Consider the following 57,671-nt stretch of genomic DNA (forward strand, 5'->3'; position numbering starts at 1 on the left):
CTGCCCAGCGGTCGGGTCGCCACCGAGGTCGAGTACGACACCGCCACCGACCGGGTCAAGGAGTACACCGACGACAACGGCGGCACCTGGAAGCTGGGTCAGCCCACCGTCTACGGCGGCGACACCGACCTGCGGCGCAGCGTCCAGGTCCTCGACCCGGCCAACCGCCCCTACCTGTACGAGTACGACGCGCTCGCCGGTCGACTGCTGCGCTCCGGCACCCCGCTCGGACTGGAGACCCGCGAGGAGGACCGCCCCGGGCAGACCAGCCCGACGCCGAGCCCGCCGCCCACCGAGGTCTGCACCCAGCCCGACCCGAACGACCCGGCCTTCTGCACCGTGATCCCCGGCGACGCCGGTGGACCGATCTTCGTGCGGCACCCGTTGGACGGCATGGCCATCCGCTCGTTCTCCTACAACGCGGACGGCCAGCAGAGCAAGGTCACCAACGAGAACGGTGACACGGTGGAGATGACGTACGACAGCCGGGGGCGTCTCGCCACCCGCAAGAGCTGCCGTACGTCCACCCAGTGCTTCACGAACTACTACACCTATCCGGCTTCCATCACCGACCCGTTCGACCCGCGCATCGACCTGGCGGTGGAGCAGCGCGACGGCCGCTCCAGCGGCCCGACCGACAACAAGTTCCTGACCACCTTCACGTACCGGGAGCGCACCGGCCAGCTCCTCACCCAGACCAACCCGGACCTCAGCAAGGTCACCCACACCTACACCAGCGGCGGCGAGGCCGGTGTCAACGGCATCCCTCCGGCCGGGTTGCTTGCCAGCAGCATCACCAACGGGCAGACCAAGCCCACCAGCTACGCGTACTACGCCAACGGTGACCTGTACAAGGTGACCGAGCCGTCCGGGCTGGTGACCGAGTACACCTACGACGCGCTCGGCCGACGGATCACCGAGAAGGTCATCTCCGACACCTATCCCGCAGGCGTCACCACCACGATCACCTACGACGGGCACTCGCGGGTCGCCACCGTCACCGGCCCGGTCACCACCGACGCCGTCACCGGCAAGCAGCACCAGAGCCGAACCGTCAACGAGTACGACGCCGACGGCAACCCCACCAAGGTCACCGCAACCGACCTGCTCGGTGGTGACCCCGAGCGGGTCACCAGCACCGAGTACGACGACGAGGGACGGCCGGTCCGGGTCGTCGACCCGGAGGGCAACGAAACCAGCTACGGGTACGACAGGTTCGGCAACAAGACGACCATGACCGACGCCAACGGCAACCGCTACGACTGGGCGTACACCGCCCAGAACAAGGTGGCCGAGGTGCGGCTGCGGGACTGGCGCAGTGACCCGGCCGGCACCCCCGGCACCGGCACCGGCGACTACCTGGTCCTGCACTCCTACTCGTACGACTTCGCCGGACGGCTGGCCAGCGACACCGACGCCATGGGTCGGCGACTGGAGTACAAGTACTACCGCGACGACCTGTTGGAGAAGATCACCCTCAAGGACTTCCGCAACCCTGACGGCTCCAAGCGGGACTACGTCGTGGAGGAGAACACCTACGACGGCGCCGGCAACGTAACCCGCAAGGTCGGGGCCAACGGCACCCAGATCACCGACCATACGCCGGACGAGGCCGGCAAGGTGAAGAGCACCGTGCTGGATCCGACGGGGGTGCGCCGGACCAACACCTTCACCTACGACTACAACGGCAACGTCAAGCAGACGGTCCGGACCGGAAACCCGTCGAACCTGAACTGGGAGGTACTGGCCACCTCCGAGGTCGTCGACTACACCTACGACGACGCCGGCAACGTTCTCACCGAGAAGGTCACCGCCGGCAGCAGCACCCGGGTGACCAGCTACACGTACGACAGGCGCGGCCTGCGCACCTCGGTCACCGACCCGCGTGGCAATGTGAGCGGCGCCGACAAGGCGAAGTTCACCAGCACCTTCCGCTACGACGAGCTGGGCCGCCAGGTCGGGCAGAGCGGCCCGACCGTCCTGGCCGAGAGCGACGGCAACGCCGCCGTCTCCACCAACCCGACCAGTTCGGTCGGCTACAACACCTTCGGCGAGCAGGTCGCCGTCAAGGACCCGCTCGGGCGAGTCTCCACCTCGGAGTACGACAAGCTCGGCCGGGTGGTGCGCAGCCTCGCGCCGATGTACCTCGCGCCCGGTGTGACCCAGCCGGTCACCCCGGAGCACAAGCGCCGTTACGACGCCCTGGGCAACGTGCTGGAGGAGACCGACCCGGCCGGCATCACCAACTACACGTACGACCAGCTCAACCGGTTGACCATCCGGGACGAACCGTCGAAGACCAACGACGACCGCGCGCTCACCCGTTACACCTACACCCGCACGGGCGAGGTCCTGTCGGTCACCGGCCCGACCGGCGCCCGGGTCGAGTCGACCTACGACGACCTCGACCGGCAGGTCACCCAGACCGTCGTCGAGCGTCGGCCGACCACCCGCAACCTGGTCAGCAAGCTCGTCTACGACGACGCGGGCAACCTGACCTCGTCGTCGTCCCCGACCGGGGCGACCACTGTCAACACCTTCAACGGGGCCGGCGACATTACCCGCAGCACCGCGCCGACCGGCGAGGCCATGATCTTCGGGTACGACTTCGCCGGCCGCGAGGTCCGGGTCTCCGACGGCCTCGGCCGCACCACCCGGAGCGGCTACGACCAGTTCGGTAACCGCACCAGCACCACGAACCTCAAGGCCGACGGTACGGTCCTGCGCACCCAGAGCTACGGCTACGACGTGGCCGGCAACATGACCTCGTCGAAGGACCCCTACAACACCGTCACCACCTACGAGTACGACGCGGCGGACCAGCTCGTCAAGCAGATCGAGCCGACCGACGCCGACCCGATCACCACCACGTTCGGGTACGACGCCGCCGGCAACCGGACCCGCTACACCGACGGCCGCAACAACTCCACCATCTACACGTACAACACGTTGGGTCTGCCGGAGTCGGCGATCGAGCCGTCCACGGCGAGCCACCCGGCCGCCGCGGACCGGACCTGGACCGTCGCGTACGACGCCGACGGCAACGCGGTGCGGCTCAGCGCCCCGGGTGGGGTGAGCCGCATGCGCACCTACGACGCGGCCGGCCGACTGACAGAGGAGACCGGTTCCGGGGGTGACACCCCGACCGCGACCCGAACCCTGGACTACGACCAGGACGGCCGGCTGAAGAGCGTCAACGCCCCCGGTGGCAGTAACACGTACAACTGGAACGACAGGGGTGGTCTGCTGTCCACCGCCGGCCCGTCCGGCACGGCGAGCTTCGACTACAACGACGACGGCCGGGTGACCACCCGCACCGACCTGACCGGCACAGCCAGCTTCGGCTACGTCAAGGGTCGCCTCGACACGCTCACCGACAGCATCACCGGCCAGCAGCAGAAGCTCGGCTACGACGCCGCCGGTGACGTCAAGACCGTCGACTACGGCGCCGGCCGCGTCCGCACCTTCGGTTACGACGACTACGGGCGGGTCGCCAGCGACGTGCTGCGCAACGCGGGCGGCCAGACGGTGGCCTCAATCACCTACGGCTTCGACCTCAACGGCCACCTCACCAGCAAGAACACCACCGGCACCGCCGGGGCCGGCGCCAACACCTACGACTACGACAAGGCCGGCCGGCTGATCTCCTGGACCAGCCCGGCCGGGACCATCACGTACGCCTGGGACGCCAGCGGCAACCGGGTCCGGGCCGGGTCCAAGACGGCGGCCTTCGACGAACGCAACCGCCTGCTCTCCGACGGCGACTACACCTACGCGTACACCCCGCGGGGCACCCTGCGGACCCGCACCAGCTCGGGCCTGGCCGAACAGTTCTCGTTCGACGCCTTCGACCGGCTCACCGGGGCGCAGAACCAGACCTACACCTACGACGGCCTGGACCGGGTCGCGTCCCGCACCGGCAACTCCTTCGTCTACGCCGGGCTGGGCGACGAGGTGGTGCACGACGGTTACGAGTACTACGGCCGCGGCCCGAACGACGAGCTGCTCGCCACCGTCCAGGGTTCCGACAAGCGGCTGTCGCTGACCGACGCCCACGGTGACGTGGTGGCGGCCATCAACCCGGCAGACACCCAACTGTCCACGCTGAACGACTCCACCGCGTACGACCCGTTCGGCAAGAAGGTGACCAGCACCGGCAGCACCGGCCGGCTGGGCTTCCAGGGGGACTGGACCGACCCGGAAACCGGGCAGGTCGACATGGGCGCTCGCTGGTACCAGCCCGGCACCGGCACGTTCACCTCGCGCGACAGCGTCAACTACACCACCGGCGACTCGATGCTGGCCAACCGCTACACCTACGGTGCTGGCGCCCCGCTGGACTTCGACGACCCGGACGGCCACTGGCCGCGTTGGATGAAGCGCGCCGCCAGCGCGGCCGTGAATATCACGTCCAATGTCGTCAACACGGCATACAACATCGGCGCCTCGATCTACAACGGCGCCAGGAGCGTGATCTCCTACGGCTACAACCTCGCCGTGTCCGGTCTCAAGGCGGTTGGCCGGGTCATCTCCAGCACCGCGAAGTGGATCGGCGAGAAGACGATGAACGCCGTCCGCTACGTCGGCAGCAAGATCCAATCCGGACTCAACCAGGTCGCTCGCGCCGCCGACTGGGCAAAACAACAGAAGCAACTCATCGCGCAGCGTATCTATCAGGCCAAAGTCGCGGTGACCGCCGCCGCGAAGTCGGCCATCCAACAAGCTGTCAAGATCACCAAGCTGCCGGTGATCCAGGCCCTGACGAAGCCACTTATCTCGCTCGGCAAGGTGGTCTCCACCGGCTTCAAGATGGCCGCGAGCGTCGTCGCGGTCACCACAATGGCCATTCAGGACCCAAAGAAGTACAGCCAGAACCTATGGCTGGCGGCCGCGCAGAAGCTGGCGCCGCTCGTCGAGGGCGCCGAGAAGATGTGGGACAAGGCGACCCAGTTCGTCGAGGATCACGCCGCCGAGATCGCCGGCTTCGCCGTCGGTGCCGTCGTCGGCCTGGGCTGCGCCGCGGCGATCGGCTGGACCGGTGTCGGAGCGGTGGCCTGCGGGGCGCTCGCCGGCGCGGTCGGCTCGGCGGTCACCGGTTACATGGACGGCAAGCGCGGCTGGGACCTAGCTGGGGCCACCGCCATGGGGGGCCTCTTCGGCGCGGCGGGCGGAGCGCTCGGCGCGGTTGCCGGCCAAGCTGTCGGAGCCGCCGTACGGGGACTCTCCGGAGTGGCCGTGAGAGGAGCTAGTGCTGCTGCCTCAGCTGCCGCCAGCACGGGCCGCACTGCGGCTGGTGCTGCGGGAGCTTCCGGACGGATGGTTCTTATGGATTCGGCCGACGCCTTCGCTCAGAACGTCACCCGGACCGCACAGAAGCCGGGATGGTTTGATGTCGTCGCTCACGGGTCGAGGAATTCCGTCGAATTAGCGGATAAGACGAAGATCAGCCACCGTACACTTGCGCGACTTATTCAGAACCACCCGGACTATGAAGGTCAAGGGGTGCGGTTGCTGAGTTGTAGTACCGGGGCGGGTGCTAATTGTTTCGCCCAAAACCTCGCCAACCGCATGGGCGTCGACGTAATGGCGCCTGACGGTAAGCTCTGGGCCGGTACTGCTGGCACACTTCGGGTCGGCAATGAGTGGCGGACTGCTAGGATTTCGAGAATATTTGACGTATTTTCACCGAGGCGGGGGTGACTTCTGTGCGGGATATTGGCTACTTTAGAGAACTTCCTCATGGGGATGCAGAGGGGCCTAGCTTGGCCGAAGCTCAGGGTGAGTTGGCCGAGGAGTTCGTTACCATAGCTGCTGAATACCTGAAAAACGGGTCGGTGGTTGCGGCAGCTTCTGGATATGCGTTCGACGAGCTGGCCCCCGATCGCCCAGAGATTGCGCCACTCTCCATTCTTACTGACGGCAAGTGGTCTTGGCCGAGCGATCTCTCATATTACGTGCGAAAGTATCGGATTGGCCTGCCGAAAGAGTTCCTTCAGCACGCGGCGGCACGTGGTTGGCGAGTGCAGAACCTAACTCAAGCGGAGCTTGAAGAAATTAGCGAAAATATGTAGCCTCATGTCGACAGCTCGAGCGCCAGGTGTCTGAAAGTGATGAGCAGGGTCAGAACGCTTGGTGCTTTGTTTAGGAGTCCGTCAGGAACTGCATTCGTAGTTATCACGTCCGGATGTTGTGGCAAGCAAGAAAGCTGAAGTGGAGCTGCCGGAATGGCTGTGAGTTTACGGGCGCGCTTCGCGCTCGCAATGGTTTTAGTTCTCGGCGCGGTTGCTGGTGGGTTTCACATCGGCGTTTCCGGGGCGTACGCCGACGCTGCCGGTAGGGGTGGTGACTTCGTGCCGATCGACAGCGTGCCCCTCCTGGACACCCGGGACGGCACCGGCGGCACCACCGGTGTTCGGGGCGCCAAGTCCGTCACCACGTTCAACGCCGTCGGCATCGCCGGTATCCCGACCAGCGGGGTCAGCGCGTTGATGGTCGATGTGACGGCCATCTACCCGACCGCCAACACGTTCCTGACCATCTACCCGGACCTGACGGACCCGAAGGCTTCGGCCATGAACGCCTCCATCGGTGAGGTCATGACCAACTCGGCGGTGGTCAAGCCCGGTACGAACGGCAAGCTCGCGGTGCGCAACGCGGGCGGCAACGTCCACATCAGAGTGGACGTGGTGGGCTACTTCACCACCGCCACCGGCAGCATCGGCTCCGGTTTCGTGCCGGTGAACCACACTCGGGTGGTCGACAGCCGGACCGGACAGGGAATCACCGCCGGCACGATGCCCACCCGTGGAACGCGTACCGCGAACATCTCCGGCAGCGGGCTCGTGCCCAGTTCCGCGACGGCCGTCATGTTGGACGTCGTGGTCATCGGTGCGACCGGCAACGGCTGGTTGACCGTCGGGTCGAGCACGGCCGCGGAGACGGGCATCGACTACGCCAAGGGCGCCACCTCGATGGGGATGGTCGTCAAGCTGAACCCCGGTGCCGGCGGCGCAGTGGTGTTGGAGAATCGCGGGCAGGCCGTGCACGTCGCCATCACCGTCCAGGGCTACTGGACCGGCAGCCCGACCACCGGTGCCGGCCTGCGCACGGTTCCGGCGACCACCCTGTACGACAGCCGCTTCCCCAGTGGCGCCCAGCCGGTGCCCGCCTACGGCACAGTCGATGTCGCGGTCGCGGGCACCAACGGCCTGCCGACCCGTGGCATCGCCGCGGCGGTCCTCAATGTGCACGCGGTCGCCCCGACTGTTGACGGGTTCTTCAACGTCACGCCCCTGGGCAGCGCCTTGAACGTTGCGTCGACGACGAACTTCCCCGCCGCGCACGTCGCCCGGTCCAGCATCGTGGTGACCAAGCTGGGCACCGAGGGGAAGGTCCAAATCAGGAACGCCAGCAGCGGGACCGTGCACATCGTGGTCGACCTGCAGGGCTGGTACGCCGACCCGATGCCGTTCCTGCCGACTGAGTCCTTCTCCCGCTCGACGGCCTTGCAGGGGGAGCCGAGCGACGGCAGCTCGCTCGGGGTCATCGTCTACGCGCACACCGACAACACCGGGCAGGTGCGGGTCGTCCACCAGCAGAACCCGGACGACTTCAGCAGCGTCCAGCACATTCCCCAGTTCGGTGCGGAGGCGTTCACCGGGCAGCCCGCCCTGAATGTGCAGAACGGCACCAAGCAGGTGCAGATCAGCGCCCTGCACACCACCGGCACCGTGTGGACCGGTGCCCAGACGGCGGCGAACGCGGCGACCTGGGCGACGACCGGGAACCTCGGCGGCACCATGGTGGGCCGGCCTGCCTCGGTCACCCTCGCCGACGGCACCAGCGTGATCTTCGCCGTGGACGTCGATGGTCGCCTCTGGCACTACCGACAGACCGGGACGGCTGCGTCGTGGAAGAGCCTCGGTGACGTCGACCTCACCGGCGGCGTGACTCTGGTGAAGGTCGACGCCGGTGTCCGACTGGTCGCCACCACCATGACCGGCACCATCAAGACCGCGCTCTACTCCACCGACGGCACCCTCGGTGCGTGGGTCGACCTCGGCGGAAACGGGACCGGTGTGCCAGCCGCCTTCATCAACCAGGGCTACCGGACCGCCGTGGTGGCCCGTGCCGCCGACGGTTCGCTGATCATGAAGAAGCAGGAACTGGGTGGGGCCTGGCCGGCGACCTGGCAGACGGTGGGTACGTTCACCGCAGCCGGTTCCCCGGCCGCGATCCTCGACCCGGCGTTGGGCCGGATCGCTGTCGTCGCCCGCGGGCCCGACAACGAGATGTACCGGGTGTACGAGACCGAGCAGGGCTCCAGCACCTTTGGTGAGTGGCTGCGCCTCTACGAGAACCCGAGCGACCCGACCGCCGCCACCGCCGCCACCGATCCCACCATCGCGCCGATCCAGAACTCCGGCGGAACCGGCTTCGTAGTGGTCTACCGCAACCGGAACAACACCACCATCGCGCTGGACCGGCGGTTCGCCGCCCCCGGTGGAATGGCGGCAGCGAAGGCCGGCCCGTCGGCGGTCAGCTTCACCGCACACCTGATTCCGACGCCGAAGTCCTGAGCCTCGGCACCACCAGCTTGGGGGCCTTCGTCCACGTGACGGAGGCCCCCGGGTCGTTGTTCACCGGCTCGGTGCCTGCTTCCTAGACTGGTGCGATGAGCGTTGGCACGGACGGTCGGGGGATGGCCGCGTTGGCGGCCCTGCTGGCCGACGGCACCCGCGCCGGGATGTGTCTGGCGCTGCTCGACGGGCGGGCATGGACCGCCGGTGAGCTGGCCCGGCGCGCTGGTGTCGCCCCGTCAACGGCCAGCGACCACCTCACCCGACTCGTCCGCGGTGGGCTGCTCGTCGAGGAACGGCAGGGCCGCCACCGTTACCTGCGGCTGGCCGGGCCGTCGGTGGCCCAGCTCATCGAGGACCTGGCCGGGCACGCCCCGGCCACGCCCACACCGACCGGGTCGCTGCGCGCGGCGACCGCGAGCGCTTCCCTGGCGTACGCCCGGACCTGCTACGACCACCTCGCCGGGCGGCTGGGCGTGTTGATGTACGACGCGCTGCTCAGCGAGCGCCGACTCGACCGGGCCAGTGGCTTGGCGCTCACGCCCGACGGGTGGGCCTGGGCGGCCGGGTTGGGCGTACCCGTGGACGTGCTGCGCGTCGCCCGCCGCCCGGTGGTCCGCGACTGCCTGGACTGGACCGAACGCCGCCCGCACCTGGCCGGGTCGCTCGGCGCGGCGCTCTGCCGCCGCTTCACCGAGCTGGGCTGGATCAGCCAGGGCATAGGCCGCGCCGTCCGTCTCACTCCCGCCGGCCGCCCCGGCCTGGCCGCGGCCCTGGCCATCCCCGAACACACCCTCGACCTGCCGGTAGTCCCGCCGCCCACGAGCGGTCGCGCCTGACCGGCGAGCAGCGGGTGACAGTGGCGGGATCGTTCGGTGTGGGGCGAACGGTTCGCGCCCTACGGTCGGGCGGTGACTGACACCTGGCCGCACATTGCGCCCGCCCCGGGAACACCCTCGTGTGGACCGCCCTCGTTCGAACCGGAACGCGGTTGGTGGGTGACCCGGCACGCCGACGTGCGCGCCGCGCTGACCGACCCGGCGTTCCAGGTGCCTGCCGTCGACACCGGTCCGCCCGGCACCCTCGCCTGGCTGCGCGCCACGGTCAGCCGCTTCAGTCCACCGCTACGGCACGCCGACCGTCGGGCGGTCGCAGTGCGCGCGCTGGCCCCGCTGGACCCGGACGACCTGCGACTGGATGCGGTGCGGCTGACCGTGGCCGTTCTCGACCGTGCCGGCGACAGCGTCGACGTGATGCGGGAACTGGCCCGGCCGGTGCCGCTGCGGACGTTGGCCGATCGCCTCGGTTTCGCTGATCCGGCAGCCGTCGGGACGGCGGTCGCGGTCGTCGCGGCGGCGTACCACCCGGGGGTGGACCCGGCCCTGACCGCGCGGGCCGACGTGGCGGTGACGACGCTGCTGGCGCTCGCGCCGCAGGGTCCGCCGGAGGTACGGGCGAACCTGATCGGTCTGCTGGTCCAGGCGTGTGATGCCACCGCCGGCCTGATCGGCGCCGCCGCCCAGCACCTGCTGCCCCCGGGTGTGCCGACCACGGCACGGACCGCCGACCTGCTGGCCGAGGTGCTGCGCCTCGACCCACCGGTCCGGGCCACCCGACGAGTCACCGTCGACGAGGTACGGCTGGGCGGGCGGGATCTGCCGGCCGGAAGCCCGGTGCTGCTGCGCTTCGACGCGGCCAACCGTGACCCGCAGGTGTTCACCGAACCCGCGACGTTCCGGCCCGGTCGGCCCGGTGCCGGGCAGTTGACCTTCGGGGCGGGGGAGCGGGGTTGCCCCGGCGACCGGCACGCCCTGGCGCTGGCCACCGGTGTGCTCGACGTGCTGCGGGAACGCTGCCGGCGCGGCCACACCCCGATGAGTTACGAACCGCACCCGACCCTGCGGGTGCCGACAACCCTGGAGGTGAGCGCCCGATGATCGAACGTCAGGCCGCGTTCCACGCCCTGCACCGCGCCGGCCGCCCTCTGCTGCTGCCCAACGCGTGGGACCACGCCTCGGCGGCGGCGCTCGCCGCGCGTGGACATCCGGCCATCGGCACCACCAGCCTCGGGGTCGCCGCGACCGCCGGCCTTCCCGACGGCGTCGCGGCCACCGCAGCGGAGACCCTCGCCCTGGCCCGCCGGCTGGCTCGGCTGCCGGTACTGCTCAGCGTGGACGTGGAGGCCGGATTCAGCGACGACCCGGCCGAGGTCGCCGAGTACGTCAGGGAGTTGGCCGGGCTCGGCGTGGTCGGGATCAACCTGGAGGACGGGCGGGCCGACGGCACCCTCGCCGAGACCGAGGTCGCCGCTGCCAAGATTGTGGCGGTGAAGGCGGCGGTGCCGGAGCTGTTCGTCAACGCCCGCACCGACACCTGGTGGCTCGGGGTGGACGAACCACTGCCGCAGACCCTCGCCCGTGCACATGCCTACCGGATGGCCGGTGCCGACGGGATCTTCGTGCCCGGGACCGCCGACCTGGCCACCCTGCGCGTCCTCACCGAGCGGATCGACGCTCCGGTGAACGCGCTGTACCAGCCGGGCGGCCCAGGGCTGGCTGAGTTGGGCGGGGCCGGGGTGGCCCGGGTCAGCACCGGCTCGCTGCTGTTCCGGGCCGCGCTGGGCGCCGCGCTCGCCGCCGCCGACGCCGTCCGCGGCGGCGGGCCCACCTCTGCGGGAGGACTGCCGTCGTACGCCGAGGTGCAGGCCCTGGTGCCCAGGGGCGGCGACTGACAGCGGCGGCCTGGGCGCTCGCGGTGCGGGGAGGGCTTGGCTTGGCTCATGCTCTGCGTCCCTTCGGCGCGGCGGTGTTCCGGCCCGCGCGGGACGACCCGGTGTGTGTTGGTCGGTGCCTTTGGAGCTGAATCGTTTGTGACATCACGGGCCCGCTTGCTCCGGGCTTCGGGCTCGCGCTCGGGTGATCTCCCCAGGCGGGCCGCCGCCAGGACCGGGGCGCGGCGGTGGTGATTCGTTGACGACATCAGCTCCAAAGGCACCACATTGACGTGCCACCGCCTGGTGCCGGTGCGTCGTCCGCGCACCCTTCGAGGGGAGATAGGAGGAATGTTCGGTCCGTTCCGGTCCCGATGATTACGGTGTGTTTCAGGGCGAACCTACCCAGTGCCGTGACCGGAGAGAGGGACCCGTCATGCGAGTGCCCAGCCGTAGCCCGGGACAGCAGCCCGGTTCGCCTCCGTCGCCCACCGCCCCGGCCCGCCGTCGACCCTCCGGTGCGACCCCCCGCCGCGTGTCCGCCCCCGCCCCCGACCTGCCCGCTTACCGGGCCGCCGTCGCCGAACTGCTGGTCGAGGTCGGCGCACTGGCCGACGCGGCGAGCACCCGGGCCCGGCAGGTGCTCATCGACGAGCGGCTGCGGGAACCGGCGCTCGCCGCCGTCCTCGACGCCACCCCGCAGGGGCTGATCGGCGCGCGCGAGACGTTGCTGCTGGAGATGGCCCGCTACCAACCGAACGAGCGCACGTCGGCGACCGACCTCAGCGCGCTGGTCCGGATCTACCTGCTCTCCCGCATCGACGTGCTGTGGTGGCAGGACGCGCCGACCTTCGTCACCGACGACCAGGTCAACGGCAGTCCCGAGCTGGTCGACCTGGAATGGTTGCGCCGCCGCGACCTGCTGCGCTTCCGTTACCAGGAGCAGCCCGCCACGATACTGGGCCGGGCCGCCCGCGGGCTGCGTCGCCGGCTGCGACCCGACGCCACCCCGCGCACCGCGGGGCTGCTGTTCCGCCGCGCCCGGCGCGAGGTGGTGGCGCTGCTCAACGACATCGGACGGGAGTTCTCCGCCGTCGCGCCGCCGGCCACCCCGCCGCTCTGGGTGACCAGCCTGGTCCGCAGCGCCGAACACCAGTACCGGCTGCGCCGTCTGGGCTACGCGGCGATGCTGCCCAGCGGGCACTGCCTCGGCTACTCGGCCGACGTCGAGTTGGCCTGGTTCGAGCGTTTCGGCGCCCGCGAGGCCCTGGCGGAACTGCTGCTGAGCCGGCAGGAGGCCGGTGAGCTGAACGTGATCGACGAGGGGCAGGCCTGGCACCTCTGTCTCGCGCCCACCGCCCGGCGTCGTCTACGCCGGTCCTACGAGGCTGAGATGGGGGTCTGAGCCGGTGTGCGGCATCGCGTTGAGCATCGGCCCCGAGGCCGACCCGGCAACCTTCCGGCGGATGCTCGCCGCCCTGGCCCCGCGTGGTGAGGTCACCGAGACCCGGTCCGAGAGCGGGCTGCTCGCCGGCACCCGGCGGCTGCGGATCGTCGACCGGGACCGGGCGGTGCAGCCGTGGACGTCGACCGACGAGCGGTGGCTGCTCTGCTTCAACGGCGAAATCTTCAACCACCGGGAGTTGCGGGCGCAGCTGACCCGCCTGGGGCAGACCTTCCGCACCGAGAGCGACACCGAGGTGCTGCTCGCCGCGTTCCAGCAGTGGGGCGAGGCGGCGGCAACCCGACTCCGCGGCGAGTACGCCTTCGCGGTCGTCGAACGGGCCACCGGCCGCGCGTACCTGGCCCGCGACCCGCTCGGGGTCAAGCCGCTGTACTGGTCCCGTCGACCCGGCTGCCTGCACCTCGCCTCCGAGGTCAAGGCACTCGTCGGGCACGGCACCCCGATCGCCGAGGTGCCGCCCGGGCACCACGGCTGGGCGGAGGCGGACGGGCACGTGCGACTGAGCCCGTACGTCGACCTGCTCACCATCGCCGACGGCCTGCCGGTCATCGACGACCCGGACGAGGCCGCGCTGCTGGTCCGCGCCGCGCTCAGCGACTCGATCCGGATGCGGGTGGAGACCGACCTGACCGTCGGGGTGGTGCTCTCCGGTGGCCTGGACAGCTCGCTGACCCTGCGGCAGGTCCGCGACATTCACCCGGACTGCGTCGCGGTGACAGTCGGCGTCGCGGACAGCCCCGACGTGGCGTACGCCCGGCGGCTGGCCGCCGACCTCGACGTGCCACACGTGGTAGTCGAACTGCGCCCGCGCGACATCCGGCTCGCCGACGTCCGCGAGGCCGTCCGGATCTCCGAGCTGACCGAGTACGGCGACATCATCAACGCGGTCGTCTCGGTGCCGATCTTCCGGCGGCTCCGCGATCTGGGCATCAAGGTGGTGCTGACCGGCGACGGCTCCGACGAGCTGTTCGGCGGGTACCCGATGTATCACCAGGTCGCCCCGGCGGCGGCCCGCCGATTGTTCCTGCACCGGATCCGCAACCTGTGCCGCACCGAGTTGCAGCGCGTCGACCGGGCCGCGATGGCGTACGGCGTGGAGGCCCGGGTGCCGTTCCTCGACCTCAGCGTGGTGGAGCTGGCGATGCGGTTGCCGGTGGATCTGAAGCTGCGCCACGGGCAGGAGAAGTGGATCGTCCGGCGGGCGTTCGCCGACGTGCTGCCGGACTACATCCTCCGCCGTCCGAAGAACCCGATGTCGTACTCGTCGGGGTTGCACGAGCGGGTCCGGCTGTACAAGCCGCTCTTCGCCCGGCTGCACCGCTCCTTCGGCTACGACCTGCAGGAGCCGGTCCGTCGCGACTTCGACACCGTGCTGAGCCGCTGCGGCAACGACCTGGACCGGGCCATCGCCGACGGGCTGACCCGACCCGACTACACGGTCCTGGAGCACGCCCGCGACCTGGTCGGCGCGGCCAAGTGGAACGCCGCTCCGATGGTCCGCCGGCTGGTCGGCCCGCGCCCCGCCCGCCACTGACGGCTGCCCCGCACGCCACGCTTGACTCTGACACGGTGTCAGGGACGAGTGTGAGGGGGCCATGTTCACCATCGGAGACTTCGCCAGACTCGGCCGGGTGTCGGTGCGGATGCTGCGCCACTACGACAGCATCGGCCTGCTGCCCCCCGCCAGCGTCGACCCGCACACCGGCTACCGCTTCTACCGCGCCGACCAGCTGCGCCGGCTCAACCGGGTGATCGCCCTCAAGGAGCTGGGCCTCACCCTCGAACAGGTGCGCTCCATCGTCGACGACGCCGTCGACGTGGCCGAGCTGCGCGGCATGCTGCGGCTGCGCCGGAGCCAGCTGGCGGAACAGTTGGCCGCCGACACGGCCCGGCTCACGGCCGTCGAGGCGAGGCTTCGGATGATCGAGTCGGAGGGTCGGATGACCACCCAGGACGTCGTCCTCAAGGAGATCGCGCCGGTCCGCGTGGCGGAGCTGACCGCCGTCGCGCCCAGTTATCAGGGTGAGGACATCGGCCCGGTGATCCAGCCGCTCTACCCGGAGTTGTTCCGTCGGCTGACCGCCGCCGGGATCACCCCGACGGGGCCGAGCATCGCCTGGTACGAGCCCGTCGACCCGGGCGGCGACGCTGTCGTCGTCCACGCCGGTGTGCTCGTCGACGTCGAGCCGTCCGCGGCGCCCGACGTCACGGTGCGCGACCTGCCGGAGCTGCACACTGCCGCGACGACCATCCATCACGGGGCGATGGACGACGTCGAACCGAGCATGCAGGCGCTCGCCCGGTGGATCGAGGAGAACGGCTACCGCACCGACGGCTTCGCCCGGGAGGTCTACCTCGACTACTGCCCGGACACCCCCGAGAAGGGCGTCACCGAGCTTCAGGTCGCCGTGTACCGCGACTGAGCGCTCAGCTCACCAGCAGCAGCGCGCCGACCGCGGCGAGCGTCGCGGTGACCGCGAGCAGGGTGCTGGTCAGCACGAAGCGGGTCACCGGCACCGCGACCCGGGCCGCCCGGCAGCGCTCGAACCACAGCAGGGTGGCCAGTGACGCCCAGGGGGCGGCCAGCGGGCCGACGTTGGTGCCGATCAGCAGGGCCAGCAGGCGGGTGTGGTCACCGGCCGGCAGCACCGACTCGCCGGCCAGGTAGGCGGGCAGGTTGTTCACGGCGTTGGCGAGCAGCGCTCCGGTGCCACCGGCGCGCAGGGCGCCCAGGGCGCCGCCGTCGGCGCCGACCAGGGTGCCGACCAGGTCGTCCAGCCCGTGCCGGCCGAGGGTCTGCACCACCAGGAACAGGCCGGTGACGAAGAACAGCAGGCGCACCGGGACCAGCCCCGGGCGCAGCGTGGCGGGGGAGCGGACCAGGAACCCGACCAGCACCAGCGCGAGCCCGACGGTGGAGGCGATCTCGATCTCCACGCCGGCGAGGATGCCGGCGACGAAGATCAGGCAACCGGCGAGCGCCGTACGGTGCAGCACCGGGTCGGCCGGCACGTGCCGGGTCGGCGGGACGAAGCGCCCACCGGCTGGCCGCTCCCGCCGCCACCACAGGAACCAGAGCAGGGCCATGGTGACCGCCACGGCGGCGAGCTGCGGCAACGCCATCCGAGCCGCGTACGTCAGCGGTGCCAGCCCGACCCGGTCGGCGGCGAGCAGGTTGGTCAGGTTGGAAACCGGAAGCAGCAGGCTCGCGGTGTTCGCCAGCCAGACCGTGGTGACGGCGAGCGGGGCGGCGGGGATCCGCAGGTTGCGGGCCAGCGCGAGCAGCACCGGGGTGAGCAGTACGGCTGTGGTGTCGAGGTTGAGTACGAGGGTGGTCAGCGTGGCGAGACCGCCGCAGAGCAGGAACAGCGCGGCCCACCTGCCCCGGGAGGCGATGGCCAGTCGGCTGGCCAGCACGTCGAAGACACCGGCCACCGCGGTCAGCTCGGCGAGCACGATCACGGTGCCGAGGAACAGCAGCAGCGGCAGGATCCGGTGCAGGGTGGCGGTGGTCTCCGCCCGGGGGAGTAGCCCGCTCAGCGCGCAGGCCGCCCCGACGACGGCGAGGACGGCCGCCACCACGTCCAGCGGGTGGGGCCGCCAACGCGTGGTCGGTTCGGGCGGGGCTGCGAGAGTCACAACTGTTCACGTTGACACAGGGTCTGACCAGGTGCCCGGCAACCCCACGCCCTGGTGACCAGCCCCACCGTGGCGACCTGCCGCCGGACACGGGCCGGGCCCGGCCCCCGACGATCGGGGACCGGGCCCGGTGTGGTGCGCGGTGCCTACCAGCCCAGGTAGCTGGGCTGGGTCTGCACGTTGAGCTCCTGGTAACGGGTCAGCTTGGCCGACCAGGTACGCCAGTCGTTCAGCTCCAGGACGTCCAGGCCCTTCACCATGTCGTTCGAGTAGATGTGGCCGTTGTAGTAGTACGCGGACCAGGTGCCGCCGCCGACGAAGGTGTCGGCCGACAGCGGGCCGCGCTCCCAGAAGGCGATCTCCTTCGGGTTGGCCGAGTCGGTGAAGTCGAACACCGAGATGCCACCCTGGTACCACGCCTGGACCATGATGTCCTTGCCGAGCACCGGGATGAGCGAGCCGTTGTGCGCCACGCAGTTCTCGGTGTCGGCGTTCGCCCGCGGGATCTTGTAGTAGCTGCGGAAGGTCATCGTCCGGGCGTTGCCGCGGCCGGCGATGTCGTAGATGGCGTCCGCCCCGCGGTTCGGGCCGACGGCCTCGTTGCAGGTCGCCGCCCCGCCACCACCCAGCTCGTCGGTGAAGATCACCTTGGTGCCGGAGTTGTTGAAGGTGGCCGAGTGCCAGAACGCGAAGTTGGTCTCGTCCCGGACCCGGTTGATGACCCGGGGGGCCTCGCGGTTCTTGATGTCGAGCAGGATGCCGTCACCCATGCAGGCGCCGGCGGCCAGGTCCTTCGACGGGTAGGCGGTGATGTCGTGGCAACCGGTGGTCGCCGAGCCGGTCGGGCTGCCGGGGAAGCCACCGTCCGGGAAGAGGTTCGGCGTCGCGACCACTGCCGCGTCGGTCGGCTTCTTCAGCGGCACCTTGACGATGGAGATGGAGTCGTGCGGCGGCTGGCAGTCCGGGAATTCGGCCCGCGGGCTGTACGACGAGACGTACAGGTAGACGGCCTTGCGGTCCTTGCCCGGCACCAGGGTGTGGGTGTGGGAGCCACAGGCGGTCTCGACGGACTTGATGTAGCGCGGGTTGGCCTTGTCCTTGATGTCGAAGACCTTGATGCCCTCCCACGAGCCCTTCACGTCCGCTCCCTGCGTGGTGCTGTTGCAGGAGTCGTCGCTGCGCGACGAGTCGGTGGAGAGGAAGAGCAGGTCACCGTGGACGGAGATGTCGTTCTGCGACCCCGGGCAGAGCACCCGGGCCTTGACCGTCGGCGCGCTGGGCCGCGAGATGTCGTAGATGACGAAGCCGTTGTAGTTGCCGGCGAACGCGTACTTGCCCTGGAAGGCGATGTCGCTGTTCGTCGCGTCTAGTGGGGCGACCTTGGGCAGGTTGGCGATCTGGCGCAGGTTGGGGCTGCTGACGATCTCGTCGACGCCGGGGATCGTGTTGGTGAGCGCGGGGGCCGGGGCCGCCTGCGGCACCGTCTGGGCGCTGCTCGCCGGGGCGACGAGGGCGCTGGCGACGAGGAGGCCGGTCGTGGCGAGCGCCACGACACGCAGTTGTCGTAACCGTGGCTTGTGGAATCTGATCATCGGCGGGGCCCTTCGCAAGGGGGAGACGATGGTTGACACGTTACCGTCCGACGAAGATCGTCGATGTGAGCTGGATCACATGAAAGCGTGTTCTTCAATGGATAGCATCGCGGTGACCTCGACTGCAGGGAGTGGCCCATGACCAACCGGCGCGCACGCATCCTGGCCGTCGTCACATTGGCTCTCGTGTTGCCGCTGGTGGTGTTCATGGTGATCCGCCTCGACGGCGACACCGGTACGAGCGCACCGCAGCCGGTCTCCGCCCCCGCCACCTCCGCCGCGTCGCCGCCGGCCAGCCCCGTCCCCACCGACCTGACCGTCATCGCGCCCGGCCGTCCGGGCGAGACGGCGGCCACCCGCCCGGCGCACGAGGTCCGCGACGCCGGTCCCGCCCCGCACAACTCGCTGGACGTCTGGTTCGTCCGGATGATGATCCCGCACCACGCGCAGGCCCTGGCGATGGCGGAGCTCGCCCCCGACCGGGCCGCCGACCCCGACGTCCGGGCGATCGCCGAGCGCATCCGGGCCAGCCAGGGGCCGGAGATGGGCATGATGCGCGGCTGGCTGCAGACCCGTGGCCTCCCGGCGGAGGTGCAGGGGCACGACCACGGCACCATGCGCGGCATGCAGTCGCCAGAGGCGATGCGGCAGCTCGCCGCGGCCCGTGGCGCTGACTTCGACACGCTCTTCGTCCAGATGATGACCGAGCACCACCAGGGCGCTATCGAGATGGCCACCAACCTGCTCACTGTCGGCTCCGACCTGACGCTCAACGAGTTCGCCAACTCCGTCGCCACCGAGCAGACCGTCGAGATCGACCGCATGCGCGAGGTCCTCGGCGGCTGAGCCCGAGCGCCCCGGCACGTACGCTGGGTGACCGTGACACGCACCCTGTTCGGTCGCCCGCTGCGCGGCGTCGCCTTCGACGTGGCCGTCGCCGCGCTGGTGGTCCTCGTCTCCCTGGCCGCGGCGGTGAACCAGCCGGGCGGTTGGGCGGCCACGGCGGTCGGCCTGGGGATGGCGGTGGCGTTGCTGTTCCGCCGCACCCACCCGAGCGCGGTGACGGTGGCGGTCGCGGCGCTCGCGCTGATCCAGGTCATCGCCCGCTGGGGTCCACTCATCTACGACGTGGCCGTCCTGATCGCGCTCTACAGCGTGGTGAAGTACGGCCGGCGGCTGCGCGACGGCGTGTTGGCCGGCGCTGTCGCGGCCGTCGGGGTGCTGCTGGCCGCCGCGCAGACCCCCAACGTCATCCAGTGGTGGGTGACCGCGCTGTGGTACGCGCTGGTCACCGGCGCGGTGTGGTTGGTCGCGCTGAACGTGCGGACCCGCCGGCTCTACGTGCTCAGCCTGGAGGAGCGGGCCACCACCCTGGAACGCGAGCGGGAGGCCGAGTCCCGGGCGGCGGTCGCCGAGGAACGCACCCGGATCGCCCGTGAGCTGCACGACGTGGTCGCCCACAGCATGGCCGTGATGATCGTCCAGGCGGACGGGGCCCGGTTCATGCTCGACCGTGACCCCGCCCAGGCGCGCACCGCCGTGAAGGTGGTAGCGGACACCGGCCGGCAGGCCCTCGAAGAGATGCGCCGCCTGGTCGGCGTTCTCCGCGACGCCGGCCCCGCCGGCGCGGACGGGACCGACGGGCTCGCTGTGGCGGCCGACCCCGAGCACCGACGCCTCGCGCTGGCCGAGCTGCCCGACCTGCTGGCCCGGTTCGACGACGCCGGTCTGCACGTCCGCAGCACCGTCACCGGTGTGCCCCCGGCCCTGCCACCGGGCCTGGAGCTGACCGTCTACCGGGTGGTGCAGGAGGCGCTGACCAACGCGCTCAAGCACGCCGGCGTCGGCGCCGGCGTCGAGGTCGTCCTGTCGTACACCGCCGAGGCCGTCGTGGTCCGGGTGGTCGACGACGGTCGCGGCCGCCCGCTGGTCAGCCCGGCGCCGTCCGGCGGTCACGGCCTGCTCGGCATGCGGGAGCGGGTGACGGTGTACGACGGCAGCCTCACCGCCGGTCCCCGGCCGGCCGGGGGCTGGCAGGTCGAGGTTCGGCTGCCGCTACCGTCAGAGCCGGCAATGGAGGTGATCGCGGCATGACTGTCCGGGTAGTGATCGTGGACGACCAGGCGCTGGTCCGCGCCGGGTTCCGGATGGTGCTGGAATCCCAGCCCGACCTGGAGGTCGTCGGGGAGGCCATCGACGGTGCGGACGCCCTGCGGGTGCTCGCCCGCACCGAGGCCGACGTGGTCGTGATGGACATCCGGATGCCCACGATGGACGGGGTGGAGGCGACCCGTCGACTCTGCGCCGAGCGGCCAGCGGGTGGCCCTCGGGTGCTGGTGCTGACCACCTTCGACACCGAGGCGGACGCGTTCGCGGCGCTCCAGGCCGGGGCGAGTGGCTTCCTGCTCAAGAACGTCCCGCCGGAGGAGCTGCTGGCCGCGATCCGGGTGGTGGCCCAGGGTGACTCGGTGGTGGCTCCGTCGATCACCCGGCGTCTGCTGGACCGGTTCGCCGGGCAGCTCGGCGCCGCCCCCAGCGCCGACCCTCGACTCGCGCAGCTCACCGAACGGGAACGGGAGGTGCTGCTGCTGGTCGCCCAGGGGCTGTCCAACGCGGAGATCGCCGCCCGGGTGCACGTGGCCGAGGCGACGGTGAAGACCCACGTCGGGCGGATCCTGGGCAAACTCCAGCTGCGCGACCGGGTCCAGGCGGTGGTCCTGGCGTACGAGAGCGGGCTGGTCACGCCCGGCGGATGACACCGCGTACGACCTGGGTCGTAGCGGCCGGCGTTCGCACCGCGACCCGGGGCGCACGCAGGTCGAGCGCACAGGTGGAGATCGACAGACCGGTGCCGGCCATAGCGTCGGAGGGGTCCGATCCGCCACCTGCACCGGGAGCCCCGCATGATCCGCCTGACCCTGCGTTCGCTGCGCGCCGAGGCGCTGCGCATGCTGCTCTCGGCGCTCGCCGTCGTGCTCGGCGTCGCGTTCGTCGCCGGCACGATGATCTTCGTCGACGGGATGCGGACCGGGGCGTACGAGCGGGCCGGCACCTTCGACCGCCACACCGACCTGGGGGTCTACTCGGCGGGCCGCGAGGTGCTGCCCCCGGCACTGGTCGACCGGGTGCGGGCGGTCGACGGGGTGGCCGCCGCCGCCGGTGAGCTGACCAACACCGCCGGGATCGTCGGCGCCGACGGTCGGCCGGTGCTCGGCTTCACCATGCTCGTCGCGATCCCCACCGAGGACGCGCTGCGCTCGTACGACGTGGTGGCCGGCCGGTTGCCCGACCGGGCTGGGGAGGTGGTGCTCGACGCGCCGACGGCGGCCGAGCAGGGCTTCGGGCTCGGCGCGGCGGTCCGGATCGGCGCCACCGGTGGGGCGGCCCGCCCGTACACCCTGGTGGGCACCGTCGACGTGGCCGGCACCGTCCGCGACATCGGCGGTCCGTTCGTCGGCCTGGTCGGGCCGGACGCGTTGACCCTCACCGGCGATCGGGGCTACGGCCGGATCATGGTGGCGGCTCGACCGGGCGCCGACGTCGCCGCGCTCACCGAGAAGGTACGCGCCGTGTCCGGCGCCGAAGCCACTGTGAAGAGCCGCCAGCAGATCCTCGACGAGGCAGTGGAGGACGCGGTGCGCAACGTGGACCAGTTTCGCATGCTGCTGTTGATCTTCGTAGGGGTCGCGATAGTGGTGGCCGGCTTCGTGATCGCCAACACCTTCGCGATCGTGCTGGCCCAGCGCACCCGACGGACCGCGCTGCTGCGCCTGATCGGCGCCACCCGGGGACAGGTCTTCCGGTCCACACTGCTGGAGTCGGCGGTGCTGGGGCTGGTCGCCTCCGCGCTCGGGGTGCTGCTCGGGGTGGCCCTCGCCGCCGGGTTGCGGCTGGTGCTGTCCCACCTGGACGTGCCGGTCACCGGTGGGCTGACCGTGACCGGTTCGACAGTGCTCACCGGCCTGCTGCTGGGCACCGGGCTCACCGTGTGCGCCGCCCTCCTGCCGGCCTGGCGGGGGACGCGGATCGCCCCGGTGGCCGCGCTCACCGACGCCGCGGTACAGCCCAGCCGGGGTGCCGGCCGGGTGCGGCTGAGCATCGGCGCGGTGGTCCTCGCCGTCGGTGTGGCCGCCCTCGCGGGCGCCGCCAGCGCCGGCCAACTGCTCCTGGTGGCCGTCGGTGGGGTGCTCACCTTCTTCGGGATCGTGCTGTTCGGGCCGGTGCTCGTCCCCGCGCTGGCCCGGGTGTTCGGCTGGCCGGTCCGACGAGTGCTCGGCGCCGTCGGTGAACTGGCGGTCAGCAACACGGTGCGCAACCCACGGCGGGTCGCCGCGACCGCCACCGCGCTGGTGATCGGCATTGGACTGGTCTCGGCGTTCATGGTCGGTGCGCGCAGCACCAAGGACGGCATCGAGCGCAGCGTGGACGCCCAGATCGGAACGGACTTCGTGGTCAGCGGAATCGGTCAGGACCTGCCGGCCGCGCTCGCCGGTGAGCTGGCCTCCCGTCCCGAACTGGGTGTGGTGCACGAGCAGCGCAGCACTGTCGTCGACGACGTCGAGATCCGCGCGGCCCACCCGGCGCTGGTGGGCCGGACCCTGAGCGGGGTGCTGGCCGGCGACGCCGAGCGGGTCGGGCCGGGGCAGGTGCTGGTGCACCGCGAGTTGGCGCGGGCCCGCGGCTGGGAGGTGGGCTCCTCGGTGACCGTCAGGGGGAAAGCGTTCCGGGTGGCCGCCGTGGTCACCGACGATACCCCGGACGGTGAGGTGCCAGCGGGTCACGTCATCGACCTGTCCGACCAGGACTTCGCCGCGCTCTTCCCCGCCCGACGCGGCTACCTGGCCGAGATCGACCCCGCCGCCGGGGTGAGCGCCGAGCGGGCCCGCGACGCGATCACCGTGGTGCTGGGCCGCTACCCCACCGTGAACCTGATGGACCAGGGCGCCTACAAGAAGATGCTCACCGGCACTGTGGACATGCTGCTCGCCTTCGTCACCGCGCTGCTCGGTCTGGCGGTCGTGATCGCTCTGGTCGGCGTGGCGAACACCCTGAGCCTGTCCGTGGTCGAACGGACCAGGGAGAACGCCGTGCTGCGGGCGGTCGGGCTCACCCGAGGGCGGATGCGGGCGGTGCTCGCCGTCGAGGCGGTGCTGATGGCGCTGGTCGGCGCGGTGCTCGGAGTCGGACTCGGCACCGGAGTCAGCGCGTCCACGATGGCCCTGCTGGACCGCCTCGGCGGTGACTTCCACGTGGTGCTGCCGCTCGGCCAGCTCGGGCTGATCCTCGGTGTCGCGGTGCTCGCCGCCCTGCTCGCCTCGGTGCTGCCGGCCCGCCGGGCGCTGTCCCGCCCGGTCGTCGAGGCGCTCGCCGACCAGTGACCCGGTCGCGGTCCGGACCGGCCAGACCCCGGGGACCGGACGGACATCCGCCGGCCGGTCCCGCCATCTTCCCCGGCGGCGGGACCGGCCAGCGGTGCCGGGTCTACAGGCGCTCGACCGTCGGGCCGACGCACCGGTTGCGGGTGTCGAAGACGTAGCGGGCGTGCCTGACCACGAGGTCGTAGTCGAAGGTGTCATGGTCGGTGACCACCACCACCGCGTCGGCCGCGCGCACCTCACGCTCGCTGAGCTTGACCACTGTGATCCCGGCCGGGATCTGGTGCGCCTCGGCGTACGGCTCGACGGCGTGCACCTCGGCGCCGAGGGACTGCAGGCGACGGGCCACGTCCACAGCGGGGGAGTCGCGCATGTCGCCGGTGTTCTTCTTGTACGCCAGACCGAGCAGCAGCAGTCGGGCGCCGCTGACGGCCCGGCCGTCCCGGTTCAGCCCTCCCATGATTCGCTGCGCGACGTGTTCGGGCATCTCGTGGTTGACGTCGTTGGCCAGCTCGATGAACCGGAACTGCCGCCCGAGGCGGCGCTTGACCTGCCAGGACAGGTAGCACGGGTCGATCGGCAGGCAGTGCCCGCCGACGCCGGGGCCGGGTCGGAACGGCATGAAGCCGAACGGCTTGGTCGAGGCGGCGTCGATCGCCTGCCAGACGTCGATGTCGAGGTGGTGCGAGAGCATGGTCAGCTCGTTGATCAGCGCGATGTTGACCTGGCGGAAGGTGTTCTCGATCAACTTGGTCAGCTCGGCGACGCGGGTGGAGTCCACCGCTACGGTGCGTTCCACGAGGCGCTGGTAGAACCCGTCCACCCGGGCCAGTGCCGCCGGGTCCACACCGGAGACCACCTTCGGGGTGTTCTCCAGGCGCCAGGTCGGGTTGCCCGGGTCGATCCGCTCAGGGCTGTAGCCGAGATGGAAGTCACCGGGGCTGGTCAGGCCGCTCGCCGATTCCAACAGCGGGCGCAGCAGCTCCTCGGTCGTGCCCGGGTAGGTGGTCGACTCCAGGATCACAGTGCAGCCCGGGCGTACGTACGGGCCGATACCGGTGCCGGCCTGCTCGACGAAGCTCAGGTCCGGGGTCCCGTCGCGCAGCGGAGTCGGCACCGTGATGACGCAGATGTCGAACCCGTCGGCGTCGGTGTACTCGGTGCTGGGGTGGTAGCGGCCGCTGCCCAACGCGCGGCCCAGCCGGTCGGCCGGAATGTCCTCGACGAACGACTCGCCGGAGGCGAGACGCTTCACCCGGTCGGCGTCGACGTCGAGACCGACAACGTCGAGGCCCGCCTCGACGGCCCGCATGGCCAGCGGCAGTCCGACGTACCCCTGACCGATCACGACCAGCTTTTCAGCGCTCACCCAGGCTCCCGCGGCAGATGGTGTAAATAGCCTGCTGAGAGCCTAGAGGCGTCTTCGGCGACGTAAGTCCGTTTTGGGGATATCGGTGCTGATGGGACTGGCGGGGGTCGGCGTGGCGGTCGGATCAACCGCCCGCCGGCACCTCCGGTTCGACCGGCGCACTGGAGGTGGCGGGTGGATCAGCGGGCGCGCTGGTCGTCGGCGGCGCGGCCGTCGTGGGCGCCGCGCTGGTGGGTGGCGGTGCCGAGGTGACGCCCACCGACGGCGTCGGCGAGTTGACGGTCTGGCTCGGCTGCGGGGTCGGCGTGGCGGAGACCGACGCCGACGGGGAGTTGCCGGGGACGTGCGGCCGGTCCGGCCGGTCCGGCTCGACGCTGGTGATCTGCTCGTTCGCCGCGGGCAGGTCGACGGGGCCGCTCGGCGCCACCGTCGGCGAGGTGGCCGGCAGATTGACCGCCGGGTTATCGCCGACGTCACGCGTCGCGGCCAGCGCCGCGCCGAGCCCGACCAGCGCGACCAGCATGGCCGCCGCCGCGCCGACGAGCGGACCCCGCCGTCGCTGGCGCCCGTCCGCCACCGCCGCTCCGGCCGGCACGTCCGTCCGGGTGCCCGGCCCAGCGTCGCGCAGCGCGACCGGCCCGGCCATCGCCGTCGGCGGCTCGCCGCCGGTGACCGCCGTCCGAGCGGCCTCGGCCATCGCCGCTCCGCTCGTGAACCGCTCCAGCGGATCCTTTGCCAGGGCCCGCGACACCAGGGCGCGGACCGCCTCCGGAATGTCGTGCGGCAGCTCCGGCGGCTCGTCGTCCAGGTGCCGCACGGCGACCTGGAGCGGATTGTCGCCGGTGAACGGCGGACTGCCGGTCAGGCAGCAGTAGGTGACCGCGCCCAGGGCGTAGATGTCGGTGGCGCCGCTGACCGGCCTTCCGGCGGCCTGCTCGGGAGCCATGTAGAGGGCAGTGCCCGGCACCGCGTTGGTGCTGGTGATGCTGGTGATGTCGGTGGAGCGGGCCACGCCGAAGTCCACCAGGACGACAGTGCCGTCCTCCTGCACCAGCAGGTTGCTGGGCTTGACGTCGCGGTGCACGATGCCGCCGCGGTGCGCAGCGTTGAGCGCTGCGGCCGCCTGGGCCACGATCGACATCGTCTCGGCCACGTCGAGCCGCCCGGCCGCCTCGATCCGCTTGGACAACGGCTCGCCGGCGACGAACTCCATGACGAGGTAGTCCGCCCGCCCGCCGTCGGGGAGGTCGTCCGCACCGCAGTCGAAGACCTGCACGATGCCGGGGTGCCGCAGCGCCGCCATGATCCGGGCCTCGGCCCGGAACCGGGCGATGAAATCAGGATCGGAGACCAGCGCCGGCAGGAGAACCTTGACCGCCACCTGCCGGCCGAGGATCAGGTCGGAGGCACGCCAAACGTCGCCCATGCCGCCCGTGGCGACACGTTCGTCCAAGCGGTAGCGACCGCTGAGTACGACCTCCGATGACAACACCGCATTACCGTACCTAGAGTGGCGCGGGGCGGCGCACCGTGGCAGGGCCGCCGGTCGGCTGGTTCAGACCGGCTGATCCGGCCTGACCTGTGTGGACGCCGGCCCTTCGTGACGGTGCGGATGTGCGCTGTCACGAAAAGCGACTATTTCCGTCGCTCAGGTCGTCAATGGTGGCAAGAAACCGCCTCCAGGCGTGCTTGGCGTCCGTCGCGTACTGCCCGTTACGACGGCGCGCCGTCGAGTCGGGTTGATAATTGTCACTCTTCCGTGACACGACGCCGACTTGTCGCGTCGTGAGCCCCCTTTTAGCGTTAGCCCGGCTCGGGCCCTCCCGGCTACCTCGGCGCGCAGCGCGCCGACCGACCACCCTGGCGTCGGCCCCCGGACACGCCGCCCCGACAATCGTGGTCGCGGGCACAATCAGAGCGGTGGAGGGCGGTGCGGTACCGGTGCTGATCGGGCGGACGACTCGTGCCGCGTGGTGCGCGCCAGCCCGGCTGGTCGGGCCGACACGCCTCGAACGATGCGTGGACCGCGCATGACCGCCGACCTGTCGGAGGTGGTGACCGCCGCGCAGGCCGGGGACGAGGAAGCGTTCCGTTTTCTCTATCGCAGCCTCCAGCCCGGGCTGCTGCGGTACCTGACCGCGCTCGTCGGGGCCGACGCCGAGGACGTCGCCAGCGAGACCTGGCTCCAGATCTCCCGGGACCTGCCCGGCTTCACCGGGGGCGAGTTCCGGGCCTGGGCGGTCACCATCGCCCGTAACCGCGCGATGGACCACCTGCGCCGGATGCGCCGCCGCCCCTCGCTCCCGGTCCCGGTGCAGGCGCTCGCCGAGCTCGCCAGCGACGCGGACACCGCCGAGCGAGCCAGCGAGACGCTCGGCACCGAGACCGCCCTCGCGCTGATCGCCACCCTCCCGCCCCGGGAGGCCGAAGCCGTCCTGCTGCGGGCCGTGATCGGGCTGGACGCGGGATCCGCCGGCCGTGTGCTGGGCCGCCGGGCCGGCGCCGTGCGGACCGCCGCCCACCGTGGCCTACGCCGGCTCGCGGTCCTGTTGGAGCGGCAGAGCCCGGCCGAGTCGTCGCTCGGGGTCGAGGGGGTGCCACCGCAGCGGGTGGGGAGCAACCCCGCCGTGCGGGCATCGCACGTCGAACCGGTGGACGGCTGACGTGAGAGGACTCCCGATGAACCCGTTCCGGCGGGCCGACCACGCCGACACCGAGCGGCTGCTCGACGCGGCCTCTGCCCGGCCGGACGCCACGCTGGATCAGGGCCCCCGCGCCGCAGTGGACGCGAACTCACCTGACGCGCACCTGAGCGCCCGCGACGTGCCCCAGGCCGAGCCGGTGGCCGCGCTGCTCGCCGCGGCGGCCGGCCCCGTCCGCCCTGGCGAACTGGCCGGGGAGGACGCCGCGGTGGCCGCGTTCCGGGCCGCCCGGGTCAACCCGGCGCCGGCCGTGCCGCAGCGGCCACGCCGTCGCCGGATGACCACCGGCGCGGTGGCCTGGATCGGCGCGGTGGCAGCCACCGCCACCGCCGGAGCCGCCTTCGCCGCGGTCACCCAGGAGCGGGGGCCGGACCCGGTCGCACCGGCACCGTCGCGCCCGTCACCCTCGCCGCACCAGGGCACGTCCCGGTCGGCCGAGCCCGATCGGTCGGTGGGCCCCGGCCTCGCGTCGCCGCCGGGTGCGTCGCCGTCGGTCACCGCCACGCCGCCGGCCGGTCCCACCACCGCCGGCCAGGTGCACGGACTGTGCCGGGCGTGGCGGGCGAAGAAGCCCGAGCAGCGGGAGAAGGCACTGCGCACGCCGGGTTTCCAGAAGCTGGTGACCGCCGCCGGCGGCCCTGCCGAGGTCGAGGCGTACTGCCAGCGGCTGGTACCCGAGACGAAGCCGTCCGAGCCGGCGAAGGTCACACCCTCCGAGTCGGCGAAGCGCAGGCCGTCCCCTTCGGGGAAGGCCCCGCCGTCACCGCCGGGACCGGGCCACCGCGCCGACGGCTGACCGGCCGGCGGTGGGAGCGGTTTGGTTCCGCCCTGCTTCGGAAATTCGTCTGTTAGACAGAGGTTGGTGGCACCGTGCACGCCTCCGACGGTGTCGGTGGGTGGGTTTACGGTGGCAGAGTGTGCCGGACCTGGCACACGGAGAGGGGGCCAGACCCTTGGTGACGTCATCCGACCTGGACCGCAGCGCCATCCTGCGCGAGTCCGCAGCCGCAGTCCGACACCTCGCCCGGATCTGCTTCAAGACCGGCCCACCCACCCACACCGGCGTCGAACTGGAATGGACAGTGCACGACGCCGCCGATCCCGCCCGCCCCGTCGACGCGACGCGGCTGCGGGCGGCGCTGGGGCGGCACAGCCCCACCACGCTGGATGCCACCAGCCCAGCCGAGCCGCTGCGGCACGGCGGCATGGTCACCCTGGAGCCGGGTGGCCAGTTGGAGATCTCCACCCCGCCCCGCCCCTCAGTCGCCACGTTGATCCGCGCCACCGAGGCCGACATCGCCCAGGTCACCGACCTGCTGGCCGCCGCCGGGCTGATCCTCGGCAGCAGCGGCATCGACCCCCACCGACGGCCCCGCCCGGTGGTGGAAACTCCCCGTTACCGCGCGATGCGCGGAGCCTTCGACCGCCACGGCCCGGCCGGCCGCACGATGATGTACAGCACCGCCGGCCTGCAGATCTGCCTCGACGCCGGTGAGCCGGACCAGGTCGCTGCCCGGTGGGCCGCGGCCCACGCGGTCGGGCCCCCACTGCTCGCGGCGTTCGCCTCCGCCACCCGACACGCCGGGCGGCGCACCGGTTGGGCCTCCGCCCGGATGGCCGCCTGGCTGGCCATCGACCCGGCTCGGACCCGCCCGGTCTGGTCGCCCTCCCGAACCGAGGACGATCCGATCGACGCCTGGATCAGCTACGTGCTCGCCGCGCCGCTGCTCTGTCTGCGCCGACACGGCGCCGACTGGGCCGCGCCGCCCGGGGTGACCTTCGCCGACTGGCTCGACGGCGCGCTGCCACGACCGCCCACCACCGATGACCTCGACTACCACGTCAGCACCCTCTTCCCGCCGGTACGGCCGCGCGGCTACCTGGAGCTGCGCTACCTCGACGCCCAACCCGATCGGGGCTGGCGGCTGCCACTGGCGGTGCTGACCGCCCTGTTCGCTGACCCGGGCACCGTGCGCGAGGCGTACACGATCGCCACGCCGGTGGCGCACCGCTGGTCGGCCGCCGCCCGACACGGCCTGGCCGACCCGGCGCTGGCCGCTGCCGCGGCGGCCCTGCTCGACCTGGCCATGAGCACCATGCCACGACTGGAGCTGCCGGCCAGCACCCACGACGAGATCCGGCGAGGGCTACGCCAGCGGCTGGCCGCCGCGGAGAGGAGACACCAGTGAGCGCGAGGAGTGAGCCGGTGGTGCGAGGCCCGCAGGCGGGCCGGGTCGACGGCGAGCGGTTGCGCGACCACATCGCTGTGGAGTTGGCGCGGGCCCGCGCCCGCACCGCGGTGCTGACCGAGGCGGTCGACGACGCCGACCTGATGCGCCAGCACTCACCGCTGATGTCGCCGTTGGTCTGGGACCTCGCCCATGTCGGTAACCAGGAGGAGCTCTGGCTGGTCCGGGACGTCGGGGGCCGGGAGCCGGTCCGGTGCGACATCGACGAGTTGTACGACGCGTTCAAGCAGCCGCGCCGGGACCGCCCCGCGCTGCCCCTGTTGCCACCCGCGGAGGCGCGCGCCTACCTGGCGACCGTTCGGGACAAGGTGCACGACCTGCTCGACGCGGTGACCTTCACCGAGCGGCCGCTGGTCGCCGACGGGTTCGCCTTCGGCATGATCGTGCAGCACGAGCAGCAGCACGACGAGACCATGCTCGCCACCCACCAGCTGCGTTCGGGGCCGGCGGTGCTGCACGCGCCGGCGCCGCCCGAGCCGTCGGTCCGGATCGGCGCGGAGGTGCTGGTGCCGGCCGGCGAGTTCACCATGGGCACCGACACCGATCCGTGGGCGTTGGACAACGAACGTCCGGCGCACCGGGTCGACCTCCCGGCGTACGTCATCGACGCCGCTCCGGTGACCAACGGCCAGTACGCAGCCTTCATCGCCGACGGCGGCTACACCGAACAGCGCTGGTGGAGCGCTGCCGGCTGGGAGCATCGGGTTCGGGAGCAGCTGAGCGCCCCGATGCACTGGCGTTCCGACGGCGACGACTGGTCGTATCGGCGCTTCGGTCAGTGGGCGCGCGTCCGCGCCGACGAGCCGGTGGTTCATGTGTGCTGGTACGAGGCGCAGGCGTACGCGGCGTGGGCCGGCAAGCGGCTGCCGACCGAGGCGGAGTGGGAGAAGGCGGCCCGGTGGGATCCGACGACCGGGCGGTCGCGTCGTTACCCCTGGGGAGACGACGACCCGACCGAGGCGCACGCCAACCTCGGCCAACGCCATCTGTGGCCGGCGCCGGTGGGCGCGTACCCGGGCGGCGCCTCGCCGTTGGGTGTGCACCAGCTCATCGGCGATGTCTGGGAGTGGACCTCGACCGCGTTCGACGGGCATCCGGGGTTCGCCGCGTTCCCCTACCGGGAATACTCGGAGGTCTTCTTCGGCAGCGATCACCGGGTGCTGCGTGGTGGTTCGTTCGGCACCGACCGCTCTGCCTGCCGGGGCACCTTCCGTAACTGGGACTATCCGATCCGCCGGCAGATATTCAGCGGTTTCCGCTGCGCCCGGGACGCGCGACCGGACGAGTCGTACCGGTGAGTCGCCGCACGACCGGCGGCCCGGCGGCGGGCCGGGGGCGCTGATGTGTCGCCACCTGGCCTACCTGGGGCCGCCGGTCACCCTGGCCGAGTTGTTGTTCGACCCTCCGCACTCGCTGGTGCGGCAGTCCTGGGCGCCCCGCGACATGCGTGGCGGCGGCACGATCAATGCCGACGGGTTCGGTGTCGGCTGGTACCCGGGTGAGGGTGAGCCGGTGCGGTACCGGCGGGCGCAGCCGATCTGGAGCGACCCGACCATCGCCCAACTGGCGGCGGTGACCCGCAGCGCGGCGGTGGTGGCGGCGGTGCGCTCGGCCACGGTCGGGATGGCGGTGCTCGACGGTGCGGCGGCGCCCTTCGCCGAGGGGCGGTGGCTGTTCAGCCACAACGGTGTGGTCCGCGGCTGGCCGGACGCCGTGGTGCCGCTCGCCGCCGCTCTGCCGGTGCGTGACCTGCTCACTCTGGAAGCCTCGACCGACTCGGCGTTGCTCTGGGCGCTGGTGCGGCATCGGTTGCGCGCCGGCGCCGACCCGGTAGAGGCGCTCGGGCGGACGGTGACCGAGGTCGCCGCCGCCGCCCCCGGGTCGCGGCTCAACCTGCTGCTCACCGACGGGCATCGGGTGGTGGCCAGCGTGGCGGGGCACGCGTTGTCGGTGCGCGAGTCGCCGGGTTCGGTGCTGCTCGCGTCCGAGCCGCATGACGACGATCCCGGGTGGCGGTCGGTGCCGGAGGGGCACCTCGTCGTCGCCACCCCGGGTGAGATGCGGGTACGTCCACTGCCGACCCGGTGAGCGGGGCCGGGCAGGCACGAAACGGCTGATCGAACAGAGGAGCGAACCGATGACAGCGGAACCCCTGGAGATCTACCTTGAAGAGGGCGACCTTGAGCGTGGCCTGCGCGACGACGTCCGGGCCGGGCTGAGCGCCGAGCCGAAGTGGCTGCCGCCGAAGTGGTTCTACGACGCCCGGGGCAGCGAACTCTTCGAGGAGATCACCCGACTGCCCGAGTACTACCCGACCCGGGCCGAGCGGGCCGTGCTGGCCGCGCACGCTCCCGACATCGCGACGCTGACCGGGGCCAAGACGCTCATCGAGTTGGGTTCCGGCTCGTCGGAGAAGACCCGGCTGCTGCTGGACGCCTTCACCCGCCGCGGTGGGCTGGGCACCTTCGTGCCCCTCGACGTGTCGGTCAGTGCGCTGCGCGGGTCCACCGCCCAGATCGCGGCCGACTATCCCCGCCTGCGGGTGCGGGGCATCGTGGGGGACTTCACCCGGCAACTGGACCGGCTGCCCACCGGCGGTCGGCGGTTGGTGGTGTTCCTCGGCGGCACCATCGGCAACCTGTTGCCCGCCGAGCGGGCCGAGTTCCTGACGGCGATGCGCGCCGCTCTGGAGGTCGGCGACTGGTTGTTGCTCGGCACGGATCTGGTGAAGGACCCGTCGGTGGTCGTGCCGGCGTACGACGACGCCGCCGGGGTCACCGCCGAGTTCAACCGCAACGTGCTGCACGTGATCAATCGGGAGTTGGGCGCCGATTTCGACCCGGCTGCGTTCGCGCACGTCGCCGTGTGGGATCCCGACCACGAGTGGATCGAGATGCGGTTGCGGGCGACCCGGCCGATGAGCGTGCGGGTGCTGGGGCTGACAGTCGATTTCGCGGCGGGGGAGGAGCTGCGTACCGAGGTCTCGGCGAAGTTCCACCGGGAGGGGATCGCGGCGGAGCTGGCCGCGGCCGGCTTCGCCACGGCGGAGTTCTGGACCGATCCGGACGCGCTCTTCGGTGTCACGCTGGCGCGGGCGCGGTGAGCCTGTTCACCCGGCTCGGCCGGTCCGGGAGGTGATCCGATAGGCTGAACGCGCGAAGGGGAGTAGCCCCCAATGTCGTGGTCGACATACTGGTGCGTTCCGCATCCGGCCACGCGGCCCCGGTTCTCTCGGGGCGGGCGAGACCTTCGACTCAGGCTGTTGCAGCCGGGTCGAGGGCGCCCCTGTACCTCCTCCCGGCGTGAACGGGAAGGACGTCATGGAGGGATTTTTCGCCGCGCTGGTCGTCAGCTTCGGCGTCATCTTCGTCGCCGAGCTGGGGGACAAGTCCCAGCTGATGGCGCTGACCTTCGCCACGCGGTTCAAACCGATTCCGGTGCTGATCGGCATCACGGTCGCCACCGCTGTGGTGCACCTGGCGTCGGTCGCCATCGGTGCGGGTCTCGGGGCGGTGTTGCCGACCGAGTGGATCTCCCTGGTCGCCGGCGTGGCGTTCCTCGGGTTCGGTGCGTGGACGTTACGCGGGGACAAGCTCACCGAGGAGGAGAAGCGCAAGGCCGAGAAGACCAACAAGACCGCGCTGGTGGCGGTGTCGGTGGCGTTCTTCCTCGCCGAGCTGGGCGACAAGACGATGCTCGCCACGATCACGCTCGCCACCAAGTACGGCTGGTTCGGCGTCTGGCTCGGCTCCACCATCGGCATGGTTGCCGCGGACGCGCTGGCAATCCTGGTCGGCCGGATGCTCGGTCGGCGGTTGCCGGAGAAGACCATCAAGTACGGTGCCGCGATCCTCTTCGCCATCTCCGGTCTCTGGCTGATCCTGGAGGCGGTGAACGAGCTGACCTGAGCGCCGACTAGCTGCCCGGAGGGCGGGTAACGGCCCGGGGTGGAGCCGGCCGAGTTGTTGCGCCAGGGCGACCAGGTGCTGGTTGCCGTGGTCGAGGTGGCCGGCGCGCTGGTGATCTTCGTTGGCGCGATGTGGGCGGCGGTGCGGTTCGTTGTCGAAGGGCTGCGACACCGCAGCGCCGCCCGCTTCACGCCGATCCGGCTGTCGCTGGGCCGCTTTCTGACCCTCGGCCTGGAATTCCAGTTGGCGGCCGACGTGCTGCGTACGGCGGTGTCCCCGTCGTTCACGCAGATCGGCCAACTGGCCGCCATCGCGACGATCAGAACGGCGTTGAACTACTTCCTGGGCCGCGAGATCCGTCAGGAGCAGCGTCAGGTGGCCGAGGGGGAGCGTCGAGCGTGATGGGCACCCTGGCCACGGCGGTCACCGCCCTGGCGCTGGTCGCCGGGGTGCTCACCACGCTCACCACCGGGGCGCTGCGCAGCGGCGTCCGGGTACTGCTGGACCTGCTCGTCGGGGCCGGCCTGCTCCGGCTCGCCGGCGAACCGGGTTGGAACGGCCTGGCCGGCGCGGTGGCGATCATCGCCCTGCGTCAGCTGCTCGGGGCAGCGCTCGGCAGCTCACCCCCGTGGTCTGGCCGACAATCAGCGGCACGCTGCGCCGAGGACGATCACCACCTACCGTTGGCCTCGAGAGGTGAAACGGGAAGAGCGGGAGGATGACCAGATGAGCCGGCACGACGAACCGAACGAGTACGGCTACGCCGGCGGTGCCACCGCCCCGGAGCCGCCGCGCGGCGGCAAGCCCGACGAGCAGGATCGCGTCGAGGCGGTGGCGGTGCCGGGCGACGACCTCACCGCGCCGACGGCCGAGGCGCTGGTCGAGGAGACCGAGGACCTGCCGCCCGCCGACCGTCGCCACTGAGCGCGAGCGCGCGCGGTTGGTGTGGCGGCGCGGCGCGACGGCGAACCCGCGCCGCGCCCCTCGGTGCCATGGTTCCGTCGGGCAGCGACGGCGTGGTCAGCGGGCGTCGGGGTGCTGGTAGACGTCGGGTACGCCGTCCCCGTCGGCGTCCAACCGCTCCCGCTGCGCCACCCTCCGGTACGCGGCGTTTCGGCGGCTGAGCACTGTGGCGGCCAGCCCGGCGGAGATCAGCGAACCGAGCAGCACGGCCGCCTTGACCCGGTCGTCGGCCGTGCTTCCGGCCCCGAACGCCAGGTCGCCGATGAGCAGCGAGACGGTGAAGCCGACGCCGGCCAGCAGGGCGATTCCGAGCAGGTCGGTCCAGGTGATGTCCTCGTCCAGTTCGGCGCGGGTGAACCGGGCCAGCAGGTAGGTCGAGCCGAAGATGCCGATGCTCTTGCCGAACACCAGGGCGGCGACGATGGCGATCACGATCGGGTCGCTCAGCAGGGCGCCCAGGTCGGTGCCGCGCAGTGTGACCCCGGCGGCGAAGAGGGCGAAGATCGGCACCGCGAAGCCGGCGGACACGGGCCGCCAGCGGTGCTCCAGGCGGGCGGCGAGCCCGCCCTCGCCCGCCTCCGCGCTGGCGGTGGCCGGCTGGTCGCCGGCCGCCGGTCGGCGGGCGAGCACCGGCACCGTGAAGCCGAGCAGGACACCGGCGACCGTGGCGTGCACGCCCGAGGCGTGCATCAGTGTCCAGGCGGCCACAGCGAGGGGGATCAGCGCCCACCACCAGGTGCGCCCTCGCTGTACCAGCACCGCGAAGAGCGCGATCGGCGCGAACGCGGCGAGCAGCGGTACGGGCTGAAAATCGGCGGTGTAGAAGATCGCGATGATGGTGATCGCGAACAGGTCGTCGACCACCGCCAGGGTGAGCAGGAATGCGCGTAGCCCCTGGGGCAGATGTGAGCTGACCACCGCGAGGACGGCGAGCGCGAAAGCGATGTCGGTGGCGGTCGGAATGGCCCACCCGCGCAGGCCCTCCCCGCCCCCGCTCAGCACCACCGCCACGTAGATCAGCGCCGGCAGCAGCATCCCGCCGAGCGCGGCCGCGACCGGCAGCGCGGCTCGGCGCGGGTCGCGGAGGTCACCGGCGACGAACTCCCGTTTGAGCTCCAGGCCCACGACGAAGAAGAAGATGGCCAGCAGGCCGTCGGCCGCCCAGGTGGCCAGATCCAGGTCGAGGTGCCAGGGCGCGCCGGGCCAGGGCACGACGTCGCCGAGCCGGGTGTACGAGTCGGACCACGGGGAGTTGGCCCAGATCAGCGCGATCAGAGCGCCTGACAGCAGCAGCGCGCCACCGACGGTCTCGGTGCGCAGCACGTCGGCCAGGTGCCGGGCCTGCGGCCAGGACGATCGGGAGAACAGCCGGATCTTTGGCGGACGCGGGCCGGGAGGCGGGGTGGGGGAGGTCAACTTCGGGCTCACCTACGGGAGTCGGGACGGCAGGAATCCACTCGCCGACCAGACTTCCCGGCACACCGCTGTCGACCCTATCCGGCGGCGCGGTCGGCGGCGACCGCTGGGCCGATCGGACGCCATCCGATCGGCTTCCGACTTTTCCCCGTTGTCGCCGCAGCCGAATGGGCGTTTGTCGGGTTGGTCATGCGGGCGCACATCTCGCCGCGGAAAATACATAACTCCGGACATAAGCCGTATGAGCCGCTTTAATGGTTTCACGAGTTTAGAGACGACCTTGGGGGTTTTCGTGAAGTTCTTTGCCGTAACCGGACCGGCACGGGGGCGCTCCTGATGGACCTGCTCCGCCAATTGCGCCACGTGCGTCGGCACTGGTGGGTCGCGCTGGTCACGGTCATGGTGGCTCTCGGCGTCTCGGCGTTCCTGACCGTACGTGCCCAACCTCGGTACGTCGCCTCGGTGACCTTCTTCGTCACGACCCCCAACACCGGAGTCACCGACGCCTACCAGGGCGGGCTCTTCCTCCAGCAGCGTGTCAAGTCGTACGCCGACCTGCTCAACAGCGACCGGCTGGCGCAGAGCGTGGTGGCCGAGACTCCGGTCGGGCTCACCGCGGACGAGGTGCAGCGCCGGGTGAGCACCTCCACCGAGACCGGCACCGTTCTGCTGCGGGCATCGGTCACCGACACCGACCAGACCCGCGCGTTGCGCGTGACGGAGAGCCTCGCCAACAAGTTCGTCGAACTCGTACAGAAGGTGGAGACGACGCCGGAGGGCAAGGCGCCCATCAAGATCGAGGTGGTCAGTGGCCCGCGGGTCAGCGCCGACCCCGTCTCGCCGCAGCCAGCCCGCAACCTCACCCTCGGTGGCCTGGTCGGCCTGCTCCTCGGCATCGGTCTGGCGATCCTGCGCGGCGTCGCCGACGTCCGACTGCGCGATGCCGCCGGCCTGCAACGCGCCACGGGCAGCCCGCTGCTCGGTGAGATCCCGTTCGAGTCCAACGCCCGCAGCGCGCCGCTCATCGTGGGCGACGCCGCGACCTCGGCGCGCGCCGAGGCGGTCCGCAAGCTGCGGACCAACCTGCGCTTCGTGGACGTCCACGAGCCGGCCCGGGTCATCGCGGTGACCAGCGCCCTGCAGGGCGAGGGCAAGACCACCCTCTCCTGCAACCTGGCCATCGCGTTGGCCGAGGCGGGCTGGCGGGTGCTGCTCGTCGACGCCGATCTGCGCCGCCCGAAGGTCGACGACTACCTGGGCCTGGACGCCGGCGTCGGCCTCACCGACGTGCTGGTCGGCGACGTGAAGGTGGGCGACGTCGTGCAGCGCTGGGGCGACAAGTCGCTGCTGGTGCTGCCCAGCGGGTCGGCCCCGCCGAACCCGAGCGAGCTGCTCGGCTCCAAGGCCATGTCGGACCTGCTGCTGGCGCTGCGCGAGTCGGCGGACATCGTGATCATCGACACCGCCCCGCTGCTCGCGGTGACCGACGGCGTGGTGGTGGCCGTGCAGGCCGACGGCGCGCTGCTGGTGACCCAGCAGGGCCGCACCTCGCGGACCCAGGTCGCCGCGGCGGCCCGGTCACTGCACTCGGTCTCGGTCCGGCTGCTCGGTTGTGTGCTGAACATGGCCAAGGTGGCCAAGGCGGAGGCGTACCAGTACGAGGCCTACCGGGTGGTGGCCTCGACGGCCGAGGCGTCGGTGCCGGCCGAACGGAACGCGTCCGGTCGGCACAGCGCAACCGCCGACGGGGTCAACGGAGTCCCCGACCACACCCAGGAACTCACCCGGCTGCCCCGATGAGCACGGCGAGGGGTCGCAGCGACCGTTCGATCTCCTCGGCGCAGCGTCGGAAGTCGGCCAAGGTGCCGCCGATCGGGTCCCGAAGGTCGTCCTCGTCCGGGGCGGCGGGTTGCAGTCGTCCCCGGGCCTGGGCGGCGGCGCCGATCGCCGCCCGCAGCGGGTCGTCGGCCGAGTCGATGGGCGGTTCGGCCGCCGCGGCCAACCGACCGAACTGGCGCAGCGTGAACGTCCGGTGCAGCGCTCCCGGCGCCAACGAGGTGCAGACCGAGCGTTGGCGTCGGGTCGCGGTCAGCACGAGCGTCGCGTCGACCAGGTACTCGGGGCGCAACCCGCGGGTCCGAAACGCCGCCGGGTCCGTGCCGTTCTCCGTCGCGACCTCCAGGGCGTACGGGTGCATGGCCAGCCCGTCGATCGCGTCGGTGCCGGCGCTGGCCACCTCGACGGGTCGGTCGGCCAGCAGCCGGCGGGCCAGGTACTCGGCCATCGGTGACCGGCACAGGTTGGCGTGGCAGACGAACAACACGCGATCAGCCATCGGTGCCCCTCTCATCGGTACGGACACCGAAGCGCACACCGCGGGGGCGGTGCGTCGACGCCGGTGGCCGCGCGGGGAGGGGTTGTCGGCATCGTACGCGCGCCGCACGCCGGCCGGTCGTGGTGCCGCGCCGGTCGCTGGCGATCCCGGTGGGACGGGGGCGTACCGGTGAAGATCGGCATCCTGTCGTACCACTTTCCACCCGAGCCGGCGTTCATCCCGGGGAGCCTCGCCGAGGAGCTGGCCGCGCGTGGGCACGAGGTACGGGTCCTCACCGGCTTTCCGGACTACCCAGGTGGCCACGTCTATCCCGGCTGGCGGCAGCGGTGGCACCACGAGACGCACAGCGAACGGCTGAGCGTCCGACGGGTGCCCCGGTACCCCGGGGGTGCCGCGTCCGCCGGCGGCCGAATGGCCAGTTACCTCTCCTTCGCCGGCAGCGCGGGGCTGGTCGCACGCCGTTTCCTCGGTGACGTGGACGCGCTCTACGTGTTTCAACTGCCGGCGACGACGTTCGCCGCCGCCACGGTGCTCCGGTTGCTCGGGCGGGTGCCCGCGGTGTTGCACGTGCAGGACGTCTGGACCCGCGACGGCGCGGAAGAGGGGGGCGAGGGGCGCTGGGCGGCGCGGATGGGCAGCACGATGACCCGGATCTACCGGACCGCCGCGCGAATCGCGGTCGCGGCGCCGTCGATGCGGGACCTGGTGGTCGCCGCCGGCGCCGACCCGGCCCGGGTCCGGCTGGTGCTGAACTGGACCGACGAGCGGATCTTCTACCCGGCGACGCCCGGCGCGGCGGCACGCCAGCTGGTCCGTCGCGACGGTCGGTGCGTGGTGATGCACGCCGGGACTATCGGGGCGCGGCAGGGGCTCGAGACCGCGGTCCGTGCGGCCGCGGCACTGGACCGGACGATGGATCTGGTCCTTGTCGGTTCCGGCGCGGCGGAGCGGCGGGTGCGGGGGCTCGCCGCCGAGCTGGGCGCGGAGAACGTCCGTTTCCTGGAACGGCGGTCACCGGTCGACATGCCCGAGCTGTACGCCGCCGCCGACTACCAGCTGGTCATGTCGCGCGACCTTCCGGAACTGCGCAGCACGGTGCCCGGCAAACTCCAGGCCGCGCTGTCCTGCGCCGCGCCGGTGATCGCCTCCGCCGGTGGGGACACGGCCGAGCTGGTCGAACGGGTTCGGGCCGGGCTGTCCTGCCCACCCGAGGACTGGGCGGCACTGGCCGACAGGTTCTGGCTGGCAGCCACCATTCCGCCGCCGGCCCGCACCGAGATGGGTCGCCGGGGGAGGGCCGCGTACCTGCGCGAGATGTCGCTGCCCGGCGGCGTGGACCAGATCGAGCGGCTGTTGCACGAGGCGGCTGGACGGATCGCCGAGCCCACCACGGAACCACGAAGAAAGCTCGCTTAAAGGACGACAACTGCAATAACGGCATGAACTTCCCTTGGACGTGCTAAGAACGTCAGGGAATCGACCTTCTGTCCGGTTCCGCGAATGGGAGTTTGGTGTGACGGTGAGCGAACGGCCGATCCGGCGGCGGAGCCGATCCCGGCGTCGTCGGCGGGCCCGACTGCGACGGGCGCTGCTCGGTGCCCTGGTGGTCGGCTCGCTGCTACTGGCGACCGCAGGGTGGGTCGGCTTCCGGGGCTGGCAGGCGCGCACCCACCTGCTCAACGCCGCCGGCCTGGCCCGGGAGTTGAGCGCCCAGATCGTCGGTGGGGACACCGACCGTGCCCTGCGGACGCTCGCCGCCCTCCAGGAGCAGGCCAAGGCGGCCCGTTCGGCAACTGCCGACCCGAGTTGGCGGCTCGGGCGGCTGACGCCGATTGCCGGCGACGACCTCGACGCTGTCGCGCAGATCGCCGTCGCCATCGACGAACTGGCCCGGCACGCGTTCCCGACCCTGCTCCGCACGGACCTGGCCAGCCTGGTGCCGACCGGCGGCCGGTTGGACCTCGAGCGGCTCGCCGCCGTCTCCAGGGAGCTGACCGGGGTGCACGAGTCGGTGCAACGTACCCGCCAGAACCTGGCGGCGGTGCCAGCCGACAGTCTGGTCAGCCAGATCCGGCAGGCGCTGGGCGACCTGCGCGACGAGATCGACCGGCTGGCCAGCCTCACCACGGCAGCCGACCAGGGCGCCCGTCTCCTCCCGCCGCTGCTCGGCGCCAACGGCCCACGCCGCTACCTGCTCGTCTCGCAGAACCTCGCCGAGTTGCGCGCCACCGGCGGCATGTTCGGCGCCTACGCGATGATCGAGGCGGAGAACGGCAAGGTGCAGATGGGCAAGCAGGGCAGCACCTCCTCGCTCGGTCGGTTCACCCCGGCGCTGAAGGTGCCCGCCGAAACCCGGGCCCTCTGGACGGACCTGCCCGGCATCTACCCCGCCGACGTCAACCTGTCCCCGCACTTCCCGACCGCCGCCGCGCTGTACCGCGAGATGTTCCGGCGCAAGACCGGCACCACTGTCGACGGCGTGCTCGCCGTCGACCCGGTGGTGTTGTCCTACCTGCTCAAGGCGACAGGTCCGGTGCTGGTGCCCGGCGGTGTCCCGCTCGCCAGCGAGAAGGTGGTGCAGACCCTGCTCAGCGACAGCTATCAGCGCCTCGACGTCCAAGAGCAGGACGAGTTCTTCGCGGCGTCGGCGTCTGCGGTGTTCGACTCCTTTTTCAAGAAGAATGTCAACCCTAGGGTGTTGTTGTCCGCATTTGACCGTGCTATCACTGAACGCCGGATATTGTTCTGGAGTGCCCGACCTGAGGAACAGCGGACATTCGGCGAGAGCCGGATGGCCGGGACGCTTCCGGAACAGGACACCGTGCCGACCGTCGGCGTGTTCCTCAACGACGGCAGCGGCGCGAAGCTCGGCTACTACCTGCGGCCGACGGCGAACCTCACGGTCGGCGAATGCCGGTCGGACGGTCGCCGTGAGCTCCGGCTACGGGTGACCCTGCGCTCGACGGCGCCGAAGTCCGGACTTAGCAAATCCGTGCTCGGCCTCGGCCTGGCCGGCGATCCGTACACCGCCCGAACGTTGGTGTCGATCTTCAGCCCGGCTGGTGGAGCGGTGCTGGAGGCCCGACTGGACGGGACCGAGACGGCGCTTGGCAGCGGCACCGAACGCCGCCGCCACGTGGCCACGGCCAGCGTCGACGTCGGCCCCGGCGCCGAGAGGGCGCTGGAGGTCACCGTGCTGACGGCCAAGACCGGCGTCGGGCAGGCCGAGCTGTGGCTGACCCCCACCGCCAGCCCCTGGACCACCCAAGTTCATTCCGCACCAAGCTGTGATCAGTAGGAGGGAACCAAATCATGCGGCTATCCCGCATCATCATGGCGCTCACGGTCGGCCTGGCCGTGGTGGCTGTGCCGACGGCAGCGGGGGCGGCAGCGCCGCAGCCGCAGCCCACCGCGACGACCGACCCGACGCAACCGCCGCCGTACCCGCCGTCGGGCACGGTCCCGTCGCTGACCGTCAACCGGCCGACGATCTACCTCGGCGAGACGGTGGTGCTGACCGGCACCAACTTCGGCCCGAACGAGACCGTCGACATCAACGTGACGGTCACTCCGCAGGCCGCTCCGGCCGGCGGCGCGGCTCCGGCTCGCCGCAGCGACGGCAGCACCGTGGCCATGGCTCCGGTGGCCTACCAGGCGAGCGCTCCCCTTCACTTCACGGCGTACACCAACGGTCAGGGCCGCTTCACCAAGAGCTACAAGCCGTCGGTGACGGGTCTGCTGACCTTCACCGCCACGGGCCGGGAGTCTGGCCGTACCGCCAGCACCGAGCTGCGCGTGCTGCACAAGAAGCAGCCGCTGCCCGTCACGGGTGACAGCATCGGCACGCCCATGAAGCTCGGCGGCGGCCTGGTCGGCGCCGGAGCAGTGATGTTGCTGCTGACCCTGGCCTGGCGTCGCCGCCAGCGCTTCGGTGGTGCGGCGCACTAGTTCACACCACCGGGCTGCGCCCGGACAGCACCGAAGCTGGCGCCCGTCGGATCACTCCGGCGGGCGCCAGCCTGTCCGTTTCGTCGGTTTCATGCGGTCAGCCCTTCCCTGATCCACTCGCGTTCCTTGATATCGCCATGTCCTGCCGTCCGGGATGCCCCGGTTTCCGTGAACCCGAGTGGATCAACGCGGTGAGGGCAGGTTGGACCACTGTCGTGTCGACCTGGCGTGGGTGGTTTGTCCGATGGCAGGTGGTGTGGGGGTGTGACCGGGTGCACCGGTGGGCTGGAATCATGGCCGGGGCGGGGTCGTTACATACTCTGACGGTCGCAGTACCACCGGCCCGCCGCCCCGGTCTTTGAGGGCGGGTCGCGCAGGTGGGAATGGCAGTCTCCACCCGGTCGTTACAACCTCCACGACCGCTGGCACCGCCGCGATGAGGGTGCCGATGGATGGGCCGATCCCGGAATGACCCTGGCCCCCCGGTCGTTACACATGGTCCCGGCGCCACGAGCTCCCCCGCTCGGCAGGTCGCCGACCCTGACGCCCGACCAGGCGTCACCCCCCCAAGACTTTTTCCCCTTTGTAAGTGCAGCGCCGGACGAGGTGCTCACACCCTCACCGCCGTTCCCCCTGGCGGTGTGGGTGTTCTACCCCCGAAGGAGCTACCCCCATGAACACCATGATTCGTAAGAGCATGTTGTCTGTTGCTGGTCTCGCGTTCGCCGGTGGTGTGTTCGCCGGTCCGATCGCCGCCCAGGCCGCCAGCCCGGCCGTGGACGCCAAGCCCGTCGCGGTGGCCGTGCAGTCGGCGGCGCCGAAGCCGCAGGGCGACCAGTCCCGGATCAGCCTCAACGACGAGCAGACCGCCAACGTGAAGGCGATCATCGCCGCGACGAAGAAGGCTGGTTTGCCGGAGCGGGCCGCGGTGATCTCGATCGCGACGAGCCTGCAGGAGTCCAAGCTGGAGAACCTCGGCCACCTGGGCGACATGAATGACCACGACTCGCTGGGCCTGTTCCAGCAGCGCCCGTCCAGTGGTTGGGGCACACCCGAGCAGATCACCGATCCCGAGTACTCCACCACCGCGTTCCTCAAGGGTCTGAAGCAGGTCGACGGGTGGCAGGACATGGCGCTGACCGACGCGGCGCAGACGGTGCAGGTGTCGGCCTACCCGGACGCCTACGCCCAGTGGGAGCAGCAGGCCACCGACCTCGTCACCCAGCACTGGAACAGCTGACCCGTACCACCACAGCACGGCAACCACCACAGCACCAGGACACCGACCGCTGGCCGGCACCCGCAACCCGGGGTGCCGGCCAGCGGCATCTCCGTGCCCCGCACAGACCGCACCACGACATCGGCCGCTGGCCGGCACCCGCAACCCGGGGTGCCGGCCAACGGCGTACACCGGTCAGCTCTTGTGGTTGTGGGTTCGCCAGATATCGATCAGCGCAGCGATCAACGCGAGGGCGATGATGCCGGTGGCGAGCATGAGGGACTGTTCGAAGGCGTCGGTCCAGTCCCCGCGGCTGTCGGCCAACGTGGAGAAGAACAGCGAGCCGACGGCGGCGATGCCGGCGGCGGCGCCGATCCGCTGGCCGGTCTGGAGCATGCCGGCGCCGCTGCCCGACTGCTCGACGGGCACCTCGGAGAGGGTGATCGTCTGGTTGGGGGCGATCACCAGCCCGCTGCCGATGCCGGCGACGAGCAGTGGGCCGGCGGTGACCCAGGGAGCGGGGGCGTCCGGGAAGAGGCGCAGTGCGATCACCGTGGCGGCCAGTCCGACCACCACGGTGAGCAGTCCGATGGCGACCAGTGGTCGGCCGAAGCGGTTGACGATGCGGCCACCGAGCACGGCGGCGGCCGCGGAGCCCAGGGCGAACGGGGTGATGGCCAGGCCGGCGACGAGGGCGCTGTAGCCGAGCCCCATCTGTAGGAACAGGGTGAAGATGAAGAAGATCGCGGTGAAGCCCCCGAAGTAGACGAGCGCCAGGATCGAGCCCAGCGTGTACGACTGGAAGCTGAACAGTCGGAGGTCGAACAGGGGTTGATGGTGGCGTGCGTAGCGTCGTTCCCAGAGCCCGAAGGCGACCAGCACCGCCAGGCCAACCGGGATGAGGGCCCACTTCCACGGGGTCCGCCACTGCTGCTCTTGCACGAGTGGCAGGAGGACCAGGACGACGCCGACGCCGAGCAGCAGGACCCCGAAGGGGTCGAGTCGATGCCAGCCGGGTTGACCGGTGGGGCGGCCGGGCAGCAACCGCCAGCCGAGGATCACCGCGAGGACACCGACGGGCACGTTGACGAAGAAGACCCAGCGCCAGCCGTGGTCCTCGCCGCCGACGGCGATGAGCAGCCCACCGAGCAGCGGCCCGACGGCTGTCGAGATGCCGATGGTGGCGCCGAGGATCCCGAACGGGCGGGCGCGTTCGGGGCCGCGGAACAGTTGCTGGATCAGCCCGATGACCTGCGGGTTGACGATGCCGGCGGCGGCGCCCTGCAACAGTCGGGCGATGACCAGCCAGGTCGGGGAGGTGGCGAGGCCGGCGAGCGCGCTGGTGATGGTGAACAGCGCGATGCCGAAGACGAAGGCGTTGCGCCGGCCACGGGCGTCGCCGAAGCGGCCGGCGGGCACCAGCGCCAGGCCGAAGGTGAGCGCGTACCCGGAGAGAATCCACTGCAGGTCGCTCGACGACGCGTGCAGCGCCCGGTCGATGGAGGGCACGGCCACGTTGACGATGCTCACGTCGAGCAGCGTCATGAAGGCGGCGACGAGTCCGACGCCGACGGCCTGCCAGCGCCGTCGGTTCTCGGCCGCCGTCACCGGCTGCGGCGTCTGCGCCGCGCTCATCGCGCCCCCCGTCGACCCTCGGTCACGCATGGTTGACCGCTACCCGGGTCTTCGGGGGGCGAACCGTGCCAGTTGGTTCCGCGGGTCACGCCATCTGGCGGGCGCAGAACCGGGGACCGAAGTCGAGGCCGGCCATCGGCGAGTCCTCGCGGTGCAGCAGGCCCTTCTCGGTGAGCAGGTGCAGGGGGCTGCCCACCTGCTCCGCGGTGAGCCCGGATTCCTCGGCGATCAGGTCCGGGTAGGGCACCTGCCCGCGTGCCTCGAGGGTGGTGACCGCCTGGTACACGCGTTGCTCCGCCTCCGACAGTTGCACCTGCTGCATGGTTCCTCCTCTGCTCGTCCGCCACTGCGGTGGCGGTTGCCGTGCGCCGGTTACCCCCTCGGTGCCCGAAGATGCACACCCGATCGGGCGGTCGCGCCGGCGGGCGGGTCCGACGGGCGGGCCGGGGAGGTGCCCTAGGCTGCTTTCGTGATCGTTTGGGATCTCGTCGTCGTTGGCGCTGGCCCCGCGGGGCTGTCCGCGGCGCACGCCGCTGCCCGTGCTGGCATCTCCACCCTTGTCGTCGAGCGAGCCGTACACCCGCGGTACAAGACCTGCGGCGGTGGACTGATCGGCACCTCACTGGCGGCCGTTAAGGGTCGGATCGAGGTGCCCGCGCACGACCGGGTGGACCGGGTGACGTTCACCCGCGACGGCCGTCGGGAGTTCACCCGCCGCAACGGCAGCCCGGTGGTGACGATGGTGCGCCGCGAGGAGTTCGACGACCGGCTGCGCGCGGCGGCGGTCGCCGCCGGCGCGCAGCTGCGGGAGCGGGTCGCGGTCCGCGCTATCGAGCAGGACCCCGAGGGGGTACGCCTGCGGCTGGCCGACGGTACGACGATCGCGGCTCGTGCCGTGATCGGGGCGGACGGCTCGTCGGGGGTGACCGGGCGGCACGTCGGGGTTCGGTACCGGCAGGTGGATCTGGGTCTGGAGTTGGAGATTCCGGTGCCGCCGGTCGAGCAGGAGCGGTGGCGGGGCCGGCTGCTGTTGGACTGGGGCGACATGCCGGGCTCGTACGCCTGGGTCTTTCCCAAGGGCGACCGGTTGACCGTCGGCGTGATCGCCGCGCGGGGGGCGGGGGAGGGGACCCGTGAGTACCTGCGGCGGTTCGTCGACCGGTTGGGTCTGACCGGGTTGCCGGCGGAGCACGACTCCGGTCACCTGACTCGTTGTCGGGCGGAGGATTCACCGTTGCGCAACGGCCGGGTGCTGGTCGTGGGGGATGCGGCGGGGTTGCTGGAGCCGTGGAGCCGGGAGGGCATCAGCTTCGCGTTGCGCTCGGGCGAGTTGGCCGGAGCTGCGGTCGCGGATGGTGACCTGGCCGGGTACGAGCGGACGGTGGCCGAGCGTCTGCTGCCGGAGATGCGGGCGGGTTTCCGGCTGCTCGACGTGTTCACCCGTCGCCCGGACGTGTTCCATGCCCTGTTGGCGACCCCGCCGGGCTGGCGGATGTTCGTGCAGTTCTGTCAGGGGCGGGCGAGCTTCGACGAGATGCTGAGCCGCCGGTCGATCCGGGCGGCGCTCGCGGTGCTCGACCGGTTGTCCCATTCGTCGAGCCAGGCCACCACCGCTCACCCAGGATCCTAGGATGCCTTAGAGGGTGTGCGTCCGGCTACTGGTGTCGACCGGCGGGACCGCCGGACAATCACAGCGGAGCAGGGGGGACGCTGATGACCGAGCAACAGTTCACCGACGACGAGTACGCGTTTCTGCGCCACGCGCGGTTCGGGGAGTTGCCGCCCGCCGTCCGTCCCGACGAGCGGGTGGCCCTGACCGAGACCGATCCCGGGCGCGACCGGCCGGAGGAGTCCGAGGACCCGATCCGCTGGAACGTGCAGGGCTGAGAACGCGCGACGGGCCGCGGGTGTCGCCACCCACGGCCCGTTTGTGATGCGCTGCGTCAGAAGACGGGCACGCCCTCGCGTACCAGACGCCAGTTGGGCTGGAAGAAGTCGGCCGGGTCGATCGTCCCCCTGGCCTGCGCCCAGTCGATGAGCAGCTGACGGATCTCCTGCTGCGCGTTGTAGACCTGGGTCTTCACGATGCCGGGGAAGTTGCCACCGCCGCTGCGCCGGTAGTTGTTCACCGCCACCACGAACTGCGCGTTGTCCGCGACCGGGGTGTCGCTGCCGGCCAGCACCAGGCGGGTGATCCGCTGTCCGACCGGCTTGGAGATGTCGATGTCGTAGTCCAGGCCGGAGAAGACGTCGTAGTTGTAGTCCGGCACCGCCGGGTCGCTGAGCTGCTCCGGGTCGACCGGGGCGCCCGGCGCGACCGTCCGGAAGTACTTCGCCGAATACTCCAGGTAGGCGCGCACCTCGGCGCCGCTGAGCACGACCGCCTCGAGGGTGTTGTCGTACACGTACAGGCCGGCCACGTCGCGGATCTTCACGTCGCCGGCGGGGAAGACGGCGGTCCGGCTGAACGGTGCCGCGATCGACAGCACCGGCAGGTCCGCGTACGCCGTGCCGGCCAGCGCCGCGCCGACCACCTCGGTCTGCACGTGGTTGATGAAGTCCAGGATCGGCGTGTCCTTGTAGCGCGACTCCGCCGCCGACAACTCCACAGTGGACTGCGCAACCACCTGGTTGACGTACGCCACGGTCTTCTGGTGCTGGGCCCGCACGGCGGCGAGCACCTTCGGGTCCTCGACCACGGTGTTGGTGTTCAGCATGGTGGCGGCCTTCTTGGTGATCGCCCACCGGCCACGCTCGCGGGTGAGGGTGAAGTCCATCCGGGTGAGCCGCTGGCCCCACTTCGACGGCTCGGAGAGCAGCACCTGCGTGCCGGTGCGCTCGTTGGTCACGAACCGCTCGACCACCTCGTTGTGCGCGTGACCGAAGAGGATCGCGTCGATCCCCGGCACCTGCTGGGCGATCAGCGCCACCGGGTTCTCGTTCGGCAGCTCGGGGCCGTAGCTGGAGGTGCCGCTGTCACCGCCGTGCGCGGAGATCAGCACGAGGTCAGCGCCGCGGGCCCGCATGATCGGCACCCACTTCGCGGCGGTCGCGATCATGTCGTCGAAGCGCAGCTTGCCCTCGACGTTGCCCTTGTCCCAGATGGCCACGCCGGGGTTGGTCAACCCGAGGATGCCGACCCGCAGGGTCGGCGCGGCGAAACCGAGGGAGACCTTCTTGATGACGTACGGCAGGAAGGCGGGCTTGCCGGTCTTCGCGTTGACGGCGTTCGCGGCGAGCGCCGGGAAGCCGAGCTGACGGATCCACAGGTCCAGCAACGGCAGACCGTAGTTGAACTCGTGGTTGCCCAGGGTCACCGCGTCGTAGTCGATGACGTTCATGGCCCGTGCCATCGGGTGCTTCTCCCCGGTGGCGGTGATCGGCTCCTGCTTGGCGTAGTACGTCGCGAGGGGCGTGCCCTGGATCGTGTCGCCGGCGTCGAGCACCAGCGTCGCCTTGCCGCGCCGCTCCCGACGAATCTGGTTGATCAACGTCGCCAGCTTCGCCACGCCGATGTCGTTCTGCTTGCTGTCGTCGTACTCGGCGTCGCGGTAGTAGTCCCAGTTGTAGACGTTGCCGTGCGTGTCCGACGTGCCCAGGAGGGTGAGATCCCAGGTGCGCGGCCGGGCCGCGCCGGCCGCCTGCGCGGGCGCGGCGGCGATCAGCGGGCTCGTCGCCGCGGCCGCCGCGGCGACGAGCACCTGGCGGCGCGACGGGCCGGAGGAAGAGGTCATGACGTGCCTTTCCATGGGGGTGGACGCGCCTCGTGAGCGCCTTGCGCACCCTAACCAGCAGCGGGCACCGCCGCACGACAGCCCCGGTCGTTGCAGCGGTTTCCGCAGGCCGACGCAGGGTAGGGCGGTCAGGGACGGCATTCGCGGGAGACCCCCGCTTCCCGCGCGCAGCGAGGAGAGTTTTCAGTGAGCGAGGACCAGCACACCCAGCAGGACCCGACCAGCCAGTACGGAGGGCAGTCCGGTCAGCCCGCGCAGCAGCAGTCAGCGCCCGGCTCGACCGCGGAGATGAACCCGCGGCCGGACCACGGGGAGGAGTCGTACCGGGGCAGCGGCAAGCTCGACGGCAAGCGGGCGCTGATCACCGGTGGTGACTCGGGGATCGGCCGGGCGGTCGCGATCGCCTTCGCCCGGGAGGGCGCGGACGTGCTCATCTCGTACCTCAGTGAGGAGGAGGACGCCGACGCCCGGGAGACCATCCGGCTGGTCGAGGCCGCCGGCCGGCGGGGCGTCGCGGTACGCGGCGACGTCACCGACGAGGCGCACTGCCAGGAACTGGTCGACCGGGCGGTGCGCGACCTGGGCGGTCTCGACATCCTGGTGAACAACGCGGCGTACCAGATGTCGCAGGACAAGGGGATCCTCGGGATCAGCACCGAGCAGTTCGACCGGGTGTTCAAGACCAACCTGTACGCGATGTTCTGGCTCTGCAAGGCAGCCATTCCGCACCTGGCCGAGGGGTCGGCGATCATCAACACGTCGTCGATCCAGGCGTTCGACCCGTCGCCGCAGTTGCTGGACTACGCCACCACCAAGGCGGGGATCGCCAACTTCACCAAGGCGCTCGCCGCCGACCTGGCCGAGCAGGGCATCCGCGTCAACGCTGTCGCACCGGGCCCGGTGTGGACGCCGTTGATCCCGGCAACCATGCCGGAGGAGAAGGTGAAGCAGTTCGGCACCGACACCCCGGAGGGGCGTCCCGGGCAGCCGGCGGAGCTGGCACCCGCGTACGTCTTCTTCGCCTCGCAGGAGTCCAGCTACGTGACCGGCGAGATCCTGGGCGTCACGGGCGGTCGACCGACCAAGTGAACCGCCGTCGGGTGGGCGTCCGCTCGGGATGCCCACCCGACGCTTGTGGCCTGCTCGCGTCGCTTGTTCGCGTGGCCCGTTGGTGCGGCTTGTTCTTGTGGCCCGCTGGTCAGCGTGGCCAGGCGGCGAAGCGCCGCCGTATCTCGGCGACGTCGGCTGCGCCCAGGCCGTACCGGCCGAAACGCTGGTCGGAGAGCCGGTCCAGATAGCGGCCGGCGGCGCGCACGTCGTCCGGGTCCAGCGCGGAGTCGACCTGCCGTGCCAGCACCAACAGTTCGGTCACGTCGTAGTGGTCGAGGGCTGCGGCCACGTCGATGAAGTCGCGAACCTCCCGCCGGTTGACCAACGCCGCGATCTTGTTCGCCACCAGGTCACGAACGTCCATCACCGGGCCGAGGTCCATCACCACCGGACTCTGCTGGCGGTCCAACCGGGCGAGGCTGAGCCGGATCTGCCGTCCGTCGCGGCTCACCACGAAGTCCTTCATGTCCTGCTCGTACCCGTCGAACAGCTCGGCCAGCTCACTGTCCGGGTCGGCATCACTGACGAGGAACCCGGCCCGCTCCAGGGCCACCCGCACCCCGGCGGACGCCGCCGCCGCGGCACCCTCCACGTCCGCGAAGAGGTCCACGTCCTCCGTCGGCCGGGCGACCAGCCCGTGCGCCGCCCACGCCACCCCACCACCCAGAACGAACCGGTACGGCCCGGCGGCGGCCAGCGCCACCCGGGCCACCTCCCGGTAGAACTCGTGCAGATGAGGTTCGATCACGCCGCGCGCAGGCCGCGGTGCCGGCTCTCCCACGCCTGGCGTACGCCCCGAGGCAGGTTGAGCAGTCGCCACACCCGACGCAGCGTCCGCCCGTTGATCAGGGCGCGCAGATCCTCGGCGCGAGTGGTCTCGCGAAGCACGTTCTCGTACATCCAGAGCAGCTGGTCCGGGTCGCCGAGGTCGAAGGTGCGCTCGGAGTTCCACATCAGCCGTACCGGCAGTTCCACCACACCTCGGGTGGGGCCGGCAAGCTCGGCGAGGGTCCGTGCCACCACAGCGGGGCGACCCGGGCGGGCCAGAAAGGCCACGCCGGTCGCGGTGGGGGAGACGGCCTGCATGGTGTCAGGGTAACGCCCGCCAGAGCCGGTGTCGCTCAGGCCGTTCTTTGGCCTTCGCCCATGTCAGGTGCATTGGCTGCCCGGGGGTGTGGTGCGTCGTGCCTCCGCAAGCGCGGATCTGCGCGGCTGACCGGGGTGGGGTTTGCCGGATAACCGACTGCTCGCCCGGTTTCGAAGGGCTAGGGTGGCCGCTTCCCGGTGGTCATCTGAAGGGACTCTCGTTGAGCGGTTCGTCAATGTCGTTCGACACCGCCCGCCGCATTCTCGGCAAGCAGGACCCGGGGTGGGGTCAAAGGCTCGCCACCCTGCTGGGGTTGGCGGCCCTCGGCAGCGGGGGTGCCGGCATCGCGGTGCCGGCGATAAGTGCCGCGTGGGGATGGATCGACCAGAAGAACGAGCTGGTCCAGCAGATCTCGACGGCTGTCGACCGCTTCCGGGAGCGGACCCTCGGTGCCAAGGGTCGGGATCGGCATCAGCTGATCGCGGCCGCGCATACCTCGGTGGCCGCGGGCGCGTTCTTCGCTGCCCTGAAAGAGGTGCTGGGCAAGCACTACGCAAGCCTTCGGCTCACCGAGGTCGAGAAACAGCGGATGGTAGGTGGGGAAGGCGCCGTCACGCACGAGACGATTGTTTCGTACCTGCTGCGTGCGGAACTGCCGCTGCCCTGGGCGGGCTGTGGGTTCGAGGCTAACCTGCGGGCCTCGATAACGCCGTTCTACCGGGCCCTGACGGAGCACTGTCTGGGCTTCTTCCGGGGCCTCGCCGCCTGGGAGAAGATGGAGGCCGTCGCGGGCTGGCAGTTCGGACAGTCGCTGCAGGCGAACATCGCCGAGACCGCGGCCGCGCTCTACCGCGATGACTACAGGCGGCTGGCGGCTGACGTGCCGGAGTTCGGCATGTGGGCGTTGCTGGACGAGATCGAGTCGGTGGCGTCGGCGCAAGAGGCCGCACACCAGACGTCGTTGGAGTTCCAGCAACGGTCGCTCGCGTTCATGGAGAAGCTCCTCAACGACCTGCCGCGCTTTCTCGATGGTCAGCACGAGCGCGCCCGGGCGATCATGGCGCAGCGTAACCGCCATCGATTGTCGGAGCCGATCGCTCAGATCACCGAGATGGATCAGATGTCGGGCCTGCGGATGCCCACGACCGAGTCGGGTTACGTGAACCCGCACTTCCAGTGGGCTGTCACCGACGGCCAGTCTCGCCCCTGGGAGGAGGAGTGGTGGACGCTGCAGCGAAACGGGTACCGCCTGGATCACATTCTCGCCGCGTATTTCGCCTCGCCCCGCAGCACAGAGCGCCCGCTGGTGATTCTCGGCCATCCGGGCGCCGGCAAGTCCCTGCTCACCAAGATCACGGCCTCGCGGTTGCCGGCTGAGCATTTCACGGCTGTCCGTGTGCCGCTTCGCGAGGTGAAGAATCCGGCGGGCAAGATCTACCAGCAGATTCAGGATTTCCTGGATGACGACACTCACCTCGGCGTGCGGTGGCGTGAGCTGTCCGACGCCAGTCAGGACGTCACGAGAGTGGTGCTCCTTGACGGTCTGGACGAACTGATGCAGGCCACCGGCGCGACCGAGTCCAGCTTCCTGCACGAGGTCCAGGCGTTTCAGGAGAAGGAAGCCTCGATCGGTTCGCCCGTCTCTGTCGTGGTGACCTCCCGTACCGTCGTTGCCAACATCGCGAACATCCCGGTCGGCTCGTTGGTGCTCAAGTTGAACGATTTCGACCGGGAGCAGGTCGGCGCGTGGGTCGACATGTGGAACGAGGCCAATCGGGAACCGATCGCCAACGAGACGGTCAAGCCGCTGGCCGCGGACAGCGTGTGGTCGATGGGTGAGCTGGCTCGCCAGCCGCTGCTCCTCCTCATGCTGGCGATCTTCGGGGCGACGGACGCCCCGCCGGTGGACAGCGCCGGTCAGGTCACGCAGGGGCAGCTTTATCAGTGGCTGCTCAACGGTTACGTGAGTCGTGAGGTCACGAAGGCGCCCCGGCCGGCGGGTCGACCGCTGGGTGGGGACGAGGCCGCCGCCCAGGCGGACCGCGAGTTGTGGCAACTCGGGATCGCGGCGTTCGCCATGTTCAACCGGGGGCAGCAATCGGTGAGTGGCCAGGACCTGGATCTCGATCTCGCGCCGATGCTGCACTCGTCGGCCGCGTCCACCGGGAACCGGAAGCGCTTGCCCCACCCGCTGGATCCGGCGATCCGCACCATCGCCAGGTTCTTCTTCATTCATGCCGCGGATGTCAAAAGCAGTCTCGTCACCGGCAGCAGTTACGAGTTTCTGCACGCGACGTTCGGTGAGTACCTGATCGCTTACCACGTATTGCACCAGTTGGACGGCCTCGCGAATGCGCGACGATACCTGCCGGTCGGCCAAGAATGGACCGACGACCAGTTCTTCGCGCTGCTGTCGCACCAGCAACTGTCGGTCGGAGGCGCGATCATGCCCTTCGTTCGGGAACTGTTCGAGACCAGGTCGCCTGAGCTGCAGGCCATGATCGTCGCCGAGCTGAAATCGCTCATCCGCTCCAGCCAGGAGCGCGAGACGTTCGGACGATTTCGCGACTACAACCCGTCCGGGCGTAACCTGCTCGGCCGCATCGCCGCGTACCTCGGTAATCTGCTCACACTTCTGGTCGAACTCACAAACGCGCCGATTGCCCTGGGTGAGCTCGTGCCCGACGATCGCGAGCCGCTGGCCTGGTGGCAGTCCACCATCAGGTTCCTGCATGCCGGTCTTGACGACAATGGCTGGGCGATGCTTCTCTCTGCCATCGACTTCTCCACCGGTGGCGAGCCCCTGGTGTCCAAACGGAGCGTACCGATCGACCGGTTATTGCGGCACGCACACGAAGCCCGCCTCGCGGGCGATTCGTCTCGCGAGCTTCAGTTCCTTCTCGGCGCGACAGCCCTGCACGGTCGTCGAGTAGGGCAGTGGTTCGACGAGCGCGGCGACGTGTGCATGAAGGTGGTGTCGTCCCTGGTGCACCGTGACGAACGCCCGGGCGACCACGACACCATCATGGCGGCCACGACCAAGTCCTCGGCGGGGGAGATCGTCAACCTCCTCATCGAGTATCTCGTCCACCACGCTGGTCGCCTCCAATACGTTGACGTACACAGGCTGGCCCAGATGGTGCTGTGGTCGGAGGGCACCGAGGCGGCGGTGCGGCTCGCTCCGGTGCTGGCGCAGCACCCGAATCTGTTCGTCGAGTTCCCCCGGTTGTTCACGATCTACGAACGTGACCTTGTCGACGACCGCGATGTGGCAGAGGTGTTCGCCGCGATGCGCGTCGGCTTGGTGGTCTGGCAGGGCGGCAAGGCTCAGGCGTTCAAGGACGTGATTGGCCAACTTGTCAAAGGCCGGCGCGGTTGGCTGCGCGACGTTTCTATCCAGCAGATCGAGGACCTTTCGAAGTTGGCCCCCGAGGTCTCGCGTCCTGCCATCCCGCCGCTGGTCGCGATTCTGGCGGACGACTACCAGCGCCGCGGTGCTGTCGATGTTCGTACGTCGCCGCTGTCTGACGGGCGGCACCGCAACGATCACCCCATCCCGCCGGGCGCTGGGTAGGACGAACAACTAACGCTCGCCGGATCAGCCCTGAGTGACCTATGTCTGGGAGGCACGCGCATGTTCCGGGGGCTCCGGGACGTCCCGATCGGTGTGCGCTAAGCGGATCATGCCCGGTGCGTGCGGTTTCCGACTGCGCCAGCAGGGTGTTGTGGGGGGTTTGTCCGGATAAGGATTTCGGTGGGCGTGACGGGTCGCACCGGTGGGCCGGAATCATGGCGGGGCCGGGCCCGTTACATACCCTGACGATCGCAGAGCCACGGGCTCGTCGCCCCGTCCAGCGGGTGGGAATGCGGGCCCCCGGTCCGGTCGTTACAACCCCCACGACCGCTGGCACCGCCGCGATGAGGGTGCCGATGGATGGGCCAACCCCGGAATGACCCCGGCCCGGCGGTCGTTACACAGGGTCCCGGCGCCACGAGCCCCCCGCTCGCCAGGCCGCCGACCCCGACGCCCGACCAGGCGTCACCCCCCAGACCTTTCCCCTTTGTGAAGTGCAGCGCCGGACGAGGTGCTCACACCCTCACCGCCGTCCCCCCGGGTGGTGTGGGTGTCCTACCCCCGAAGGAGCTACCCCCATGAACACCATCATTCGTAAGAGCATGCTGTCTGTTGCTGGTCTCGCGTTCGCCGGTGGTGTGTTCGCCGGCCCGATCGCCGCCCACGCCAACCCGGTCGACGCCAAGCCCGCCGCGGTGGCCGTGCAGTCGGCCGCGCCGAAGCCGCAGGGCGACCAGTCCCACATCAGCCTCAACGACGAGCAGACCGCCAACGTCAAGGCGATCATCGCCGCCACCAAGAAGGCCGGCCTGCCCGAGCGGGCCGCGGTCATCTCGATCGCGACGAGCCTGCAGGAGTCCAAGCTGGAGAACCTGGGCCACCTCGGCGACGCCAACGACCACGACTCGCTGGGCCTGTTCCAGCAGCGCCCGACCAGTGGTTGGGGCACACCGGAGCAGATCACCAACCCTGAGTACTCCACGACGGCGTTCCTGAAGGGTCTGAAGCAGGTTGATGGGTGGCAGAACATGGCGCTGACCGACGCCGCGCAGACGGTGCAGGTGTCGGCCTACCCGGACGCCTACGCCCAGTGGGAGCAGCAGGCCACCGACCTCGTCACCCAGCACTGGAACAGCTGACCCGCAACAAAACAGCAGGGTGACACCCAGCACGACAGCACCACCGCAAGCACCACCGCACCACCGCACCACCGCACCACCGGACCACCGCACCAGGACACCGACCGCTGGCCGGCACCCGCAACACCGGGGTGCCGGCCAGCGGCCTTTCTGTTGTGGGCCATCGTGGTTCATCCGGCTGGCCTGGTAGGTGCCGCGGGGTCATGCGCTGACCTCCGGTCGTTAGCAGTCGCCAGTCGCCAGTCGCCAGTCGCCAGTCGTCGGTTAGCCGGTTAGCCCGATGCCGCACGCCGCACGCCAGTCGCCGGTCGCTGACCGCCGGCCACGGGCGGTCGGGTCCGGCGGTTGAACCTAGAAATGGATTCCGCGGTGCCGGAGCCCTCGCGGGATGTGGATAGCGAGATCCAACCCGCATCCGCCCGCAGATCTTGGACAGTTTCCGTCACGCGCGAACGGAAACTGTCCAAGATCTCAAGGATTGTGGCTGAAGCGCGGCGCGACGGCGGGTGTCGTGGTCGCGGGACGACCGGCGTGCGGCGATGGAACCCCGCGCCAGGACGGTCCGGCGCAGCGGCTAGGCGTTGAGACCGCCCGCCGCCCGCCGCAGACCACCGGTGGTACGGCGTGGTGACCGGCACCGCCACCATCGACAGCCGACAGGTCTGCCAGTTGGCCAGCGCGGGTTGATGCTCCCGCCTGCTCAGCCCGCACCGGCCGCCCGCACCGGCCGCCCGCGCCGCCCGCCCTGCCCGCCCGCCCACGTCGCGCCGCCGACCGCCTAACGCCGGCCGGCGGTGCGGCGGGGAGCGGAGCGGCTGCGGCGCTACGGCACCACGGTTCGGCGGCACCACGGAACCACGGCGGGGCGGCACCGCGGCCGGGCGGCGGGCCGGGCGGGCGGCGATCGGATGGGTGGGTGAGGCGGGGTGCGGGAACAACGGCGGTGGCGGGCTGGTTGTGGAGGGTGTCGGTGTGACTCAGTGTCCCCGGGCCTCACCTAATATCGCCCTCGCGGAATACCGTTCGGCTGGAGCCGCGTCGTGCCACTCGCCGAGAGGCGACCTGCACACCGACACCAGCGCCGCCCCCGGCCCACCAGCCGGGGGCGGCGCTGTCGTGCGTCCTCGGTTCGCGAACCTGTCTCAGTTGACCTATCTTCAGAGGGTCGCTCGCGTGGGAGGGGGTGTCGGGGTGGGTCTACGGACCTTTATCGAGGGTTGGCCGGTCTATCGCCAGCTCACCGGCACGGACCCGCTGGGCCGTGGTGCCGCGGCGAAGTCCGACGGGTCCCGGGCGCTGACCGCCCGCACGGATGACGCCGATTCGATGGCTCGTTCTGTCTGCCCGTACTGCGCTGTGGGGTGTGGTCAGCGGGTATTCGTGAAGGACGGGCGGGTCAGTCAGATCGAGGGTGATCCGGACAGTCCGATCTCGCGGGGTCGGCTCTGTCCGAAGGGCGCGGCGAGCAAGAGCCTGGTGACCAGTCCGCTGCGGCAGACCAAGGTCCGCTACCGCCGGCCGTACTCGACGCAGTGGGAGGATCTGGAGCTCGACACCGCGCTCGACATGATCGCCGACCGGATCCTCGCCGCCCGCGAGCAGACCTGGGAGGACGTCGACACGCAGGGCCGGCCGCTCAACCGGACGCTGGGTATCTCCAGTCTGGGTGGGGCGACGTTGGACAACGAGGAGAACTACCTCATCAAGAAGTTGTTCACCGCGATGGGGGCGCTCCAGATCGAGAACCAGGCCCGTATTTGACACTCCGCCACCGTCCCCGGTCTGGGGGCCAGCTTCGGTCGTGGCGGTGCGACGGATTTCCAGCAGGACATCGCCAACGCTGACGTCATCGTCATCCAGGGCTCGAACATGGCTGAGGCACATCCGGTGGGTTTCCAGTGGGTGATGGAGGCCAAGCGTCGG

45 protein-coding genes (2 of these 45 cut by a window edge) are annotated in these 57,671 nt (G+C 70.7%); 34 read left to right on the forward strand and 11 right to left on the reverse strand.

The features are described 5' to 3' along the window. The 9 genes from ACLQ3F_RS05660 to ACLQ3F_RS05700 all read left to right on the forward strand — a co-directional run. Positions 1-5,700: the 3' portion of a LamG-like jellyroll fold domain-containing protein gene (locus ACLQ3F_RS05660; protein WP_425846773.1), read on the forward strand. 3,756 nt of this gene lie to the left of the window's left edge; 5,700 of the gene's 9,456 nt are visible here — the last part of the coding sequence; the start codon falls outside the window, past its left edge; its stop codon occupies positions 5,698-5,700. A 62-nt stretch (positions 5,701-5,762) separates the two neighbouring features. Continuing rightward, entirely contained in the window at positions 5,763-6,071 is a 309-nt protein-coding gene (locus tag ACLQ3F_RS05665; protein WP_425846775.1) for a hypothetical protein, read from the forward strand. A 279-nt stretch (positions 6,072-6,350) separates the two neighbouring features. Then, entirely contained in the window at positions 6,351-8,579 is a 2,229-nt protein-coding gene (locus tag ACLQ3F_RS05670) for a hypothetical protein (RefSeq protein WP_425846776.1), read from the forward strand. Between the two features lie 95 nt (positions 8,580-8,674). Next, positions 8,675-9,418, forward strand: coding sequence for an ArsR/SmtB family transcription factor (locus ACLQ3F_RS05675; RefSeq protein WP_425846778.1), 744 nt, complete (start codon positions 8,675-8,677; stop codon positions 9,416-9,418). 159 nt (positions 9,419-9,577) lie between these two features. Then, entirely contained in the window at positions 9,578-10,516 is a 939-nt protein-coding gene (locus ACLQ3F_RS05680) for a cytochrome P450 (protein ID WP_425846781.1), read from the forward strand. Further along, complete coding sequence (locus ACLQ3F_RS05685; protein WP_425846783.1) at positions 10,513-11,310, forward strand: isocitrate lyase/PEP mutase family protein; 798 nt, start codon at positions 10,513-10,515, stop codon at positions 11,308-11,310. Before ACLQ3F_RS05680 ends, ACLQ3F_RS05685 begins: the two co-directional genes overlap by 4 nt. Before the next feature lie 415 nt (positions 11,311-11,725). Then, complete coding sequence (locus ACLQ3F_RS05690; RefSeq protein ID WP_357230068.1) at positions 11,726-12,694, forward strand: DUF5715 family protein; 969 nt, start codon at positions 11,726-11,728, stop codon at positions 12,692-12,694. 4 nt (positions 12,695-12,698) lie between these two features. Further along, complete coding sequence (locus ACLQ3F_RS05695) at positions 12,699-14,288, forward strand: asparagine synthetase B family protein (protein WP_357197801.1); 1,590 nt, start codon at positions 12,699-12,701, stop codon at positions 14,286-14,288. 61 nt (positions 14,289-14,349) lie between these two features. After that, on the forward strand, positions 14,350-15,177 hold the full coding sequence (locus ACLQ3F_RS05700; protein WP_425846787.1) for a MerR family transcriptional regulator: 828 nt from the start codon (positions 14,350-14,352) through the stop codon (positions 15,175-15,177). Positions 15,178-15,181: 4 nt separating this feature from the next. Here ACLQ3F_RS05700 and ACLQ3F_RS05705 read toward each other — a convergent pair whose 3' ends face one another. Continuing rightward, positions 15,182-16,393 (reverse strand): SLC13 family permease, encoded by a 1,212-nt coding sequence (locus ACLQ3F_RS05705; protein ID WP_425846789.1) that lies wholly within the window; start codon positions 16,391-16,393, stop codon positions 15,182-15,184. Positions 16,394-16,539: 146 nt separating this feature from the next. After that, positions 16,540-17,985, reverse strand: coding sequence for an LVIVD repeat-containing protein (locus tag ACLQ3F_RS05710; protein WP_357197810.1), 1,446 nt, complete (start codon positions 17,983-17,985; stop codon positions 16,540-16,542). Between the two features lie 138 nt (positions 17,986-18,123). Here ACLQ3F_RS05710 and ACLQ3F_RS05715 point away from each other — a divergent pair, with 138 nt between their 5' ends. The 4 genes from ACLQ3F_RS05715 to ACLQ3F_RS05730 all read left to right on the forward strand — a co-directional run bounded on the left by ACLQ3F_RS05715 (position 18,124) and on the right by ACLQ3F_RS05730 (position 23,363). Next, complete coding sequence (locus ACLQ3F_RS05715; RefSeq protein WP_425846791.1) at positions 18,124-18,831, forward strand: DUF305 domain-containing protein; 708 nt, start codon at positions 18,124-18,126, stop codon at positions 18,829-18,831. Between the two features lie 27 nt (positions 18,832-18,858). After that, positions 18,859-20,079, forward strand: a complete 1,221-nt coding sequence (locus tag ACLQ3F_RS05720) for a sensor histidine kinase (RefSeq protein ID WP_425846793.1) — start codon at positions 18,859-18,861, stop codon at positions 20,077-20,079. Beyond that, on the forward strand, positions 20,076-20,741 hold the full coding sequence (locus tag ACLQ3F_RS05725) for a response regulator transcription factor (protein WP_357197819.1): 666 nt from the start codon (positions 20,076-20,078) through the stop codon (positions 20,739-20,741). Before ACLQ3F_RS05720 ends, ACLQ3F_RS05725 begins: the two co-directional genes overlap by 4 nt. Positions 20,742-20,888: 147 nt before the next feature. Next, a complete protein-coding gene (locus ACLQ3F_RS05730; protein WP_425846795.1) occupies positions 20,889-23,363 on the forward strand; it encodes an ABC transporter permease in 2,475 nt (824 codons plus the stop codon). 103 nt (positions 23,364-23,466) lie between these two features. Here ACLQ3F_RS05730 and ACLQ3F_RS05735 read toward each other — a convergent pair whose 3' ends face one another. Then, positions 23,467-24,729, reverse strand: coding sequence for a nucleotide sugar dehydrogenase (locus ACLQ3F_RS05735; protein ID WP_425846797.1), 1,263 nt, complete (start codon positions 24,727-24,729; stop codon positions 23,467-23,469). A 124-nt stretch (positions 24,730-24,853) separates the two neighbouring features. After that, a complete protein-coding gene (locus tag ACLQ3F_RS05740; RefSeq protein WP_425846800.1) occupies positions 24,854-26,221 on the reverse strand; it encodes a protein kinase domain-containing protein in 1,368 nt (455 codons plus the stop codon). A 538-nt stretch (positions 26,222-26,759) separates the two neighbouring features. Here ACLQ3F_RS05740 and ACLQ3F_RS05745 point away from each other — a divergent pair. The 10 genes from ACLQ3F_RS05745 to ACLQ3F_RS05790 all read left to right on the forward strand — a co-directional run bounded on the left by ACLQ3F_RS05745 (position 26,760) and on the right by ACLQ3F_RS05790 (position 34,512). Then, on the forward strand, positions 26,760-27,392 hold the full coding sequence (locus ACLQ3F_RS05745; RefSeq protein ID WP_357197828.1) for an RNA polymerase sigma factor: 633 nt from the start codon (positions 26,760-26,762) through the stop codon (positions 27,390-27,392). A gap of 16 nt (positions 27,393-27,408) precedes the next feature. Continuing rightward, positions 27,409-28,227 carry a hypothetical protein gene (locus ACLQ3F_RS05750; protein ID WP_425846802.1) on the forward strand — a complete coding sequence of 273 codons (819 nt, stop codon included), beginning with the start codon at positions 27,409-27,411 and terminating at the stop codon, positions 28,225-28,227. A 157-nt stretch (positions 28,228-28,384) separates the two neighbouring features. Next, positions 28,385-29,620, forward strand: coding sequence for an ergothioneine biosynthesis glutamate--cysteine ligase EgtA (gene egtA / locus ACLQ3F_RS05755; protein ID WP_425846804.1), 1,236 nt, complete (start codon positions 28,385-28,387; stop codon positions 29,618-29,620). A 20-nt stretch (positions 29,621-29,640) separates the two neighbouring features. Continuing rightward, on the forward strand, positions 29,641-30,978 hold the full coding sequence (egtB, locus tag ACLQ3F_RS05760; RefSeq protein WP_425847391.1) for an ergothioneine biosynthesis protein EgtB: 1,338 nt from the start codon (positions 29,641-29,643) through the stop codon (positions 30,976-30,978). Positions 30,979-31,021: 43 nt separating this feature from the next. Continuing rightward, positions 31,022-31,768 (forward strand): ergothioneine biosynthesis protein EgtC, encoded by a 747-nt coding sequence (egtC, locus tag ACLQ3F_RS05765; RefSeq protein ID WP_425846807.1) that lies wholly within the window; start codon positions 31,022-31,024, stop codon positions 31,766-31,768. Positions 31,769-31,817: 49 nt separating this feature from the next. Continuing rightward, positions 31,818-32,783: an L-histidine N(alpha)-methyltransferase gene (egtD, locus tag ACLQ3F_RS05770; RefSeq protein ID WP_425846809.1), complete on the forward strand. Its 966-nt coding sequence runs from the start codon at positions 31,818-31,820 to the stop codon at positions 32,781-32,783. 217 nt (positions 32,784-33,000) lie between these two features. Continuing rightward, positions 33,001-33,588: a TMEM165/GDT1 family protein gene (locus ACLQ3F_RS05775; RefSeq protein ID WP_030338044.1), complete on the forward strand. Its 588-nt coding sequence runs from the start codon at positions 33,001-33,003 to the stop codon at positions 33,586-33,588. Between the two features lie 39 nt (positions 33,589-33,627). Continuing rightward, positions 33,628-33,990, forward strand: coding sequence for a DUF1622 domain-containing protein (locus ACLQ3F_RS05780; protein WP_387354652.1), 363 nt, complete (start codon positions 33,628-33,630; stop codon positions 33,988-33,990). Beyond that, on the forward strand, positions 33,987-34,310 hold the full coding sequence (locus ACLQ3F_RS05785) for a hypothetical protein (protein WP_425846813.1): 324 nt from the start codon (positions 33,987-33,989) through the stop codon (positions 34,308-34,310). The genes ACLQ3F_RS05780 and ACLQ3F_RS05785 overlap by 4 nt, the downstream gene beginning before the upstream one ends. Positions 34,311-34,314: 4 nt before the next feature. Then, on the forward strand, positions 34,315-34,512 hold the full coding sequence (locus tag ACLQ3F_RS05790) for a hypothetical protein (RefSeq protein WP_425846815.1): 198 nt from the start codon (positions 34,315-34,317) through the stop codon (positions 34,510-34,512). A gap of 96 nt (positions 34,513-34,608) precedes the next feature. On the opposite strand, the gene nhaA is transcribed toward ACLQ3F_RS05790, so the two are convergent. Continuing rightward, positions 34,609-35,967: a Na+/H+ antiporter NhaA gene (gene nhaA / locus ACLQ3F_RS05795; RefSeq protein ID WP_425847392.1), complete on the reverse strand. Its 1,359-nt coding sequence runs from the start codon at positions 35,965-35,967 to the stop codon at positions 34,609-34,611. A gap of 336 nt (positions 35,968-36,303) precedes the next feature. Between nhaA and ACLQ3F_RS05800 the strand changes: the two genes are divergently transcribed. Further along, positions 36,304-37,767: a polysaccharide biosynthesis tyrosine autokinase gene (locus tag ACLQ3F_RS05800; RefSeq protein ID WP_425846818.1), complete on the forward strand. Its 1,464-nt coding sequence runs from the start codon at positions 36,304-36,306 to the stop codon at positions 37,765-37,767. On the opposite strand, the gene ACLQ3F_RS05805 is transcribed toward ACLQ3F_RS05800, so the two are convergent. Next, positions 37,748-38,302 carry a low molecular weight phosphatase family protein gene (locus tag ACLQ3F_RS05805; RefSeq protein ID WP_425846820.1) on the reverse strand — a complete coding sequence of 185 codons (555 nt, stop codon included), beginning with the start codon at positions 38,300-38,302 and terminating at the stop codon, positions 37,748-37,750. The genes ACLQ3F_RS05800 and ACLQ3F_RS05805 overlap by 20 nt on opposite strands. Before the next feature lie 168 nt (positions 38,303-38,470). Between ACLQ3F_RS05805 and ACLQ3F_RS05810 the strand changes: the two genes are divergently transcribed. From ACLQ3F_RS05810 to ACLQ3F_RS05825, 4 genes are all read left to right on the forward strand, one after another. Continuing rightward, positions 38,471-39,718 carry a glycosyltransferase family 4 protein gene (locus ACLQ3F_RS05810; RefSeq protein ID WP_425846822.1) on the forward strand — a complete coding sequence of 416 codons (1,248 nt, stop codon included), beginning with the start codon at positions 38,471-38,473 and terminating at the stop codon, positions 39,716-39,718. 103 nt (positions 39,719-39,821) lie between these two features. Beyond that, complete coding sequence (locus ACLQ3F_RS05815) at positions 39,822-41,600, forward strand: DUF4012 domain-containing protein (RefSeq protein ID WP_425846824.1); 1,779 nt, start codon at positions 39,822-39,824, stop codon at positions 41,598-41,600. Between the two features lie 14 nt (positions 41,601-41,614). Beyond that, positions 41,615-42,250 carry a hypothetical protein gene (locus ACLQ3F_RS05820; RefSeq protein WP_425846826.1) on the forward strand — a complete coding sequence of 212 codons (636 nt, stop codon included), beginning with the start codon at positions 41,615-41,617 and terminating at the stop codon, positions 42,248-42,250. Between the two features lie 673 nt (positions 42,251-42,923). Next, positions 42,924-43,490 (forward strand): hypothetical protein, encoded by a 567-nt coding sequence (locus ACLQ3F_RS05825; protein ID WP_425846828.1) that lies wholly within the window; start codon positions 42,924-42,926, stop codon positions 43,488-43,490. 174 nt (positions 43,491-43,664) lie between these two features. On the opposite strand, the gene ACLQ3F_RS05830 is transcribed toward ACLQ3F_RS05825, so the two are convergent. Both ACLQ3F_RS05830 and ACLQ3F_RS05835 read right to left on the reverse strand, forming a co-directional pair. Beyond that, entirely contained in the window at positions 43,665-45,104 is a 1,440-nt protein-coding gene (locus tag ACLQ3F_RS05830; RefSeq protein WP_425846830.1) for an MFS transporter, read from the reverse strand. Positions 45,105-45,189: 85 nt separating this feature from the next. Next, positions 45,190-45,426, reverse strand: coding sequence for a hypothetical protein (locus ACLQ3F_RS05835; protein WP_091397890.1), 237 nt, complete (start codon positions 45,424-45,426; stop codon positions 45,190-45,192). A gap of 147 nt (positions 45,427-45,573) precedes the next feature. Between ACLQ3F_RS05835 and ACLQ3F_RS05840 the strand changes: the two genes are divergently transcribed. Next, positions 45,574-46,734 (forward strand): geranylgeranyl reductase family protein, encoded by a 1,161-nt coding sequence (locus tag ACLQ3F_RS05840; RefSeq protein ID WP_425846833.1) that lies wholly within the window; start codon positions 45,574-45,576, stop codon positions 46,732-46,734. Positions 46,735-46,817: 83 nt separating this feature from the next. Further along, on the forward strand, positions 46,818-46,991 hold the full coding sequence (locus tag ACLQ3F_RS05845; protein WP_355010277.1) for a hypothetical protein: 174 nt from the start codon (positions 46,818-46,820) through the stop codon (positions 46,989-46,991). Positions 46,992-47,047: 56 nt separating this feature from the next. Here ACLQ3F_RS05845 and ACLQ3F_RS05850 read toward each other — a convergent pair whose 3' ends face one another. Further along, positions 47,048-48,838, reverse strand: coding sequence for a bifunctional metallophosphatase/5'-nucleotidase (locus ACLQ3F_RS05850; RefSeq protein WP_425846836.1), 1,791 nt, complete (start codon positions 48,836-48,838; stop codon positions 47,048-47,050). Positions 48,839-49,024: 186 nt separating this feature from the next. Between ACLQ3F_RS05850 and ACLQ3F_RS05855 the strand changes: the two genes are divergently transcribed. After that, the gene (locus ACLQ3F_RS05855; RefSeq protein WP_355010275.1) at positions 49,025-49,927 is read left to right on the forward strand and encodes an SDR family oxidoreductase; all 903 of its coding nucleotides are present in this window, start codon (positions 49,025-49,027) and stop codon (positions 49,925-49,927) included. Between the two features lie 109 nt (positions 49,928-50,036). Here the strand turns inward: ACLQ3F_RS05855 and ACLQ3F_RS05860 are convergent, their stop codons facing one another. Both ACLQ3F_RS05860 and ACLQ3F_RS05865 read right to left on the reverse strand, forming a co-directional pair. Then, positions 50,037-50,696 carry a nucleotidyl transferase AbiEii/AbiGii toxin family protein gene (locus ACLQ3F_RS05860; protein WP_425846839.1) on the reverse strand — a complete coding sequence of 220 codons (660 nt, stop codon included), beginning with the start codon at positions 50,694-50,696 and terminating at the stop codon, positions 50,037-50,039. After that, complete coding sequence (locus tag ACLQ3F_RS05865; RefSeq protein ID WP_425846841.1) at positions 50,693-51,034, reverse strand: hypothetical protein; 342 nt, start codon at positions 51,032-51,034, stop codon at positions 50,693-50,695. The genes ACLQ3F_RS05860 and ACLQ3F_RS05865 overlap by 4 nt, the downstream gene beginning before the upstream one ends. Before the next feature lie 236 nt (positions 51,035-51,270). Here ACLQ3F_RS05865 and ACLQ3F_RS05870 point away from each other — a divergent pair, with 236 nt between their 5' ends. The 3 genes from ACLQ3F_RS05870 to fdh form a co-directional block, all read left to right on the forward strand. Then, positions 51,271-54,609 (forward strand): NACHT domain-containing protein, encoded by a 3,339-nt coding sequence (locus ACLQ3F_RS05870; RefSeq protein WP_425846843.1) that lies wholly within the window; start codon positions 51,271-51,273, stop codon positions 54,607-54,609. 578 nt (positions 54,610-55,187) lie between these two features. Then, the gene (locus ACLQ3F_RS05875; RefSeq protein ID WP_425846846.1) at positions 55,188-55,748 is read left to right on the forward strand and encodes a hypothetical protein; all 561 of its coding nucleotides are present in this window, start codon (positions 55,188-55,190) and stop codon (positions 55,746-55,748) included. Positions 55,749-56,939: 1,191 nt separating this feature from the next. Then, on the forward strand, positions 56,940-57,671 hold the start of the coding sequence (fdh, locus tag ACLQ3F_RS05880) for a formate dehydrogenase (RefSeq protein WP_425846849.1). It continues 2,541 nt past the right edge of the window; only the first 732 of its 3,273 coding nucleotides appear in the window; its start codon is at positions 56,940-56,942; its stop codon lies off the right edge, out of view.

The sequence above is a fragment of the Micromonospora sp. DT15 genome (assembly GCF_049841475.1).
Lineage (GTDB): Bacteria > Actinomycetota > Actinomycetes > Mycobacteriales > Micromonosporaceae > Micromonospora.

Coding starts and splice junctions, on each gene's coding strand:
- ACLQ3F_RS05830 (WP_425846830.1), bottom strand. CDS start 45,104: ATGAGCGCGGCGCAGACGCCGCAGCCGGTGACGGCGGCCGAGAACCGA.
- ACLQ3F_RS05800 (WP_425846818.1), top strand. CDS start 36,304: ATGGACCTGCTCCGCCAATTGCGCCACGTGCGTCGGCACTGGTGGGTC.
- ACLQ3F_RS05820 (WP_425846826.1), top strand. CDS start 41,615: ATGCGGCTATCCCGCATCATCATGGCGCTCACGGTCGGCCTGGCCGTG.
- ACLQ3F_RS05750 (WP_425846802.1), top strand. CDS start 27,409: ATGAACCCGTTCCGGCGGGCCGACCACGCCGACACCGAGCGGCTGCTC.
- ACLQ3F_RS05675 (WP_425846778.1), top strand. CDS start 8,675: ATGAGCGTTGGCACGGACGGTCGGGGGATGGCCGCGTTGGCGGCCCTG.
- ACLQ3F_RS05825 (WP_425846828.1), top strand. CDS start 42,924: ATGAACACCATGATTCGTAAGAGCATGTTGTCTGTTGCTGGTCTCGCG.
- ACLQ3F_RS05745 (WP_357197828.1), top strand. CDS start 26,760: ATGACCGCCGACCTGTCGGAGGTGGTGACCGCCGCGCAGGCCGGGGAC.
- ACLQ3F_RS05865 (WP_425846841.1), bottom strand. CDS start 51,034: ATGCAGGCCGTCTCCCCCACCGCGACCGGCGTGGCCTTTCTGGCCCGC.
- ACLQ3F_RS05845 (WP_355010277.1), top strand. CDS start 46,818: ATGACCGAGCAACAGTTCACCGACGACGAGTACGCGTTTCTGCGCCAC.
- ACLQ3F_RS05790 (WP_425846815.1), top strand. CDS start 34,315: ATGAGCCGGCACGACGAACCGAACGAGTACGGCTACGCCGGCGGTGCC.
- ACLQ3F_RS05805 (WP_425846820.1), bottom strand. CDS start 38,302: ATGGCTGATCGCGTGTTGTTCGTCTGCCACGCCAACCTGTGCCGGTCA.
- ACLQ3F_RS05775 (WP_030338044.1), top strand. CDS start 33,001: ATGGAGGGATTTTTCGCCGCGCTGGTCGTCAGCTTCGGCGTCATCTTC.
- ACLQ3F_RS05870 (WP_425846843.1), top strand. CDS start 51,271: ATGTCGTTCGACACCGCCCGCCGCATTCTCGGCAAGCAGGACCCGGGG.
- ACLQ3F_RS05715 (WP_425846791.1), top strand. CDS start 18,124: ATGACCAACCGGCGCGCACGCATCCTGGCCGTCGTCACATTGGCTCTC.
- ACLQ3F_RS05730 (WP_425846795.1), top strand. CDS start 20,889: ATGATCCGCCTGACCCTGCGTTCGCTGCGCGCCGAGGCGCTGCGCATG.
- ACLQ3F_RS05835 (WP_091397890.1), bottom strand. CDS start 45,426: ATGCAGCAGGTGCAACTGTCGGAGGCGGAGCAACGCGTGTACCAGGCG.
- ACLQ3F_RS05690 (WP_357230068.1), top strand. CDS start 11,726: ATGCGAGTGCCCAGCCGTAGCCCGGGACAGCAGCCCGGTTCGCCTCCG.
- ACLQ3F_RS05850 (WP_425846836.1), bottom strand. CDS start 48,838: ATGACCTCTTCCTCCGGCCCGTCGCGCCGCCAGGTGCTCGTCGCCGCG.
- ACLQ3F_RS05700 (WP_425846787.1), top strand. CDS start 14,350: ATGTTCACCATCGGAGACTTCGCCAGACTCGGCCGGGTGTCGGTGCGG.
- ACLQ3F_RS05875 (WP_425846846.1), top strand. CDS start 55,188: ATGAACACCATCATTCGTAAGAGCATGCTGTCTGTTGCTGGTCTCGCG.
- ACLQ3F_RS05710 (WP_357197810.1), bottom strand. CDS start 17,985: ATGATCAGATTCCACAAGCCACGGTTACGACAACTGCGTGTCGTGGCG.
- egtD (WP_425846809.1), top strand. CDS start 31,818: ATGACAGCGGAACCCCTGGAGATCTACCTTGAAGAGGGCGACCTTGAG.
- ACLQ3F_RS05685 (WP_425846783.1), top strand. CDS start 10,513: ATGATCGAACGTCAGGCCGCGTTCCACGCCCTGCACCGCGCCGGCCGC.
- egtC (WP_425846807.1), top strand. CDS start 31,022: ATGTGTCGCCACCTGGCCTACCTGGGGCCGCCGGTCACCCTGGCCGAG.
- ACLQ3F_RS05725 (WP_357197819.1), top strand. CDS start 20,076: ATGACTGTCCGGGTAGTGATCGTGGACGACCAGGCGCTGGTCCGCGCC.